The sequence below is a fragment of the Ramlibacter agri genome, assembly GCF_012927085.1.
GTDB classification, from domain to species: Bacteria; Pseudomonadota; Gammaproteobacteria; order Burkholderiales; family Burkholderiaceae_C; genus Ramlibacter; species Ramlibacter agri.
The window spans coordinates 1-57,671 of sequence record NZ_JABBFX010000004.1 but is presented as its reverse complement, the minus strand read 5'-3'; the positions used below and the strand labels follow the sequence as shown (position 1 = coordinate 57,671).

General features: G+C 62.8%; 34 protein-coding genes and 1 tRNA gene. 10 read left to right on the top strand and 25 right to left on the bottom strand.

Going from position 1 to position 57,671, the window contains the following annotated elements; genetic code table 11:
• Window positions 1–638 precede the first annotated feature (638 nt).
• The 5 genes from HHL11_RS30130 to HHL11_RS30110 all read right to left on the bottom strand — a co-directional run bounded on the left by HHL11_RS30130 (window position 639) and on the right by HHL11_RS30110 (window position 9,225).
• Entirely contained in the window at window positions 639–1,466 is an 828-nt protein-coding gene (locus HHL11_RS30130; protein ID WP_169422361.1) for a DUF7281 domain-containing protein, read from the bottom strand.
• Window positions 1,466–2,707, bottom strand: a complete 1,242-nt coding sequence (locus HHL11_RS30125) for a hypothetical protein (RefSeq protein WP_169422360.1) — start codon at window positions 2,705–2,707, stop codon at window positions 1,466–1,468. The genes HHL11_RS30130 and HHL11_RS30125 overlap by 1 nt, the downstream gene beginning before the upstream one ends.
• Window positions 2,704–3,363 (bottom strand): hypothetical protein, encoded by a 660-nt coding sequence (locus HHL11_RS30120; RefSeq protein WP_169422359.1) that lies wholly within the window; start codon window positions 3,361–3,363, stop codon window positions 2,704–2,706. Before HHL11_RS30120 ends, HHL11_RS30125 begins: the two co-directional genes overlap by 4 nt.
• Window positions 3,360–7,061, bottom strand: a complete 3,702-nt coding sequence (locus HHL11_RS30115) for an ATP-binding protein (RefSeq protein ID WP_169422358.1) — start codon at window positions 7,059–7,061, stop codon at window positions 3,360–3,362. Before HHL11_RS30115 ends, HHL11_RS30120 begins: the two co-directional genes overlap by 4 nt.
• Before the next feature lie 160 nt (window positions 7,062–7,221).
• Window positions 7,222–9,225, bottom strand: a complete 2,004-nt coding sequence (locus tag HHL11_RS30110) for a DNA recombination protein RmuC (protein ID WP_169422357.1) — start codon at window positions 9,223–9,225, stop codon at window positions 7,222–7,224.
• A 124-nt stretch (window positions 9,226–9,349) separates the two neighbouring features.
• On the opposite strand from HHL11_RS30110, the gene HHL11_RS30105 reads away from it, so the two are divergent.
• The 6 genes from HHL11_RS30105 to HHL11_RS30080 all read left to right on the top strand — a co-directional run bounded on the left by HHL11_RS30105 (window position 9,350) and on the right by HHL11_RS30080 (window position 18,589).
• Window positions 9,350–10,258: a helix-turn-helix transcriptional regulator gene (locus tag HHL11_RS30105; protein WP_169422356.1), complete on the top strand. Its 909-nt coding sequence runs from the start codon at window positions 9,350–9,352 to the stop codon at window positions 10,256–10,258.
• A gap of 715 nt (window positions 10,259–10,973) precedes the next feature.
• On the top strand, window positions 10,974–12,215 hold the full coding sequence (locus HHL11_RS30100) for a DUF6361 family protein (RefSeq protein WP_169422355.1): 1,242 nt from the start codon (window positions 10,974–10,976) through the stop codon (window positions 12,213–12,215).
• Window positions 12,216–12,285: 70 nt separating this feature from the next.
• Window positions 12,286–14,100 carry a phospholipase D-like domain-containing protein gene (locus HHL11_RS30095; RefSeq protein WP_169422354.1) on the top strand — a complete coding sequence of 605 codons (1,815 nt, stop codon included), beginning with the start codon at window positions 12,286–12,288 and terminating at the stop codon, window positions 14,098–14,100.
• Window positions 14,097–17,147, top strand: a complete 3,051-nt coding sequence (locus HHL11_RS30090) for a DEAD/DEAH box helicase family protein (protein WP_169422353.1) — start codon at window positions 14,097–14,099, stop codon at window positions 17,145–17,147. Before HHL11_RS30095 ends, HHL11_RS30090 begins: the two co-directional genes overlap by 4 nt.
• A 433-nt stretch (window positions 17,148–17,580) precedes the next feature.
• A complete protein-coding gene (locus HHL11_RS30085) occupies window positions 17,581–17,928 on the top strand; it encodes a hypothetical protein (protein WP_169422352.1) in 348 nt (115 codons plus the stop codon).
• Window positions 17,929–17,971: 43 nt separating this feature from the next.
• The gene (locus HHL11_RS30080) at window positions 17,972–18,589 is read left to right on the top strand and encodes a DNA-binding protein (protein ID WP_169422351.1); all 618 of its coding nucleotides are present in this window, start codon (window positions 17,972–17,974) and stop codon (window positions 18,587–18,589) included.
• Window positions 18,590–18,676: 87 nt separating this feature from the next.
• Here HHL11_RS30080 and HHL11_RS30075 read toward each other — a convergent pair whose 3' ends face one another.
• The 10 genes from HHL11_RS30075 to HHL11_RS30030 all read right to left on the bottom strand — a co-directional run bounded on the left by HHL11_RS30075 (window position 18,677) and on the right by HHL11_RS30030 (window position 34,126).
• The gene (locus tag HHL11_RS30075) at window positions 18,677–20,530 is read right to left on the bottom strand and encodes a hypothetical protein (protein ID WP_169422350.1); all 1,854 of its coding nucleotides are present in this window, start codon (window positions 20,528–20,530) and stop codon (window positions 18,677–18,679) included.
• Window positions 20,527–22,923 carry an AAA family ATPase gene (locus HHL11_RS30070; RefSeq protein ID WP_240980507.1) on the bottom strand — a complete coding sequence of 799 codons (2,397 nt, stop codon included), beginning with the start codon at window positions 22,921–22,923 and terminating at the stop codon, window positions 20,527–20,529. Before HHL11_RS30070 ends, HHL11_RS30075 begins: the two co-directional genes overlap by 4 nt.
• Before the next feature lie 15 nt (window positions 22,924–22,938).
• Window positions 22,939–24,393 carry a hypothetical protein gene (locus HHL11_RS30065; protein ID WP_169422349.1) on the bottom strand — a complete coding sequence of 485 codons (1,455 nt, stop codon included), beginning with the start codon at window positions 24,391–24,393 and terminating at the stop codon, window positions 22,939–22,941.
• Window positions 24,383–27,691: a DEAD/DEAH box helicase gene (locus tag HHL11_RS30060; RefSeq protein WP_169422348.1), complete on the bottom strand. Its 3,309-nt coding sequence runs from the start codon at window positions 27,689–27,691 to the stop codon at window positions 24,383–24,385. The genes HHL11_RS30065 and HHL11_RS30060 overlap by 11 nt, the downstream gene beginning before the upstream one ends.
• Before the next feature lie 6 nt (window positions 27,692–27,697).
• Complete coding sequence (locus HHL11_RS30055; protein WP_240980506.1) at window positions 27,698–29,071, bottom strand: protein kinase domain-containing protein; 1,374 nt, start codon at window positions 29,069–29,071, stop codon at window positions 27,698–27,700.
• A gap of 62 nt (window positions 29,072–29,133) precedes the next feature.
• Complete coding sequence (locus HHL11_RS30050; protein ID WP_169422346.1) at window positions 29,134–29,844, bottom strand: protein phosphatase 2C domain-containing protein; 711 nt, start codon at window positions 29,842–29,844, stop codon at window positions 29,134–29,136.
• Complete coding sequence (locus tag HHL11_RS30045) at window positions 29,845–30,645, bottom strand: vWA domain-containing protein (protein ID WP_240980504.1); 801 nt, start codon at window positions 30,643–30,645, stop codon at window positions 29,845–29,847.
• A 23-nt stretch (window positions 30,646–30,668) separates the two neighbouring features.
• Window positions 30,669–31,010 (bottom strand): DUF4258 domain-containing protein, encoded by a 342-nt coding sequence (locus HHL11_RS30040; protein WP_169422345.1) that lies wholly within the window; start codon window positions 31,008–31,010, stop codon window positions 30,669–30,671.
• Window positions 31,011–31,129: 119 nt separating this feature from the next.
• Window positions 31,130–32,695, bottom strand: a complete 1,566-nt coding sequence (locus HHL11_RS30035; RefSeq protein WP_169422344.1) for a sigma-54 interaction domain-containing protein — start codon at window positions 32,693–32,695, stop codon at window positions 31,130–31,132.
• Between the two features lie 123 nt (window positions 32,696–32,818).
• The gene (locus HHL11_RS30030; RefSeq protein ID WP_169422343.1) at window positions 32,819–34,126 is read right to left on the bottom strand and encodes a MobA/MobL family protein; all 1,308 of its coding nucleotides are present in this window, start codon (window positions 34,124–34,126) and stop codon (window positions 32,819–32,821) included.
• 230 nt (window positions 34,127–34,356) lie between these two features.
• Between HHL11_RS30030 and HHL11_RS30025 the strand changes: the two genes are divergently transcribed.
• Entirely contained in the window at window positions 34,357–34,800 is a 444-nt protein-coding gene (locus HHL11_RS30025) for a hypothetical protein (protein ID WP_169422342.1), read from the top strand.
• A 554-nt stretch (window positions 34,801–35,354) separates the two neighbouring features.
• On the opposite strand, the gene HHL11_RS30020 is transcribed toward HHL11_RS30025, so the two are convergent.
• Genes HHL11_RS30020 through HHL11_RS30005 form a run of 4 tightly spaced genes read right to left on the bottom strand, consistent with a single transcriptional unit; the run spans window position 35,355 to window position 50,009 of the window.
• On the bottom strand, window positions 35,355–41,306 hold the full coding sequence (locus HHL11_RS30020) for a DEAD/DEAH box helicase (protein WP_169422341.1): 5,952 nt from the start codon (window positions 41,304–41,306) through the stop codon (window positions 35,355–35,357).
• Complete coding sequence (locus tag HHL11_RS30015; RefSeq protein WP_169422340.1) at window positions 41,306–46,387, bottom strand: Eco57I restriction-modification methylase domain-containing protein; 5,082 nt, start codon at window positions 46,385–46,387, stop codon at window positions 41,306–41,308. The genes HHL11_RS30020 and HHL11_RS30015 overlap by 1 nt, the downstream gene beginning before the upstream one ends.
• A complete protein-coding gene (gene drmD, locus HHL11_RS30010) occupies window positions 46,384–49,674 on the bottom strand; it encodes a DISARM system SNF2-like helicase DrmD (protein WP_205964757.1) in 3,291 nt (1,096 codons plus the stop codon). Before drmD ends, HHL11_RS30015 begins: the two co-directional genes overlap by 4 nt.
• Window positions 49,674–50,009: a helix-turn-helix domain-containing protein gene (locus HHL11_RS30005; protein ID WP_169422339.1), complete on the bottom strand. Its 336-nt coding sequence runs from the start codon at window positions 50,007–50,009 to the stop codon at window positions 49,674–49,676. Before HHL11_RS30005 ends, drmD begins: the two co-directional genes overlap by 1 nt.
• A 150-nt stretch (window positions 50,010–50,159) precedes the next feature.
• On the opposite strand from HHL11_RS30005, the gene HHL11_RS30000 reads away from it, so the two are divergent.
• From HHL11_RS30000 to HHL11_RS29990, 3 genes are read left to right on the top strand one after another with little or no spacing between them, the layout of a single operon-like run.
• On the top strand, window positions 50,160–50,807 hold the full coding sequence (locus HHL11_RS30000; RefSeq protein WP_169422338.1) for a hypothetical protein: 648 nt from the start codon (window positions 50,160–50,162) through the stop codon (window positions 50,805–50,807).
• Entirely contained in the window at window positions 50,804–52,165 is a 1,362-nt protein-coding gene (locus tag HHL11_RS34890) for an AAA family ATPase (RefSeq protein WP_169422337.1), read from the top strand. The genes HHL11_RS30000 and HHL11_RS34890 overlap by 4 nt, the downstream gene beginning before the upstream one ends.
• A 1-nt stretch (window position 52,166) precedes the next feature.
• Window positions 52,167–52,772, top strand: a complete 606-nt coding sequence (locus HHL11_RS29990; protein ID WP_169422336.1) for a hypothetical protein — start codon at window positions 52,167–52,169, stop codon at window positions 52,770–52,772.
• A gap of 302 nt (window positions 52,773–53,074) precedes the next feature.
• Here HHL11_RS29990 and HHL11_RS29985 read toward each other — a convergent pair whose 3' ends face one another.
• The 6 genes from HHL11_RS29985 to HHL11_RS29960 all read right to left on the bottom strand — a co-directional run.
• Window positions 53,075–54,475 carry a site-specific integrase gene (locus HHL11_RS29985; RefSeq protein ID WP_169422335.1) on the bottom strand — a complete coding sequence of 467 codons (1,401 nt, stop codon included), beginning with the start codon at window positions 54,473–54,475 and terminating at the stop codon, window positions 53,075–53,077.
• A gap of 166 nt (window positions 54,476–54,641) precedes the next feature.
• Window positions 54,642–54,716 (bottom strand) — tRNA-Val (locus tag HHL11_RS29980).
• Window positions 54,717–54,749: 33 nt separating this feature from the next.
• Window positions 54,750–55,466 carry a DNA polymerase III subunit epsilon gene (gene dnaQ / locus HHL11_RS29975; RefSeq protein ID WP_169422334.1) on the bottom strand — a complete coding sequence of 239 codons (717 nt, stop codon included), beginning with the start codon at window positions 55,464–55,466 and terminating at the stop codon, window positions 54,750–54,752.
• A gap of 73 nt (window positions 55,467–55,539) precedes the next feature.
• On the bottom strand, window positions 55,540–56,934 hold the full coding sequence (locus HHL11_RS29970; protein ID WP_169422333.1) for an FAD-dependent oxidoreductase: 1,395 nt from the start codon (window positions 56,932–56,934) through the stop codon (window positions 55,540–55,542).
• The gene (locus HHL11_RS29965; RefSeq protein ID WP_169422332.1) at window positions 56,931–57,446 is read right to left on the bottom strand and encodes a LeuD/DmdB family oxidoreductase small subunit; all 516 of its coding nucleotides are present in this window, start codon (window positions 57,444–57,446) and stop codon (window positions 56,931–56,933) included. The genes HHL11_RS29970 and HHL11_RS29965 overlap by 4 nt, the downstream gene beginning before the upstream one ends.
• Window positions 57,443–57,671: aconitase family protein (locus HHL11_RS29960; RefSeq protein WP_240980337.1), on the bottom strand; the 229-nt coding region annotated here is incomplete at its 5' end. The genes HHL11_RS29965 and HHL11_RS29960, both read right to left, overlap by 4 nt.

Below are 57,671 nucleotides of genomic sequence, written 5' to 3'. Positions count from 1 at the left end.
ACACGTGCCTGGCCAGGGCATCGTGCGCTGGACTTGGAGGGATTCATGGGCTCGAGCCGCGGGCGCTTGCGTCACCGCTTCGGCGTTCTGTCATTGGGGCGCGGAGCATAGGCGGCCCAGCGCGCATCGCACTACACCTGTTTGGCGATGCGCGTTTCGAAGGGCCGGCGGCCCTTCGACGGCCGTTGCAGACGGTTACCCGCCGATATCATTCGCGCCCTTAAGGGGTACGGTGAAACCCTGTTAACACGGAAGTTCCAATCGCGGCCGTGCGCGGGACCGGCCACCGCCCCAATGAGAAAGGCCCTCGCAAATCATCGACTTGCGAGGGCCTCGAATTGGTGGGTGATGCAGGGTTTGAACCTGCGACCCCTGCCGTGTGAAGGCAAGAGTTTCACTTCTTCCCACGTTCCTCAAGGTTCCCGGGCATTCCCTAGAACCCCCGGTTTCTTCAATTAAATCATCAACTTAGGAACCAGTCAACGGCCCTGCGCAAGCCGAGAGTTCCCGACGATTCCCGGTCTTGCCCGATTGGCTGTGGCGCAAAATTGGCGCAAGAGTCGGGTTTCTATCCAGCCTGGCATTGCCGCGTTCAAAGGCAGAGTCGTCGCGGAGGAAAATTGCGTCGCGGCTCCCCATCATTCGACGTGAACCATCCGCTCCTGTGTCACGGCACTTCGGAGCCTCTTCATGAGCGCCCAGGCGCTCACGATTTCCGGATGCCCTGCCGCCTCCAGCGACCGCGCGTACTGACCCACTTGGCTGTCGAACAACTGCCGCCCGCGCGGTGTGTCAGCGGCCCTCTCCAGCCAGCTTTTGCTGGGAAGGACCACGCGCTCAAGCCTGTCTGGCGGCAAGGAATTGACGATGCCCAACCCCGCGGGGTCGAAGTCAACAAATCCCCAAATCGGCTCGCTGCGCGACAGGACCACTTCCGCCACGTCCTTGTTGGCGAGTTCCGGGTCCCCCCGGTAAACAGCGAGCACGTCCTGTTCGCCTCGCCCAATCCAGGTGTAGGCCTCCAGTCGTCGAAACGACTCAAGGTTCTCGATCAGCATGAGGCGATCACATGTGACCTCGGAGGCCTGTTCTGGCGTTAGCACAATGTAGGCGCCTTCAGGTGCAAAGAGCTCATGGCCGTCCAGAAGGCACCGACCGAGGCTTTTGACGGCGACCGAGTTCGCGTGTGGCGCGGAGCTGAAGTCCTTCTCGGACATTCCGCCATAGACGGCCGAATCCGCGCGCGTGGCGCCGGGGCCCAAAGGTGTGACAGGTAAGTCGTGTGCGCGAAGAAGTCGCTCGGCCATGAGGAAGTGGACGTCGGTGTATTCCACCCGGTTGCCTAGAGACACGCCAAGACTGTAGTGCTCGCTGAAGAAGAGCGCGTAGTCGCCACCCCGCCTGACGGCTGGCCGCCGGCTCACCAGGCGCTGCAAGAAAGCAACTTGTGCTGCACTGAAGGCCATCACGCCACCTCAAGGATGGGCAACCCTCGTACTTCGATGTCTTGAAACTGCTCGTTTATAGGGAATGGCTCGAGTTCCGCGTCGTCGTCGATGAAATCGACCGGGAATCCGCTTCCCCGCAATTGCAAGCAGGAATACATCAGCCACGCCTCGTCCGGCATGTCGGCAAGCTCCGGACGGCCGGTCTTCCAGCGAAGGAGCGAAATCGGCTCGCTCGTCGCGGCCACCTCCGCGACCAAGTCGTGCAGCGCCGCCTGGTGTGGCTCCTGCAGCTCCTCGATCTCGGCTTCGTCTTCCTGCAGCAGCTGCGGGCCGGGGTCGGCCTCCACAGGCTTGGCAACGACCGCCTTCGGCATCTTGGCGACGGCCGCAAGCAGCCCATCGCGCACCTCGGGGTACGTATCCGTCACGTCCGGCTGCGGCCGCAATAAGAAGGGCTCAGGGCGAACTAAGGCTGGGTCTGCACTCTCGTCGAGGGTCACCTCCCAGCCATCCGAGGTACGGTTACGCGCTAGCCAGAGTGCGAATCGGGAAAGACGCTTGACGCGCACTTCCATGAGCTTCGCCTCGAACAGTCGCTTGCTGATAACAGCCTGCGCATCCTTGATTTCGGAGGTCCACTGCAGGCGCTTGGCGCCCAGGCGACGCGTGACCAACTGCTTCATGTGCGGCAGTCCAGCCGCGATGGCTTCATCGGACACCATCTCCACGAACCCGTCGATGGCCTCCACGTCCTGCAGGAAGTGCCTCACCTGCTGGGCGTAGTACCTGTTCTGCCGCAGCTTGGTGCCGAAGTCGTCGACGTTGCCGTACTGGGTGGCTATGAGCGAATGCAGCAGGCGCAGGTTGTTCTCGATGGCATAGGCCATCTCCACGACAGACTCGTCGAAGGCAACCTGCAGCCGGATGATGTCCTTGCTCTTCGCGCCGGCGAGCTTCAGCCGGCGCAGCTCGCGCCACTGCTCCCGGGCCTGCTGCATGGTGCCAGACACCCGGCGCAGGGCCTGGAAGGCCTGGTAGCTCGTGAAGTAGTCGGCGATGAACTCGCGCAGCCGTGGGTTGAGGCGGTAGCTGTCCTCGTCGTAAGGCTTCAGGACGCTCAGGCCGGAGAGAGCCTCGATGCTGGCATTGCGCTGCCTGTCGCCCCCGGAAACCGAGCCCTCGAAGGCCTCGGCCACGAGGTCAGCATGCTTCGCAAGTCCGGCCAGGAGCCTCTGGACCTGTTCGCCGCGCTCGCTCACGAGCTCTCTCCCGAATCGGCGTTGGCCTGGTCGACCAAGTCGTCATCGACCTCGTCACGGTCGTCGACTTCAGTGTCCGGGATGACCTTGTTCTCGTCCAGGAACTGCAGCACCGCGTAGAGCTGCTCAATCTTGCCCGTGACCTCGTACGCACCAGTGTCCTTGTTGGCCAGCACCACATAGCCGTCCTTGGCCAAGTGCTCCATCATCCTGCGCAGGTTCTCGTGGTTCGTGTTGCGCATCGCCGCGTTGGTGATGACGCCCAGGAGCCCCTTGAGCTGAGACTCGAGAGTGCTGGATTGGGCCACCGCCTCCTCTAGCTGGTACAGCATGATGATTTCGCCGGGCGTGAGCTGCACGCGGCTTGTGTCCGACTGGCGAATGAGGTCCAGCGTGAGAACGGCCGGGCCGTACTCGTCTCGGAACTTGAGCAGCTCGTTCTTGACCTGCGTGACCTGCTTGAGGCCAATGCGTTCATAGGCCATGAAAAAGGCGCCCTCCTCGCTCAGGCGTGCGGTGCGCATCCCCAGGGGCAGCAGCCAGGCGTCCACCTCTTCGCGCTCGGCGACGTCCTCCAGCAGGAGGAACTCGGGTCCATAGCGGTGCGGACAGATGTACTCTCCGGCCAGCAGGAGCTTCAAAACTTGTGCGTTCACGACACTGCCTCCCCTTCTGCGGGCCTAGATGCCTGTGCCTTGTCGGCGCCCACCACCCTGGGTCTGTATTCATGGATTCGGCCGCGGTCCTGGAACAGGTAGCGGCGCGCGAACATGGCTTGCTGCGCAGCGCCCAGCTCCGGAGATGCGGTCACTACGTCGATGCGGTTGTCCTGCAGCATGCGCATGAGCGCAGTGAAATTCTTCGGGTCGAACTTGCCCACTTCGTCCGTCACCCACGGCACGTGGACCGGCTCGGAGCCGCGGATGGTGTTGAGCAGTGCCGTCATCAGCGTGATGAGCACCAGGGAGGTGAGCCCCTCCGAGGAGATATTTTCCAGCTCGCTGGACCGCTTGAACTCCTTGTGCAGGCCGTTGTCGGTGACGCTGCCGCGCAAGGTGATATGCGAGGACAGGTTCACTTCAACGTTGCCGTCGGAGCTGAGCACGCTCATGAAGTCGCCCAGGGCCTGCGCCGTTTGGTCCGGCGGCAGCTCGCGGGAGTAGTCCTTGCCGTATTCGTTGGCGTGCGCGCGCAGGATGTCGTCCATGCGCGAGAGCTTCTTGTAGAAGCCCAGATTCTCGAAGTTCGTGATGATGTCCAGCCGCAGGTCCTTGATGCGCTCAAAGCAACGCACCTCGGTCAGTCCTGCCTGCAGCCGGCGGTTGAATACGGAGACTTCCCTCTCGAACGACTGAATCGCCTTCTGGAACGCGCCGATGTTGGCCAGCAGCGTCTTCAGCGTGATGTTCACGTTGTTGGCAACCTGCGGGCCAATGAGCTTGTAGCAGGTGCACAGCTCGGAAGCGCGAAGGATGTCGCTCTCTTCCACCCTCTTCAGACTCGCCTCCACCAGCTCCTGCACGGCGTTGTCCCGCCCGGTCAGCTGTTGGCGCAAGAAGCTGTAGTGGTTGTGCACGGTCTCCTCGGCTGACTTCAGCGTGGTGCGGTCCGCCCGCACCCTGCCGCGCAGGTCCTTTGCTGTGGTCTTCGCGTCGATGGCCGACACCCCGGAAGCCATGTAGCTTTCGAACTCCAGCTCGAGCTCCCCCAGGATTGCCAGCTCCGCGTCGATTTCCTCCGCGCGCTTTTCCTTGGTGGAGACCGCTGCCTGGTACTGCTCCGTGACCTTCTGGGCGCGCTGGTTGAACTGGGTAAGCTTCTCGGCCTGTTGCCGCGCTTGTTCCTGGGCCTGTTCGGCGGCGAACTTCAGGCCGGCCAAGGTGGTCGGGCCGCCGGCGTCCATCCATGCGCGCCAGCGCTCCACCAGCGCCAAATTGTTCTCTCGCGTCTTGACCTCAATCGCGATGGCCGAAGCCTCGCCCTTGAGCGCTTCTAGGCGCTTGACGTCCACCCCCTTGGACGCGAGGTGCTCCAGCAACTGCGCGTCGTAGGCGGCCAGGGTCGACTTCAGGTCGGCGGCGAGTTGCTTGATGCTCTCGTCGATGGCCCGGATGGCTTCGTCCTGCAGACTCTTGGCGTCGGTTCGCTGCTCTCCATGGGCCTTGGCGATGCCCGTCAGCTCCTCATCGGCTTGGGTGGCCAGCGCGCGCTGCTGGGCTCGGACCGCGTCGATTTCGCCCTTCAGCCGCGCCAGTTCCGCGACCGCCTTGGACGTCGCTTCCTTCTTTTCGGATTCGACCCGCTGGCGAGCAGCTGCCACCGCGGTCTTGAGCTCGCCAGTTTGCCCCTCCAGCACGCTGCAGCGAGCTTGCTTCAGCCGGGTGGCCTCTTCTGCGTCCTTCAGGGCGCGGGCCTTGCCCGCCAAGCCGTCCTGCAAGGTCTGCAGGTGCGCCAGCGACGCGGACTGGCGCGATTCCGCAGCTTCGACCGCCTTCCGCGCGAGCTCGTCGTCCGTCCAGTCGGGTGCCGCGAGGACGCCCGTGTTCAGTTGCCAGCCGTACAAGGTTTGGGCGGCCTCCTCGACAGCGGCTGGGTCCAGGTCATCCCGGTCCAGCAGTTCCGGACGCATGACCTTGGCCAGGTTGCGCTTCCAGGAGTCGTCGGGGTGGGAGTGCAGCGCTGCCAGCAGGCTGCCCGGGTTGGGCGCCAGCAGCAGGCGAGCTGCCTTGACACCAGCCTCGGCGGTTTCCAGGTCCCCCTTTGCCTTGCGGACAGCGTCCTCGTGGGCGGAAAAGGCCCGTCGAGTGTCGCCTTCCGCGCCACTCGCTTCGGAATAGGCCTGGGTGGCCCGCCCGTGCTCCTCCATGTGGGATTGCAGGCGGTCCTGGGCCTCCTGGACGTCCTTCAGCGCCGCCTCGGAAGCCGCGGGCGCCTTCTGGCGCTCCTTCCAGTTGCCCTGCTCTTCCAGCAGCGGTTCGAGGGCGACCTCCAGGTCCAATCGAAGCTGCGTGTGCAGCGCCGAGGCCTCCATTTTCGCAGTCGCTTCCGCTGCCCCGATTTGCTCGAGCGCCTTCACGTAGCGGTCACGGTGAGGCTGCTTGCTTTGCTCCAGCTGCAGGCTCATGTTCGAGCAGGAGGCGGTTGCCTCCTGCTTCAGGCGCTCGTACTTGGTGGTGGCTTCGCCGTGCTCGGCTTCAGCCGCTGCGGCCTGGTCCTGCAGGTTCTGCATTTTCAGGCGCAGCGTCGGCAGCTCCTGCACCTTCTGCTCCCAGGCGCGAGCACCATGCTTTTCGAAATACTGCGCCTCAGTGGCCTGCTCTTCGTACGTCTGCCGGCCCTTGGCAGCCGCACTGCTGGCGTTTGCGGACGCCTCCGTGAGGCCGACGCGCTCTACCAGTTGCTTCGCAATCGCGGCGTCGTGCTCCTCGACCAGAGCATCGATGGCCTTTGAAACTTGGAAGCGCTCCCCGTCGCGGAAGTCCTTCAGCGCAGCCACATCTGCGCGGCGGGTGCGGAACCGGGCCACGGCCGCATGGAACGCCTGAATATCGCCTTCCAGCTCGGTCACTTTCGGCGCCAGCTTGAACGCGTCCACGCAGGCTTGGCGGGTCTTGAGCCAGAGGTCGATTTGGCCCTTGCCCTGCTTGAAGGTTAGTTTCGCCCGCTCGGCACCAAGTCCCAGGTCCTGCTGCACCAAGCCAACCGCGACCTGCACGATGTCGCCGAAGTTGATGTGTTTCTTCACCATGGCCGCCACAAGCCGGTCCAGGTTGTTCAGCGGACGGGGACCGAAGGACCACTCCAGCGCGTAGCGGCGCAGGCGCTCCTTCTCCTTGCTGGTGGCCGGCGTGCGCAGGATGACGGAGCGGTACTCCGCGGTCGTGAGCTTCGAGGTGGTCTGTATGTCCAAGCTCGTCGCCGCCAACTGCGTCCGGTCGTCGTCGAGAAACTGGCCATACTCGACGAATAGCTCCTTACGAAAACCGCAGCGATACATGCGGTAGAACGGCACATCCGGCTCGTCGGTGCGCCGTCGAATGACCATCAGGCGCAGGTCATCTTCCCTATCGGAACCACGCTGGTACTCGAAGGCGATAGCGCTCGCGTCGGTGGGAAGGATGAAGCGAATCATCGCCTCTTGCCCCTGGCCACCAGAGACAATTTGACTCGGGAGATGACCGAAGAACAGCGGCAGGATACGCAGCGTGGTCGTCTTGCCGACGCCGTTGTCTCCGAGGACAGCTGCGCCACCCCGCGGGTCTATCGCGGTAATGCGCCCGCTGGGCACGTGGATGTTTGTACCCGCATTCACCAGCACCATCCGACGGAGCTGGTATTTCGCTGTTTCCTGCATCTTGTTTCCGTTCCTCAGCGTCTGCCTAGCCGCCGTTTGACACCAAATCCTCGAGTCCTTTCAACTCCAAGCCCATCGCTCGGCCAATCACCTCGTCAATAGACCACTCGAATAAATTGCGTTCGCGCGTGATTCCGTTTTGAACCAGCCACTACTCTGGTCAAGAAGCGACGTCGCGGTCCTCATCCAAGATAAGCAAATCGCCGGCATCAAGCGCTGGAGGTGTGTCGGCAACGGGAAGCTCCTGAACGTCGCGCAATTTCCGCTGGACAGCCCGCGTCCGGACTCCGACCTCGTCGAATTTCTTTGCCGCAGCGTCAATCGACTTCTTCGTGGCATCAACGATGTCGCCGAACTTCTGGAACTCCGTCTTGACGCTGCCAAGAATTCCCCAGACCTCGGATGAGCGCTTCTCAATTGCCAAGGTGCGAAATCCGAGTCGCAAGCTGTTGAGCATAGCCGCGAGCGTCGTCGGGCCTGCGACGACAACCCGGTGCTCGTTCTGCAGTGCCTCGACCAGACCGGGAATTCGTGCGACCTCGGCGAAGAGGCCTTCGGTGGGCAGGAAGAGGATGGCGAAGTCCGTGGTGTGCGGAGGGCTGACGTACTTGCTGGAAATCTTCTTTGCTTCGGCCCGAATGGAAGACTCGAACGCCCCGGCCGCCTGCTGAATGACCGCCTTCTCCATCGTCTCGTGCGCGTCGAGAAGCCGCTGGTAGTGCTCGACCGGATACTTGGAGTCCAGGGGCAACCATACAGGAGCATCGTCGGCCTTCCCCGGCATCCTCACGGCGAACTCGACGAGGTCGTTGCTGCCAGGAACAGTCTTGACGTTGCGGGCGAATTGCTCCGCTGTGAGCAAGCTCTCCATGATGGCGCCAAGCTGCACCTCGCCCCATGTACCGCGAGTGCGCACGTTCGTCATCACCCGCTTGAGGTCGCCCACGCTGCCCGCGAGGTTCTTCATCTCACCTAGCCCGACATGAACCTGTTCGAGGCGCTCGCTGACCAGCTTGAAGGAGTCACCCAATCGCTGCTCGAGCGTCGCGTGAAGCTTCTCGTCGACGGTCCGCCGCATCTCCTCCAGCTTCTCCGTGTTGTCCTTCTGAATGGCGGCCAACCGCTCATTCATCGTCGTACGAAGCTGCTCCGAGTTGGTCTGCGAACCCTGCGCCATAGCAGTCAGTTGCTGGCCGACCGCATCCTGAAGTGTCGAGAACTGGTTCCGAATCTGATTGCCGTTGCCCTCCAGCTGCTCCTTCATCGCAGTCGACATCACGCCGAGCTGGTTGGTGATGTCCGATTTGAGGGAATCCAGCGTCCCACGGGTTGCCGCGGTCAAGGCCTCAAAACGCTCCTGAATGCGCGCCTCGAACGCAACAGCGCTGTCGGCCAGAGCCTGACGAGACTTCCCGGTCTCCTGTGCGACCGTACCTAGGTGCACGGCCATCTCCGTTCGGAAGGTAGCCAGTGCCTGGGAGGTTTCTGTGCGGGCGTTCGCGGCATCGATCTGTGCTTGCGTGAGCAAGTCCATCAGGGCTTTGCTCGAGGCGTCCAGACGGCCCACGAGAGCTGTCTGCAAGGTCTCGAACCGTGCACCCAGCGCCGTATCGAAAGAACCAAAACGCTGGTCCAGCTTCGCTTCGAATACACCAAACGCATTGGTTAGCTCAATGCGTCCGCTTCTCGCTTCGTCAAGCGTCTGCGCCAATTTCTCATCGACAACCTTCCGGCTCGTCTCGAGGCTATCCATGGTTGTCCGCTGCAGCTCGATAACTCGCTCGCCAACGCTGGTTGAGAGCGCCGCCACCTGATGCCCAAGCCGTCCCTCGAACGCATGGAACGCCTGATTGAGCTCCGAACGTCCATTTCTGGCCTCCCCAACCGTGCGCTCGAGCTGTTCATCAAGCGAAGTCTTTGAGACCGCCATGGCCGCGGCGGTGGCCTCTGTAAATCCTCGCAGCTGCTGCTCGATACGCTGCATGCCCCCTTCGTTTCGCGAGACGGCCTGTACCAAACCTTGGGCGACCTGCTCTAGGAGACCCAGCCGGGCGCTGAGGTCTGCGGGGGTCTCGAACTTTAGCTTTCGCAGCAATAGAGCGAGGAGCAATAGGGTCGGAACGATGCCCAGTGCGAGAAGGATGAAGAAATGGGTCTCAGTCATAACCGAATTCCGAAGGTAACGCGCATGCCGGTTTTCCTCCACATGAAAGGCTACTAACTATGCGAATATACTATACGCGCATAGTTACTGTTCGCAAAGGGCTGGTTTTTGGTACCATGTCCTCATGACTGAGGAACCGAATACGGCCGCGGACACCACCAGCGAGCCCGGCGCAGAGAAGTCACTGCGCTGGAGCCAGGACCGCCGCCTGGAGTTTCTGGACTTCCGCCTGCGCTGGGACGGCCGCATCAACCGAAGTGACCTGACATCCTTCTTCGGCATCTCCATTCCCCAGGCGACCAATGACATCAGCAAATACCTCGAGCGCGCTCCAGGGAACGCTTCCTATGACCGCAGTACGCGCATGTACATCGCGCTGTCTAGTTTCAAGCCGCTGTTTCCAACCAATGAGCCTGACCGGTACCTCGACGAGCTCCTTGCGCGTACTACCGGCGTGGTGCCCAGCGAACTGAGTTTTCTCGGGTGGACGCCCTCCACCGTCACGGTACCCACTCCCGCGCGCCGACTCCGGCCGGACACGGTGATTGCAGTCCTCACCGCCATCCGGCGCGGCGTGCGCTTGAACGTCACCTACCAATCGATGTCCACCCCGGAACCCTCGATTCGGATGCTCTCACCCCACGGCGTCGCATTCGACGGCTTCCGATGGCACGTCCGGGCCTACTGCCACTTGCGCCACGAATTCCGCGATTTCGTGCTCGCGCGAATTCTGGACGTGGAACTTGTCGAAGTAGCTGGGACCGCCGGAAAGGACGATGCAGCTTGGCATCAGGTGGTGAACCTTGTCCTCGCTCCAAACTCTCGGCTGCCCAAGGCATCGAGACGCGTCATCGAACTTGACTACGGCATGGAGAACGGAGAAGTCATTCTGGAATGCCGCCAAGCAGTGCTCTTCTACACCCTCAAGCGGCTTGGCCTACTAGACTCCGACACCGCCAATCTGCGGGGTCAGCAAATAGTTCTGCGCAATAGGGCAAGCGTCATGAAGCTCCTCCCGCACGGCGGCACTTGATCGGCGAATCTATTTGTGACGGAAGAACAAGCCGAAGCTGATCTAGCTCCGAATCAGGTCCGGTTCTACGTTAGGTTCGCCGTAAGAGCAGACCGTCTCAGGGGAGTCGGCGACTTAGCGGTCAGCTTCCCCGGGGCACGCACCCGGTTCACATCATCACCCCTCCACTTCACGGCAGATTCGGGCCCGCCAGAGCGAGACCCGGTTTGCCGGCATCTCCCGATGCAGCGTCGCTGGCCTGCTTCCAGTGTTGGAGCGACGGTGCGGCGAGCCTGCAGCGCGACGTGAACAATAAAAGTGGAGACCAACGCACATGAGAAGTCGTACGCCTACCGAGAGGACTGTCGAGACATCAGCCACCTTCAACAGTTGCACCATCACTTGGGCAGTGATGGCCGACCGACAACTTGGATCCCATCCGCTGCAGCGGACTTCCGCTTCAGACCGGGGGCCGGTCGGTCAGGTTGGCGCTTCCCACTGTAGGCGGCTCCTGATACCCGACATCGGGCGACAGGCGAGACGAGCGATCGCCATCGGCCCGATAGCAGACGTACATCGCGAGGTCAAACAAAGAGCATCGCGGCGAAGTCTTTGTGGAAGACGCTCAAGGCGCTATGTACTTGGAGATGCTCGAGGCCAATTGACCAGGAGCAAGGAGGAGCTCGCGCTATAGTCCTAAAGCGACCCGGAACTGAATGGAGGAATCAGGAGGGAGATGGCAAAAACACAAAACTTGATCGGATGGGTGCTCGTTTCCAAACAGGACGTCGCCCACGCGGAACGCGCGCTCCTGGACGAGGTCAAGGGCGTCCGCGATGAACTGGGCATCTTGCAGCTGCACCAAGTGATCTCGGACACGCTGTTCCCGGGTACCTCAGTGCTGCACACCAGGTTGCGCTACGCGCTCTTCGTTCCGTGGATGCTCAGGCGCGCGGCCGAAGAGTCTCCGCGTGCTCCTGCCAAGGCGCTCGAGCGGCTCGAAGTCCAGCTGACCAAGGACCTGATTGAGGGCCTCAAGGACTCGTCCGACACGGACGGGGTGATCGGGCGAAGAAAGTCGCCCGAGCCCGCCGCTCAGCCGCCTTCATTCTCGTATTGGACTGCGCTGTCGGCCTGGCGCATTCTTTCTCCCCGATTGAAAGGCCTGACCCGGCGGCAAGTCCTGAGCCATATGACCGAAGCAAGGAGCGCTGAGAAGACCGGGGTTAAGGATGAACAGGGGCGCGTGCTTTCGGAAGCGGCAGCCGCTTTCACGGGCCTGCCTCAAGAGCCCGCCGGTTTCTGGGAATCCAAACCCACGACATTTGTGCTGCGGCGGCCGGAGGCCAACTTCCTCAAGGGGCATCTTGCAGCAGTGCGTGCCCCTGATGGCGGAGCAAGCCTGTTGTCGCGGCTGGCCGAGGCCGATCGTGCGCCGGGAGCGTCGATGCCGTGGCTGGACCCTGTCGTACACGCCGCGGCTACCCAGCAACATCTTCAGTTCCTTGACTTCGCACGCAAGTGCTCGTCGCTAGGCGGAATCTGCAGGGGCTTGTACCTGGCGATGGTGGAACAGCAGGCTGCCCGCGCCGGCTTCGGGGAAGCCGGCGCGCACCGCGATCACCTGCAAGAACTGCTCGACGAGCATCGAGACACAGCCTTGCAACTGGATTTGAGCCAGCTGGCCGCGCGCGGCATTCATTTCCACGCCGACGATCCGCTGCCGGCGCTTTTTAGCGACACCCAGAAGTGGTTGCGCCTTTGCCGCACTAACATCGAATTGCTGCTGCCTTCCTACAAGCAAACCGAAAGGTTCCGCAAAAAGGGCCGTGCTCGATTGGGTGGCACCGACATCTCGAGGGCCCGCCTGGCGCTGTGGGCCGACAAGGAGTCGGGCGCTCATGCCGAGCCCCTGCACTTTAGGTGGAAGAACGTTCGCCAGCTTCTGACCGACCTGCATGCCGCCCCGAAAATTTAGCCCGCCCGCGAAGCCAGATTCGCCCGCCCAAGCAGACCTCGGGGTTCGCAAGCACCTGCCATCGGTTCCCTTGCTCGCGCATCTCGAGCCTCCTGAAGGTTGGCAATTGGACCGCGCGCTCTGCGCAGCATATTCCGCGCACCCTGCAGTCCTGTGCGCCTTGCTGCTGGCCATGATCAACCGGAGCAAATACTCGGGCAAGGGTTCTCGGGTCGCCTTGGTCCGCGCGATGCGCGCACTCAGAGGCAAAGTTCATTTCATGCTGCAGGAGGGGCGCCTCGCCGTGCCTCCCGGACTGGACGCACTGCCCGCGATGCTGGACCGTTTCATCGTGCCGGTGCCCTATGACGAAGCCGGACATTCCGGCAAATCCTGGCACCCCAAGGTGTGTATCGCCCGTTACCGGCCGGCCGACCCAGGCCTGATCAAGCAAGGCGAGCCTCCGTACCACTGGAGACTCTGGCTTGGCAGCCGCAACTTCACCAAGGATGACAGCTGGGACCTGGCTCTCTTCCTGAGCAGCGCCGTCAAGGGCGGCAGCACCGTGCCCGGCGTCAGGGAGGTGACAAGCCGTCTCGCGCACAAGGCGGCCCAGTCCGCCGCATGGGCTCCATTGCTGGATGAACTGGACGGCGTCACGTGGGACGTGCCGCGAGGCGTTGAAATCAAGGGTATCAAACTGCACTTGCAACCCGATGATTCGCGGCGACTTCCGGCGCTGCCGGCGTCTCCCAAAAGCGTTCTGGCCGTCGCGCCCTTCCTGGATGTCACCAGCCTCAAGAAGCTGGCCGAGAGCACGGGTAACGCCGATCGGTCCCTGGTCTCCATACGCCCCTCGCTTGAGGACGTAGCGCGCACCACGAGCAAGACCTTGGAAACGTTCACCAATCTGTACGAACTGGCGCCCGTCGATGAGGACGCGCTGGACATCGAGGACGCCGACAGTCCGGGCCACGACCAGGACCCGGAAGCCCGGGGCCTCCATGCCAAGTTTCTTTGGGCCCGGTATGAGAAGACCGACGTCTTGTACTTGGGAAGCCCTAACCTGACCGCCCGCGGCTGGGAGCGCAATGCGGAGATTCACGCGCACCTGGAAATCAAGCGCGGCAGTCCGGCTGCCACGGCTCTTGCGGAAGGTTTTGAAGCCTTCAGGCAACGCTGCCATCGGGTGGAGCCCGGTTCGCTGAGCAAAGGCCCAAAGCCCAAAACCTCCGAGGATGTTCTGGAGGACATGAGAAAACAGCTCGCCGCCACTCTCGCGCTCAAGCAGAAATTTCGAGCGGACAAGGCCGTGTTGGTTGTCACGCACACGCCGGTGGTACTTAAACATGGCGCGCGCATGAAGATTGGCCGGATGAGCGATGCGCGCATTCCTTGGCCGCAAGCTGCAAGCGAAGTCATTCTTCCAGTCGTGGAGATAGAGAAAGAGAGCGAGTTGCTGCATATCGAGCTGACTCTGCAAGGAAACTCTCTTCACTGGCTGCAAAGCGCGCCCTTTGAAGGCGGACTGCCCGACGCGCGCGACGATGCATTGGCTACGTCTTACCTGGGACTTTCGGGGCTTCTGGACCTCTTCGCGGACGAACTGGAACTGCATGGTTTGCCGGAGGTCGATCGCGAGCCATGGGACCATCTTCCTTCGGAGAAAGACAGGCAACGAGGCAAGTCGCGGATGCTCGGCTTCTCTGTGGAGTCCGTCCTAGCGGCCTGGCGGCGGGCGGGGAAAGCCGGGCCTGAGGTGATCCAGCGGGCAACCAAAGTTCTGGACCTAGCCGCCGCCTATGACGGCGCGAGTACCGCCGATCGCGCGGCCGTACGGCAGCTAAAGTCTTTGCTAAAGAGTTGGAGCGCTGTTCAGTCGGCGCTGGGAGGCTCGCAAGCATGAGCCGAAAGCCAAAGGCCTTTCAGAAGCAGACGATCAGTCATGTTTCGGCGATTCTCAACGAAGGTTCGGCACGCAGGTTCTTGGTCGCCGATGAGGCGGGACTGGGCAAGACCATGGTGGCGCGCGGCGTCATCCAGAATCTGGCCGATCTCAAGCGCGGCCGACTCACCGTGTTTTATGTGTGCAGCAGCCAACCTATTGCGTCCCAGAATGCCGATTCGCTCCTCTCCTTTCTGGACAACGACAAAGAGATTGCCAAGGCGCGCGCCAAGGCCGACCGGCCGAGCCTGCTGCCGCTGAGCGAGCTTCCCTCGCATCGCGAAGTCCGCCTCTTCACGCTGACACCGATGACCATGTACTCCGGAGGCCGCCGCGGCCTGCAGCGCGGCCACGCGCTGGAGAGGGCGTTGGCATGCGCATTCCTGCACAATGTGGTCGGCAAACCATTGCAGCGAGTGCAGAATCATCTGTCGATGGGCGTTGGCGGATTCGGCGACATGGTCCGGCGATACCGGGCGGATTTGGCCGCGAAGGTGGCCGAATCAGACGTTGACACCAAGCGCTTTCTCAAGGCGTTTCGCCTTGAACTCATGATGGCGCTCAAGGTGTCGCGGGGGCGGCTTTGGGAGGTGCTGGAAAGCCTGCGCCAGGAGCGGCCTGTCGTGATGGCCTCCATTGTTCGCAACGTCATGGCAGCAGCGGTGCTACGTGCGCTCAAGCCCGACCTTGTCATCTTTGACGAGTTCCAGCGGTTCCGCGAACTGATGGCGCGCGGCGATGGCGACCTCTCCAAAGACCTTCGAATGCACGGGTCTCAACGGCGGATCATCGATGTGGTCCTGGCGCGTGACGAGTCCGTGAAGCTGCTGATGCTTTCCGCCACACCGTATGAGGCGCTGACAGCAGGCGTGGGGGCACGGCATCGACACGAAGACGGCGACAGCGATTTTTTCAGGATCGTCGACTTCCTTTTCGAGCACCACAACCAGGGCGCCAGCCACCGCAGAAAGATCCGTGAGCAGTTCAGCCTGATGGAAGCGGAACTCAGAAAGAGTGCCTATCGATCGGCAGAGCTAGCGCAGGCGCGCGACGAACTAAGGCGCATGCTCTTAAAGGTGATGTGCCGCACGGAAAGACCGCCCCAACAGCGCCACGATCTGCAGATCGAAGCACCGGCTCTCCTGCCTGCTGATCTGAAAGCGTTCGGCGAGCTGGCCACCTCCATGGACAACGGCGTCCAGTCCTGGGCAGTGCCACTATGGGCATCCGTGCCCGCGCCTATCCAGACGCTGGGCTCCAAATACAAATGCTGGAACAACACCAGCTTCAAAGGAACCCAGCCCATCATCAAACGCAAACAGGTCGATGAAGGCGTGATTCCGCGCAACTGGCCGCATCCGAAGCTGCGAGGCATGCTCGATGCATTGCCGCCAAAGACCCTGGCCCTCCCATGGATCAGACCCTCGCTTGAATGGTGGCGCAGCCGAGGTCCCTGGGCGGCCGCGAATACATCGAAGCTGGATGGGAAGCTGCTGGTATTCAGCCGCTTTGCTGCCACACCCGGCGCGGTATCCGGCCTGGTCAGTTACGAAGTCGAAACGCGCATGCTCGGCTCTCGGCCCACGGGCAAAACATATGAGTCGGTTGGCAAGGCTTCGCACTTCAAGGTTAAGGCGGACGCACCCGCGCTCTTCACGCTGTTTTTCGCAAGCTCCTTTCTCGCCTCACTAGACCCTCTGGCCAGCGGATTTCCCCGCACGGTTTCGGCCGCAAAAAATGCCCTCTGCCGCCAACTGCGCGCCCGGATCAATGCCGAGGTGGTGAACAAGGTCAAGCGGCCGCTCATGAAACCTCATGTGCTTCTCATCGCACTGGAGAAGCGGCAACAGACTTGGCCTGCGGCACGCGATGCTTGGGTGAAAGCGCTCGCGGCGGGCGGGTCGGTATCGAAGGCGGCCGCCCTGTCGGCGGTGCGGGACTGGGAGAACAAGGCCAAATCGGACTTCACTGCACTGTCGCAATCCGAATTCGACCTGTTAGTCGACCTCGCGCTGGATCTGCCTGGGGTTGTGGTTGAGCGGGCGTTGAGGCGGCATTGGCCCGGAGCGCGCGATCAGCGCGAGACGATCCAGATGCTGCTGGTCAACGGGTTTCGCCGGTATTTCGACAAACCGTGGTTTGCATCATCACTGGCCGGCAACGGAAGCGGCGCAGCCACCGAAGGCAGCAAAAGGCCCAAGGACTATCCGTCCGATCTTCGTGCAGCGGTGGTCGCTGGCAATCTGGAATCCGTGTTGGATGAGCACTTCTGGACCATGTCCAATTCCGGCAAAAGCTGGGATGAAGGCATCGAGGAGCTCACGGATGCGCTCAATGTCTCCGGTGGCCGGTCACGCCTTCGCGAGCGGGGAAAAGGCACCCTGCGGATTGATCTGAGATGCCATGTCGCCATGCCGTTGCACCCGGCAAAGTCGGATGCCGACAGCTTGCCGGGAGAGCGTCCCGCGCGTCCCGACCAGGTTCGCCATGCATTCAACAGCCCCTTTTGGCCGCACGTGGTCTCCACCACCAGTGTGGGGCAGGAGGGCCTGGATTTCCATACCTGGTGCAGATCGGTGTGCCACTGGGACCCCGCACGAGGGCCAGTTGAACTTGAGCAGCGGGAGGGGCGTGTAGCCCGCTTTTCCGGCCTGTCGATACGCTTGGCGCTGGCACAGCAGGCAACGCTGGATCAACGCGAGAAAGGCGAAAGTCCATGGAAAGCCGTGGCCAGATGGGCCACGAGCCTCGAAGATTCGCACACCCAGATGACGCCTTGGTGGTGCGTGGATCAGGCGACCACAGTTCAATGCAATTTCGCACCGGCAGGCAGCAGGGAGCACCAGCAAGGCGCAATGCTGGAAAGGGCTCGTGCGCTCTACAGAATGGTTTTAGGGGCAACGAATCCGGGCCCTCTCCTGGAAGAACTCGAGGCCGACGACAACGTGACGCCTGACTTGGCAGCGACCGCAGCAATCAACCTGCGGCCGCCGCCGCTTAGTAGCTGACGCTGCAATAGGCATCCAATCGCGCCTGCCTGTATCGCATCCGGCCGGTCGAAGTTTCCACGTAAAACGCGACGAACCTCCGACGCGAGGAGGTCGACCACTTGAAGACCTGCGCTGCTGGCTGAGTCGTGCACTGGTCGGCGATCTTTGCTCTGACGAGGGCCGCGTTGATTCGGCCTTGGCCAACGCGCCTGACCTCTGAATTCACCATCAACCTGTCGTCGAAACAACGCAATGGACTGCCTCGCATCGACGGCGGCTTGGACACCAAACCTTCCTAGCACAAAAGAGAGGTGATTCTTAAAGGGTGTGGAGCGCAACGCAGGACGAAATGGGTCGCCAGAACTTTTCGCTCCTTACGATGCCACCCATCCGGCACAGCGTGAGTTTCATCTGCATAGTCACGTTGTGTTCGTGCTGAAGAGCGCACCAGATGTTTGACCAAATCGCCAGCCAACTCGCTACGGAACCTTCTGCCCTCGCTCCGGCCAGCCCGCCGGACTTGGGAAGCAAGGATCTCCTTGCGCAGATCGTCTCTCGCCTTGAGCAGGAGGTGCCGCCGGGACCGTACGTGCCGGACAAGTGGCTTGCGCAGGTCTTGGGCATCAGTCAAAAGACGCTGATCAATCGGCGCGGTAACAAGCACAAACGCGACCAGTATCCGCAGCCGCTGCACCTTGCCGGAGGTCAGGGCGGCGTCCATGTCAGACGCGACCTCATTGATTGGATTGCTCGCGAAGAACTGCGGGCCAGGACGCGTCGCGTCCACAAGTGCCAGTGAAGTGCGGCCCGCCAACTACCCCTCATATCCTGGACCAGTCTCTATGACCTCCGCAATCGCCACACCGAAAAGTGTTTTTGACGCAGCCGACGAACTGCACGGTAGCGGCCAGGCATTGACCATCGACGCCGTCATCGCCAAGATCGGTGGCGGCAGCAAGAGCACTGTTGGGCCCCTTCTCGAAGCGTGGCGACTGAAGGGAAAGCCCGGCATCGAGCCGATGCCGGAAGGCCTGGAGGTGCGTGCGCGAGCGCTCGCAAGCGCCATCTGGTCCGAGGCTATGTGCAAGCTGGAGCCCAGGATTGCTGCGGCCCGGAATGAGTTCCGTGTTGAACTCGAAGCGCGCGATCTCGTCGTTGAACGGGCGCTCGAGCAGATTCGCGCAATGGAAGCCGACGTGCAGCGCCTTCATGCAGCCCTGGAGGCAGAACGGATGCGCTGCGCTGGGTTGCTGGCTCGCCTTGAGGCGGCAAGCGCCAACCGCGAAACCGAACAGCTCATTTCGGACCTTGAGAACGCCCGTGCCGAGTGTGCTCAACATGCGAGGACGAATATCAAGCTTGCAGCGGAGAATGCGCTGATGCGTGAGCAGTTCGCCATGATGACGCGACGGCAAAGGCGTCAGTCCAAGGCCCCGTCCCCCCCAAAAAATCCCGAATAGCTTAGGCCCGACAATGATGGGGACACAGGGCGCGGCCGGTTCGCGCCAAATGCGCTTGGGCGTCGCCCACGCATGGAGTGCCGTCGTCTAGCCGGAGGGGGCGTCAATGCGCGCCCCTCGGACCAACCAAGCCAGCGTCATTTCTCTGCACCCCACCTCAGAGAACGGACGTTCCACCTTCCCGATTCGGTACTCAACCCGAGCCCTACCATCGACCACCGCCAGCGTCCAGGTCGCGCCGCACTGCCCGCAGTGGGCCTTGAAGCCACTATCCGAGCCGTGAAATGACGAAGGGTGGAGACGGTGCCCGCAAACGCGGCACAACCCAATGATGCGCACCAGCTTGAGTGACGAAAGGAGCCCGCTCTTGGTAGGTCCGTTGGCGGAACTTCGTTGCACGATGCCCTCCACATCGGCCTCAATCCTGGGCGTTAGCAGTCCCACAAGCTTGACCCCATGACCCGCCTTCTGCACCTTCGCCTCCGCCGCGGCAATGATGGCGCCCTGAAGGTCTCCCGGAATTGGCGCAACCGCGAAGGGATAGCACCTCAGCACCTGCTTGAGCAGCCATTTCTCGATGGCTAGCCGCACCCTCTCCACCGCGTAGAACTGCAATGGATGGAGAACGCTGTTTTCGCCAAGCTCGTCATCCATTGACTCGCTATCGTGGCAAAAGAACACGTAGTAGTCTTCGCGCTGCTGCTGCCAAGGTAACCGACCCCGCCAGCCAGCCACCATCGTCAACCGGTCAGCACGAGCACCCTGATCGTCGAGAAGCTCCAGGCTGCAAGCGCCCTGCTCCAATCGCAGCCGCAGTTCCCAGGGGCCGAAGGCCGCCGACCGGCCCACGTCGTCCCAGGCAAGCAGGGCGCTGGCATCCAACGCCTTCCGCACCAACAGCTCGATGAATGCCGCGTACCTTGCACCCCGCGCCTTGGCCGTCTCGAACTTCTGCTGCGGTGTCTGCACTTCCCTGGCGGCGCCGGAGTTCACCAGCAACCAGAGTGGACGCAGGTGCCGGTAGTGAGGATCGTGCTGGAGGATGTTCGTGTTCCGTAGGGCAATGGGAACATTCATGTTGCGAGGGACATGCGGATACAGCCCACGATGCTCCAGCTGCCTAACCTTGCCGTACAGGCTCGTCAGCACTTCATGGGTTTCCTTCGCTCGCGCACCTGCTTCCGGGTTGTCGGCAAAGGACTGGCCCCACAGCGCGCAGATCTCCTGGCGCAGCCGGTGATCCAGATGCTGCGCATCCGAGAGCTGCTTTGCTAGCTCGTGCTTTTCCAGCAGTTGCAGCACCTCGTGGATTCGGGCACGGAGGTGCGCCAAGACACGGTCGATCAGCCGCGCGAAAACCACGTTCTCGTAGATGGCGTGCTCGTCCTCGCTGACCAAGGCCTTCAGTCGCGCAGGCACGATCCCCGTGATGCGGCGGCGGCTCCAGTCTCTCGAGTTGGACGCCAGCGTTGTCAGCGCGTCCTGCGCCAGCCTTCTGGCGCGGGAGACCGGCAGCACCTCCGCGTCATAGCGCATGTCGAGTCTTGGCCGCTGCGAGATCGCCTGCAGATGCCCGGCATCGAGGAGTTCGGAAAGAAGCCTCTCGATGTCCAGCAGGTCCACGTGCTTCTCGAGTTGCGCGGGCATGATGGGCGATGGCAGCTCGCCGTCCAGGATCCCATCTGTCACCGCACCGACAGCTTCGTCGATCAGCGGGTTGGGCGAATCTCCCGCGGACCCCGCCACCGGAAGTGCGAAGTTTCGGTCTGCGCCGTCGGTGGATAGGACGCAGCGCACATTGCCATCCCCCCAGAGGATGTCGCCCTTGTCGAGGGACGCGTGCCCATTGAGAACGCACGGCGCCAGCAACTGGAATCGTCCGGGCTCCACCGTCGCCGGCAGCTCAACCTCCTGACCCGCATGGCGATCCCAGACCTTCATCCGCCGCGCTCCAACCGCTGGATGTCGGCTTCGATCGCCGTGAGGCAGGACGTCGGCGTATCCCCGAGCTTGGCATCTCTCCAGAACGCGTTCAGCGCGTCTTCCACAACGCGCAGGTCGTCGGCGCGCTTGTCGTGCCGGCCGGTGACCTTTCCGTCGCGGAACATGCGGGTCGCCAGCATATGGTCGAGGGCCAGAGCCTCGGTGCCCCCGCACTCCAGCACCACAGGCATGAAGCGGACCATCTGTTGCTCCAAGCGGTTGCCCCAGCCCAGACCGAAGCTATCGTTCAGGATCTTCGTGAGGCGGCAGGAATCGAGCGCGGAGAGCAGTTTTTTCACGTGCGTCGCATGCTTCCTGCGGGCTTCATCGAACAGGTGCATCAGGCTGTCGAATGACCAGGTCACACGGTCAGACGGTCGTGCGATCCTTTCAGCGGACGGGCCATGCTTGGGTAGTTCAAGCACGAAGGCACGGTCATGGGTTTTGTCCGCGAACGCGTTGGTGGTTTCGTCATGATTAGCCGTGCCGATGAACCACAGGTTAGCGGGCAAGCGGATTTGGCGTCCATCCACCAGCAGCGCGGGCGCACCGCTCGCAGGGCGCGACTCCATGAGCGTGATGAGCCGCTTGGCCTGTGAGACCTCCATCGCCGACAGGAACTCCGCGAAGTATTGCTCGGGCCGCGACAGATTCATCTCGTCCAGAAGGACGACGTGCAGCATGTCGCCCTGTGCTTCGGTCTGCGCGCGGTACAGCGCCTGCAACGTGTCCTTTTCGTAGTACCGCTTCTCGAAGGCGTTGTAGTGCCCGATCAGATCGGCCCGGTCGCGCCATCCCGCCTGAACGGGTACCACCGTGCAAGTGGCGCCGATGGCTGCGCAGAACGCCGTTGCCAAGCTGGTCTTGCCGGTCCCGCTGATGCCCTGGAAAATGTGCAGTCGGCTCATCGCCAGGCCGCCCACGAACAGCTGCAGGACCTCCTTGGAAAAATGCAACTGTTTCCCCTCCTCTGCGTGCGCGATGCGGGCCTGCAGGTCGCCAACCAAGGCCGACAGGGCCGGCGCAGGTACCGTGGGAATCCGCAGCGCGAGCTCCTTGTCCATGCGCGTGAGCTCGGGGAAGGCGGTTGCCTCCTTGCCCTGGTCTATGAGGTCATCCACCTGCGCTCGAAGCTCCTGCACCGCGCTACCCAGCAGCGCCTTGTGTTTTTCGAGCACCACGCGCATCGTCTCGGCGTTCTCCCTTTCCATCACGCTGAGCTTCCACTGTTCCTCCTGCTGTCGCAGGCCAAACAGCTCGCCCTTCGCCGCATCAAGACTTCGCTGCAACGCATCGCGCTGTTCCCGGAGTTCCTTGGCGTCACCCTCGGACTGGCTGGAGCGCATCTCCTGCAGTTTGCGATCCAGTTCCTTGTTGTGCGCACGCAGTGACTCCACGTCATGTAGAAGTTTCTCAGGATCGTCCCCGGTCACCTGCCGAAGTGCGTCAAGTTCATCGAGTTCGGACTGCTGCCCGCTTACCACCTTGCGCAGCCGCTCGATCTCCCGCACGTGCCGGGCGATCTCCGTCTCCTTCTCCTCTAGGAGGTCCTTGGCATGCTGTCGGGCGTCTTCCTGGAGGTTTCTCTGACGGGTGCGAAGGACCTCCTCTTCGACTCGGATCTTGTTCTCGCGCCTTTTAAGGCCGACGTCCTGTAGCGCCAGTTCAGTTTCCTTCTGCTCGAGGGAAGCAGCCTGCTCCTGTGCCGCTTCCAGCACGTGGGCTGCCTCACGCCGGGCTTCCTCCAGGAGTTCCTGCCGGCGCCGGGAAACTTCGGACGGAAGTTGATCTCGCTGCCGTTCGAGGGCGAGGATCTGCTCCTGCAGGACCTTTAGCGACGCCTCGCGCTCGAGCACGAGGCCACCCCGCACTTCAGCCTCCCTCAGAGCGAGTTCCTGCTTGGCCCCGACGAGCTCATTGCGAAGCCTGGAGACCTCATCGCGTTCAGTTGCCAGCTTCAAGGCATCGGCATCGAACCGGGAGCGCGCCTCGTCCATCGACGCCCTTTCGACCACCAGTCCCTCACGGTCTGCCTGTAGTGCTGCGCGCCCATCCTCCAGGGATGTCTCCTTTGCCTTGACCTCGTCATGGACCTCCCGTGCTCTGGCGCCCAAGCGCGCGAAGTCGTCGACAAACGTCAGGAACGGGCTCCGATCGCCCTCCGGCAGCTTGGTGACGAATCCCTTGACCGTGTCTTCCGACCACCCCGGAACGGACTCCCCGACCAGGGGCGCAATTTGCGAGACCGAAGCCATCAGCCGCACGAGCGCCGAAGGTGCGGGCGACGCCGTGGTGACGGGTTGCGGGATCGCGGGACGTCCCACTTGATTGTTCTTGGCCTTCTTGCCCATTTTCTTTGGACCTCTTCAAAAATACTTGGAAAAATTCTCGAACCAGCCAATCGCGAAGCCAGCTTCAGAGAGAGCGTCCCCCCGCTGCAGACGTCTGCCGCTCGCATGTGCGCCCTTGTTGCGCATACCGATCAAGTCCAGGAGCCGTTCCCATTGCACTTGCGCGTCGTCAAGCTCGCGCAACGGGTGATCTGGGTGGGCGTGCGTCGAAAGCAGCGCGGCGAACAGCAATGCCTTGAAGGGTCGATCGCGGGATCTCGCGGCAAGGCGAACGTCCCGAAAGTTCTGGCCGGCCAGCATGCCCCTGCTGCGCTCAGGCAGCGGAGCGCGAAGGGGGACGGCATCGAGCATGGCTTCCGCGGCACCTCGGTTCTGGCCATCGCGCGGCCAGACGATTTCACCGACCGGCCAGTTCTCCAGCATCCACTGCACCAGCGCTTCCAGAAGGGACCCACACTCCTGCACCAGGCTGGCTAGTTCTTCCTGCGTGGCCTTCTCCAGCGTCTCCGTCCTGGCCTTCTGTCGCATCACCCTCCCCACGTGGTGCTTCAACTCCGACAGGCCGGGCACGTCCAGTGCGGGCCAACGGGAGAGACGCATTTCCACATCTCGCTCAATTTGCCTGCTCAGCGCATCGGCGGACAGCACTGAAGCATCTGCCGCAGGGAGCACGGCGGAAATGCGGCGCTCCAGCGTCGGCATCGAGTCCAGGCTCGCCTGCAACGGTTCTCGCAGCCATCTGGCGACCGGCGTGATGCGCCAGGGATCCGTCACCAGCCACGGGTGAAGGTCGCCGGGGACGTGGATGACCTCGCACCACACGTAGGCCAGCGTGGGCTCGTTCCCGAGGATCTCGATGTCGTCGCTGCGGATCTCCGGAACGCCCTCCTCGTCGCCATCAGCCCGCAGTGCATCCCGCAAGCCGGCGCGCCACGCCTTCAGGATGTCCGCCTTGGCGGGCGTGGAGACGTCCTGCCGGCGCGGGAGCAAAAAGGGTCGAACCTCTCCGCCGCCCTCCCGGCTGTCGCGGAATGCTGGGAACCTTTGCGCGCCCATCTCAAGCGGATAGACGTCGGGCAGATCGCGGCTAACACGGGGCAGCCAGCGTCCGAACACGCTATCCCGATAGGCGTACTGCAGCGACGGCGCGCCTTGGGTATCGATGCCGCCGGACAGGAGATCCTCTCCGGCGGGCGTTAGCCGGAACTGCCCGTCGACCCAGCCAGCAGGCATGATCTCGTGAGCAAGAACGAAGGTGATGAGGCTCTCCTCCAGCCCCAGCAGCTTCGCCAGCTGCTGGCGATCGCGGATCCCAGTTTGCAGCAGCCCGAGGATGGCTTCCTGGAATACGTTCAGGCGTCGAGTCGCATCGGGCGCCAGGATCGTCCAGACCTCCACAGGCCAAAGCAGCGACTGTTGCCGACTCCGAGGCCCCCTGTGGTCCCAGCGAAGATAGCGTTCAGCCGACATGGGCGGCCTCCGCATCGCAAAGGTCCAGGAATGCGCACAGTTCCGGTACCGCCTCCTTTGCCGCAGCATCCATGAACATGTTCTTGTCGCCAACGGCGATGAGGAGGCGCCGTTGCCGGCTCATGGCCACGTTCAGACGGTTGGCGCTGCGCAAGTGGCCATATTTCCGGCTGGCGAGCTGCTCGAAGGCATCCACACTCTCCTGCTCCGCACGACATTCAAGCCTTTTGGTGCTGCTTCTGACGACGGACAGGAAGACCACGTCGAACTGCTTGCCCTGGAAGGCGTCGACCGTTCCGACACGCAGACGCTCGCGACATTGCGGGTTCGACGCATGTTCATCCTTGATGCGCCAGCCCTCTTGCGTCCTCTCGGCAAGCCCGAGCCGGGCCAGTTCCTCAAAAATGCGGTCTCGCTGTGCCGAGTAGAAGGTGATCACGCCGATGCTTTGATTGGGCGGGAGCTGCTCCAGCATGCGCTTGACTTCCTGTGCGGTCCGAGCCGCCTCGGCAGACCGAAGCCGACTGCCGCCGTCCACCCTCGTATCCGCACCTTCGTGAGCGGCCACGTCCACCCAAGCACACACTGCGCGACCGTAGATGGGAACAGTCTCTGGGAAGTCGGAGGCTTCCTTGCCCGATGACACCTTGCCCAGCCCGGCCGCCTCGTAAAAATTCTTGCTGACAAAATCACCGAGCGTCGGGTGCATCCGAAACTGCTTGTCCAGCATCACAACGCGCGGGATGCCGTCGACCTCCTGACGCTTGGTGAACTGCCGCCACAGCCGCTCGAAGAGGCTGTGCCGGTAGGTATCGGCCTGCACCTGGTCGCCTCGTTCGGCGCGGATGTCTCCCTCGATCTCAGGGTCCAAGAGGTGTGGTAACTGCCGGTGATCGCCGACGAGAACAATCCGGCGGCGGGCCATGGCCATGGGAATGAACAGGTCGAGGGGATTGGCCCGTGCAGCCTCGTCGATGATCACGCTCTGGAACTGAATCGCCTGCGCAGCATCCGGCGAGAGGTTCTTCAGCTGCGTCATCATGCGACTGGCCGACTGCTGGCAGGTGGCGCCCACGATGCTGCTGTAGTTCTCCACCGCCCGCCGCACCCACGCTGGCTGCGACACGAGGGCGTCCGCGAAGCGCCGTACTACTCCGTAGGCGCCGGCGCGCGACTTCGCCACCTTGGCGGCCAGTTCCTGCTGTAGTTCGCCCAGCAGCTTGACCGCCTCCTCGTCCAGCGTCTTGCGGACCTTCGCCGGCCGGCGATCCACCCGCAGGAGGCGCAACAGCGCGTCGCGTATACCGCGCAACTCATCCAGTTGCTCCACAGATGGTGCCGTTACCTCTGCCAGCTTCGCGAGAACTTCTGCATGCGAAGGCGCACACCATGCGGAGCCCTGTGCAAGACGCAGGACCAGCAATGCGCGTCGCGGTCCGTCGTCCTCGAAGGAGACAGGCAGCACACGCAGGGATCGAACCGCGCGGGTCAGCTGCCTTCGTGTGACGGCCGACAGCTGGCCGCTCGACGAAGGAATGCTTGGCGTCGCCTCGCGGTAGGCATCCCACCTGCTGCGCCAGTCGAGCGATGTGCGGATCCGCGCCGCAGTTGCAAGCTGGTCCAGTATCTGCTCCAGCAGATCGAACTTTGCACCCCGGACATCCGCAGGAGCGCCCGCGACCAACAATTCATTGAGCATCCGATCGAGTTGCTCCAGGAGTTTCGCCGCGGGCTCCTGCTCCTCGAGGCACTCCAGTTCCGATGCCACCTTCGCATGCTGTGCCAAGCGCCAGGTTTCGACCGGATCGATACCGCTCTGGGACCTGGAACCCACCTTGACCGCCGGCAGTCCGTACACCTCGGTTCGCCCCAGCGCCGTTTCGACGGCGTCGTGCTGAAAGCTCGAAATCAGCACTTGCTGCGCGATCGCACGACCCTCGTTGAGTTCAGCCAGCTGTCGCTCGAGAGCCGCAATCACCTCCGTTTTGCCCGTTCCCGGCGGACCGATGATCAGCGCCACGTCGGGCGTATTCAGTGCGACCTTCACCGCACGTTCCTGCATCTCCGTGGGTTTTCCCTCCCTGAAACTTTGCCTCGCATAGGACGTCAGGCCTTCGTGGGTCGACCGGCGTTGCCAAGGCAGCGGCAGGTCCTGCAACAGCCGGTTCAGAGTCGGCACCCCCAGACCCGCTTCAATCGAGCGGCGCGCACGGTCCCGTCGCTCCTGCTGCGTGCGATTGCCGGTGAGTGAGAGATAGACGAAACCCGATTCAGGCGGCGCAAGTCGGTCGTCGGTCTTGAGAAGGATCCCATCGGGTGTGAACTGGGGTCGTCCGCGCGCGCGTTTACGCTTATCCACCGCACTCAGGTCGGTATAGCGCTCCGAAGTCCATTCCGGCGCACTTTCGTCCAGCTCGACCTGGTCGTCGTCCGTCGCGTGGTCGCGCCAGGCATCCCTGAGGTCCGCTAACTGCCTGGCGTCGATCGCCAACATCCAGCCCCCTCCCTCCTCGCTGATCGGCCGCCACGAGTCATAGCGCACCGCGCCAATCGCGGCTGCCCGCGCCACATCCCGCTGCCACTCCTTCTCGCTGTAGAGTCGCCAAAGATCCAGGTAGGCGCCGTAGCTGGTGACTGCGCTGTCCAGCAGCGTGCGGTCAATGTGCGGCACCTCTGAACGAGGATCCGCAACATTGACGAAACCGATCTTCCCCGAAAGGACGGCAATTGGAGCCAAGGAATTGCGTGGCCGGTCGGCCACGCGATCCACCACGATGGGGCCCTCGGCTGTCCGTGTAAGGTCGGCCAGGTAGCGTCTGCCATGCAGCTGCAGCCTGCGCTCATCGCCCCGGGGGTGAACCACGGCGAACACACGTTGCGGGTCGCTCCCCTGCACGAATTCCTCGTTCAGCCATTCGATCGCTTCAGCTACGCCGGGGACATCGATGCGCCCCTTTCTGTGCAACTCGTCCGCGACGCGCTGGTCCACGGACAAGTCCAGCCTTTCGAAAGAGGTCGCACTGACGGGCACCATGCACTTGAGCCCGATCTGGTTGGCCTTCACACGCACCACCAGCCAGAGCACGTCGGTATTAGAGGCCAGCTGTTCCAGTCGCCCGGACTGCGGCCCTGGCGCGAGCCGCGCAACGCGCGATCCCTGCCGAACGAGGATGACATCGTGCTCGGCCCGTACGACGACCTCTTCGTTGACGGCCCAGGCTTGAGGGTCGAACGATGGTTCGGCGGGACGCGCAACCAGCACTTCCGGCTGCAGCAGCGGGGATTCATGCAACTGCATCGGGTCTCACCAAGTCAAACGCCAAACGCCGTGCGGCGCGTCAAGCCGCCCCAGGTGCAGCGCCATGCGGGCGCCACGCGCAGGCAGTCGGACACGGCCGTGCAGAGGTTCGAGTTGCTTCACACCCGACGTCTGCAGCGTCACGTTCTCGCCACTAACGACCTGAATCGTCAGCGCACCACCTTGGATCCAGACGGAGGCGAGCGCCCGGCTGTCCGGAAAGCTGGCAGTGCCTGGGGGTGATAGACGCAGCGATACGGGCGTAACGCCAACGACCTGCGCCTGGCCGGTGACGGTCCACTGGTCTTGCGGCTTTGCATCCTCGCCCAAGAACGACTTGGGCGCGAAAACCAGGTGATCCATGAGTACGGACGATTTCGCTCCTCGCCCCACCTGCCCGCAGAACGGGCACTCCATGGCTTCGGACCATAGAAAGGTGCTGCCGCAGCCACCATCGTCCTCCTCGCATTGGACCTGCAAGGCTGCCGCAGCCTCCAGCGCCTGCGCCCATTCCGCCATGACGGGCCGACGTTCGGGTGCGCTCAGGCCGTCCTGGAAGCAGCGCTGGAAAAGCCCGACAAGTTGCGGCGTACACACGAACTCTCTCGGCAGCCCAGCGGCGGCGCGATTGCGCTCGTCGCTGTCGTGGTCAACCCAGGGGATGTCGCCGCGAAAGGCCGCCGTCTCCAGTTCGCTGTCCGCATCGACCAAGGCGCCGCTCTTGAAGGGGTGCAGGAGGGTCAGCGTCTGGAACGCCATGACGGCGAAGCTCCAGATGTCCGTATAGGTGCTGATGCCGAGCTCACCGCGAAAGATCTCCGGTGCGCCGTAATCTGGCGTGTAGATCTGCAGATCGCTGTTCCTCACCGCATACGTTAGGTTGTCGCAGTCAATCAGCCATACTTGGTCGTGCTCGACCGAACGAGATACGAAGACGTTCTTGGGAGACAAGTCCCCGTGCGCGATACCGAGCCCGTGCAGCCGGGCCAGGACGCGCCCGAGCCGGGCGAGCAGACGAAGCCGGCGGGCGAGGCCGCCAGTGGCGAGAAAACCTGCCAGGCTGTCTTCGGCAAGCAGACGCTCGTGCGCCTGCCGGAGCACATCCTCCATCGGGACGAGTCCGTCCATCAGTTCCATGACGTAACCCGGCCGCGGTTTCGTGACCAAGGCCACCGGCATCGCGATCGGCAGGTCGTTCTCCTCGATCGGCATTTGCTGGACTGCGGCGATCTGCCGGCTCCATGCCTCCGTTCGCGGATCGCCGGCTGGATGCCTGCTGACCTTCACGAGGAAGCGTGGATCCTGCGTGGGGCACACGATCCCTTGCCCGCCCTCGGCGATGCGCTTGCCCAGCTCGTACACACCTCCCTTGTCATCCATTACACGCGGTTTGCGCGGGGGTGGGCTGCCCGCGGGCTCGGAGGTTTTTCCCATGTTTCTTCTCAATCCAAAAAAATGGCAGCCAGGGTCTTGTCATCCGTGTGCCCCGGTGTTGCCCAATGAGTGAGCTCCCGGCGCAGCCACTTGCGCCCGGCACGCCGGGACCGCTTACGCAGCTCTCGCCGCACTGCAATTGCGAAGCCTTCGACCAGTTCGCCAGGCACGTCGTCGGAAATTCCATCGGTCATCAGCAGGATCGCGTCGCCACGCCGAACGAGAATGACGTCCTGCGTGTTCCATGCAGACCAGGACGTGTCCGTGCCCAGTGCGCGCGTCTCGTTGCCGAATCCGCTTCGCGTCGGGGTCAGGACCTCGGCGCGACCGTTCACCAAGCTGATCACCAGGCCGTCCCCCATCTGCCATACGCGCGCGTAGCCATGCGCGTCGCATACGGCGAGCAGCAAGGTAGTGGCCGCCATCGACTTGTCACTCCAAGGGAGCGCCCGGAGCCACCGGCGGTAGATGTCCGTGGCGACCTGGCGTGCCGGCAGGTCACGCCATTCGCCCGACCGCTTCCAGGTCCGTGCCACGGCCTGCGCCGCCTCGACTGCGGCGCGTGCGCCTCGGGCGCTTTGGGCTCGCGAACCCAAGCCGTCGGCGACGGCTGCGATCCATCCGCCCCGCCAGCCCTTCAAGGACAAGGCGTCTTGGCTGTCCTCTCCCAGCCGCAAGTGGCCGGGCCCGGCGACGCTCGCACCTGCCGCTCGCAACATTCAGATGGCGTCCAAGTCGAGGTCATCCGCAGGAATCTCGCTCACATCGAGCGTAAGCGGCTGGTCCGGGCTAGGGCTGGAGGAGCGCGCCACCACACTCATCGTGACTGCCCGGAAGAAGCGCCGGATGTCATCTGCTTCGTGTGCCTCGAACACCGGCGCCTCGACGTCGTCGGCGAATTGCGCCAGCAGTTCCCGGTCCGCATCGGCACCGATCGCCATCGCAAATCGCGAGGCCTTCTGGGCACGCTCGCTGCCCTTCAGCGCTGCCAGCGGCTTCTCCCAGTCATCGGTAGGCACCCCGTCCGAAACGAGAACCAGCACCGGGCGGTACGCGCGCGCCGGCACGCGCTCCTTGTCTTCCAGCAACTGCCTCGCGAGCTCGAAAGCCGCGCCCATGGGCGTGGCCCCCACCGCGGTGAATGCCTCGACTTCGCTGACCGAATGAGCGCTGATCAACGGAAGGTGGAGGTCAGCCTGACGGCCACCGAAGGTGATCAGTCCGACCTGAATGTCGGCGCGCAAGCGCGACTCCTTGCCAAAGCTCGTCACCATCTGCTTGATCGCGACGTTGAGTGCCTCGATCTTCCCGTTCTCGGCCATGCTGCCACTCACGTCCGCCAGGATGATCACGGGCAGCGGGCGCGCCTGAGGGGCCGCGAATGCCTTGAGCTTGGTGATGGCGCCGCCCTTCTCGGGGCTGTTCTTGGGTGTGTTCATCTTCTTGTCTACCTCGTTCCTGATGATCGTTGCGTTGAAGAATCGGCTTTCGTTGTCTTCATTCATGCTTGCCCAGCCCATGTTCCGGTCTCCTTCGACTTGATTCAGTGCGGACGCTTGGTCCGGGCACGGCGGTGTGCGCGTGGCGTCACCCTGATTGCGTGGAGATCGCGGCTGCGATACGTGGTAACGACCGCGCCCTCACGGGACACCAGTACCTGCACGCCCACCATCTGAGCGAGGTCGATGCCCTTGTCCAAGTAGCGCCGAACCTCCTTCTCCCCGATCACAAAGAACGTTAGGCCCTTGGCGTGGATCCTCCGTCCGTACGCAAGTGCAGCGTCGACGTCCTCCCGCCGGATGCCTCGCTGCTGCATACGAATGCTTGCGTGCTTGGTCAGGTCCGGGATTGACGTATCCCAAGTCAGGTCTTCGCTGTAAAACATGATGGCCTCCAGTCTGTGTGCCATCTGTATTGCGAAAGTTGTTCCACCTTCGAGCACGATTCAAATCGTTGTAAATCAATGACTTACGGACGCGAACGCAGTAGAATGGATAACTTTTCTTATTTTTCATCTGATTTTTTTATTGACTTGATCTCCGAAGTCTGACCGTCGGGCATCAGTTGCACCTTCCGCATGCGGTTGTCGAGCGTCTGGTAGTTGGCGAAACCAAGCAGCGATGCCGCAACCGACTTTCGTCCGCCCGCCTGATTTAGGGCTCGAGAGAGGTAAGTTCTCGTCACTTCGTCGAGCACCTCCTGCAAGCTGAAACCTGGCACCAAGGGCTGATCGAGCAGCGTCGCGCCAGGCTTGAACGGCTGCAGAACGGCCGAACTCACATCGGAAGGCTGGATCTGGGGTGTCGTTGACCAGATCGAGGCCCTAACCAGGGTGTGATAGAGCTCCCGGACGTTTCCAGGCCACGGGTGCGCAAGCAACAGGGCCCTCGCCTGCGGAGAGATCGTTTTCTCCTGGGCCTCGGGTCGGCCATGGGCATCCTGGTTGATGCGCTTCAAAAAGGCATCGATCAGCAGCGCCACATCTTCGCCGCGCTCTCGGAGGGGCGGCAATCGCAAGATGCCGCCGGCCAATCGGTGGAAAAGATCTTCCCGGAAGCGCCCGCCGGCCACGTCGGCAGGCAGGTCCCGATGGGTTGCGGCAATGACCCGAGTGTTCACTTTGACGGGAGCAGACGCCCCTACGGGGGTAACTTCTCCGGACTGCAGGACTCGGAGAAGCCGCACCTGGGTATCGGGTGGAAGGTCGCCCACTTCGTCGAGAAAAAGCGTTCCTCCATCGGCCTCGCGGAAGTGTCCAGCACGATTTGCGGTCGCACCAGTGAAGGCGCCCTTCTTGTGCCCAAACAGTTCGGAGTTCGCCAACTCGGACGCGATGGCTCCGCAATTTACGGCGAGAAACGGCTTGTCAGACCTGGTGCTCGTCGCGTGGATGGCTTCGGCGAACAGCTCCTTCCCGGTCCCGGTCTCGCCCAGGACAAGCACAGGAACCTCGTGCACCGCTATTCGTTGGGCCAGAGCTATATGACGTCGCATGACGTCGCTCGCATGGAGAATCTTGGCGAAGCCCGCAGCGGTGTCGGTCAGCCCAGTCGCGAGCCGCCCGATTCGATCGCCGCTGCGCTGGAGAAACTCTGGCAGGAAGTCGCTCGCCAGATCGAAGAAGAAGTCCACCGGCTCAAGCCCCCGCTCGCGAGACGTCTGAATCAGCGTGGCGGGAAAGCGCGTTTTCGCCAAGATGATCCAGATCGCCGCCATCGCGGGCGTGCCCGGACTCAAGTGGAACGTGAGGTCTATATCGTCCCGAGGGAGTCGGGCCTCTTTCAGGTTCTTCGAAACTTCGGAGTAAATGGCGGCGTAGTCAATTGGGCTCGGCAGATCAACCTGAAAGAGGTCGACACTGCTATCGCCGTACCCAGAGCGCTTCTGCAGCCAATGACAATAGCGCCTGCTTCGCTCGAAGGGGTAGTTGGTGAGCAGGTAAATCCGGTCGTACCGCTTGGGGCCAGCTAGCGCCGTCGCTATGGGGCCAATGTCCTGCTCGGCACCGCTCTCAGCTGCCTCGTGATCAGTTCGCCCGACCCAAGATATAAGCCAACTCATCCGTTTCATGACTCATGATAAGGAATTCGAGCAAGAACGTAAAACTATTTATGTTCTCTTTTGGGTCTGAAGCGCCGCGCGCAACTTGGCGAGGGGCATCGGCAAATCACGACGCTGCCCGGCGCGACTCGCTCACACCGAAGGCCGCGTCTTCTTCCTGTGGGCTGGCGAATCAATTGGAGCGATGCGCCAGCCAAGACCCAGTGCCCTGAGAAGTCCTTCTGCGGCATCTCTCAGGTTTTCTTTGATTGCAACCAGTGGCTGCTTCATGCGGAGCATGGGTACGGAGTTCAGCAACGCTCGCAAGCTTCCCTCGTCCTGACCATCCGTGGCGACGTATCCTCGGCCGAGCAACACCACGCTCTCCTGCCCGGGCCTGAACGCCCAAAATCCGTCAGGGGTGGCAACGGCGTCCCAATCCGGCCCCAGGGCGGCAGCAAAGAGCTTCACGTCTGAGTACGTGTTGAGCGCCTGGCCCACGGTGCCGGCATTGGATCTGTCGGACTCGACCACCACTGCCGACGCGTGTCCCTTGAGCTCGCCCGGCGCGCGAGTCAACGGATGGTTTCGGAGAAGTTCGATCCACTCCACTTGCTGCATTGACCGCCATCTTCGCTCGGCATCCAGGCTGGCCTGCGCCTCGAGTTCCGCCTGACGCACCTCCTGGCGCCTACGGAGAAGCTGCGCTTCCACGGTGAGCGCGAGTGCGTTGGCTCCTTCGATCGCGCGACTCCGGCTGCCGCGTGTGGTGATCACCCCCTTCCTCGACATCTCTGCGATGCGTGGACCGAGATGGATTTGCGGCTCAGTACGAAGGCCGCGATCGGCATGAGACCGATGATCCAGGGCAGGCTCCATACCGCGTCGTATCAGCGCCGCATTTGCAAGGCGCGCCCAGAGCTCGCGCACTCGGTACAGCCAGCGACGCTTCGTCACGTACTCGGAACGGCGGGCGCCGCCCTTTTCCGGGTTCTCGGCTGAGTAGCGCCGGAACCACGTCTGCTCATTTCGCGCGATGCCGTCGTTGAGCGAAAGACTCACGAGGCCGTGCGCATGTGGATTTCGACCGTAGCCTTCGTGAAAGGCCATCGTCACGGGCAGCCGGACTCCAGCATCTTCACTCTCTATACCCATTTTCGAGAGATGCTCCGCCATCTCGCGAACCAGGGCATCCTGATCTTCACGAGCCAATGGCTTGGGTACTGCGAATTCCAGAAGAATTGCCGTGCGCGCGTTGACCCGACTGTTCGGCCCCTCCGCAGCCCGCCAGTATGTCGGCGCTGAATCACCGCGGACCCACTCGGGCATGTGGAAGCTTTGCACCCACCTTACCTTGTCGCCCCGCCCCGCGAAGCGTCCTTCCCGCGCGATGTACTGCCTTGCCGAATCACACGAACCTCCACTATCGCGGCTCCTGTAGCGAACATGCAGGTGAAACATCTACGCCTTCCTCTCCTCGTTGTATTGCTGACGTTAACTACATAAACCCCCTTCGCGGCGCCAATTGGCCTGCGAGCGCGTGCTTTTCTTTGGGCACTCGCCCCCGCGCCGGGATGCCGTCGATAAAGCGCCAAACTTTTCGCCTCTGAACCTGTATCCATTGCGGCGTGGCGTTCCGCTTCTTACCTATCCTGATGTCGTCCAAGAACGGACTTCAAGGAGGAACGACGATGGAAGACAAACCGAGCAACCAGGGCCCCAGCGCCGATGAGGAGAGGGGTATCGGCAAGACCGCCGCCAAGAGGCGGGACCAGCTGCGCCAGCTGGAGGAGAAGCGCCGAAAGACGCTCGCGCGGCTCAATGAGGCGCGGGCACAGCTCGCCCAGGCCGTGGCGGAGGACGAGGCGCGGGCCCGCCGGCGTCAGCGCAACCAGCAAATGCAGGAATACAAGCGTCTCAAGTTTGTCTTGGGTGGTCTGGTTCTCACGGTCATGCAAAGCGACGGACCGGCGGCATTCGCGATGTCGTCACAGGATCTCTTCCGTTTGTCCGACAAGGACAGGCAGCTCCTGGATCGGGTGTGGGCAGTTATCAGGTCCAGGTCAGAGTCGGGCGACTCCCCATGCGATGCCACCGCGCACCTTCCGGACGTTGATCTGGGGCTTCAGAAGTAGTCTTTCCGGGAGCCATTGGCTTCCCGGACAGGGAAACCTCTTAGGTGCGCAGTCCGCCGCCGAGCCCGCCGGCGCCGGAGCCCTCATCGATCTCGTGAACTTCGATGCCGAGACAGCTCTTCGACATCGCAGACACGCTTCGATGACGGAGTCTTCAACGCTATCGCAGCGTAAACCCAGACTCAGCGACTTCGCGACCGAATCCGCATCGGCAACGTAGATCTCGCAGGCGAAGCATTCCGAGCGCGAAACCTCGGCTCTCTCTCCCCCCGTCCTCTCGCCGCAAAATGGAGGGAGTTCGCGCCCCGTTGTGCCCTCGAATTCATCCGGCGCGGGAAGCAACCGTCGCAGCGCTCAACTCCGTGAGCGATGCCGCTTCATGACGGGACCGAGCTGAGGGCCACGCAGCCCTCGCTTTCGACGGTCGCATCGGAAACGAAGGACTTCGCCGTCGATGAAGTGTCGATGCCGACGCCACTTGGATGCGGCGCAGCCACGATGTCGACCACCAACGCTATCGAAGCTGACCGCGCAGACGCGTTCCCTCGCCTTTGTCAAACAAGCCGAACGAATTCAGCGACCGCCCGGACAGACCCGTCCGTTGGCGGTTCCAGAACGATGTCGCTATACGCGGGATTGAGTGGCTTGAGCACGATTCTCTGATTGGCCGGCTCGCCGCCCTCTTCACCTGCGGCCTTTTCGCTGTGGTAGACCTTTAGCGTAAATTGCCCGCCCGTCTCCTGGTCGGTCAATCCCTCATGCCAGATCAACAGCTTCCGGCCTTCTTTGCTGCCTTCTGGCACAGGTCGGAAGAGGCAATAGCTACCCGACGGGACAAGCGGCTCCATGGAATGCCCGACAACCTGAGCCACGAACATGCCCGGCAAAACCTTGATGCCGTCAAGCAGTGCCCACTCGGCGGCATGGCTTGCCTGCCCATCGAGCCCCTGTTGCTCCTTGCTCCACCCGCCAGCAGCGGCTTTGAGCGTGCTAAACGGAACGCAATTGCGATAGGCCTCGAAATTGGCTGCCGCCGGCGAGATAACCGGGAATGGATAGATCGTTGCCGTGGTGGCGTCGCTCTTCGCGACTTCTTTTGTGGAGACCGCCCCGACAAACCAAGCGTCGTTTGCCTCCACCTCCCGCGCCTTCTTCATTCCCGCAACCGCCTTGGCGATGCGACGCATGTGGGAGCGCATCACGACCTTGTCGTAAAGCTCCTGGTACTGGATAGCCACCACTTCGTAGTCGGTGTTCAGCAGCTCTGCGCGGATCTGCCTGTCCTTCGCAGCTGTCTGCGCGTTGCCATGCAGGTGTTCGCTCATGCCGTCCAGGTACAAGCAAACGCCCGCGTACTGGTCGTTGGGCGCATGAAAGTAGACGTCCGGCCGGGTAGTGACACCACCCGACAGCGCGATGGGTTTTTCGGTCTCGAAATTCGTGAGACCGGCCGCCTTGAGCATGGCCACCAACTGCTGCTCGGGAGGGTTGCCAGGCTTCTTCAGCTGGTTGTCGTCCGGCAGCACGGCAGGAATCGCGTGGCTCAGGGCGAGTGCATCGCCCCAGGTCGTGAGGTGCTCGAAGGCCACATGCCGGTTCAGGTGTTCGTGATAGAACGAGTTTCGGAAATTCTGCAGGCAGTCGATGCACGAGGTGTCGCAAGCTGACGGGCAGTCTTCTACCAACGCGAGGGTGTGTTGGACCACTGCTTGCCAATGCTCCAGCAGTTGCTCCAGCAGGCCCGAGCCGCCAGGCATCGGGTCATACAAAAGCGCATCGAACTTGTCCGATCCCGGCTTGCCCAGCACCTGTACCTGCAGGTCCGAAATCTCCATGTCCAGCACACCCGCGGCGCCTTGGCGCAGGGCCTCCATCACGCTGTACGCGGCCTCTTTGGACACGCAATCAGGCATCACCAGCGCATCAGCCACCACCTCGGCGTAGAACGCGACTTTCTGGATCGGCCTCCCGCAGCGCTCGATGTGATGTTCGTTGAAGGCGTCCAGCTCCTTGAGCGTGCTCATCGGCGAACGGCTCTGGCCGCAGACCATGCAAACCGGGTAACCCATCTCCCCGGTGGAGCGGACCTGCGATGCCGCACCCACGTTGATCAAGCGCATGTGCAGGCCGTGTTTCAGGTGCAACGTGGCCGCCCCCCACTCGTAGGCCTTGCCGCCGGAATGTCGCCCTTGGTCCTGTCCGAAGACGGCCACCGGCAGCTGGAAGCGGTAGTCCTCGTCGTCCGAGATGTAGGACTGGTGCGGCGCGTCCACGTCGCACACTTGCACGCCGAAGATGCTGGACACACCCACCGATTCAGCCTGCGTTGGCGCGGTCGCCTTGCCCAGTCCACCGGTTTCCTGGATCGACTCGTTGGCGAGATCCACCGCAAGTACGACCGGCTCTTCCGGCACCAGGTGGAAGGTCCGCGGCACGAACTTGTGCGCGTTGGCGTAGATCAGGTTGCCCGGCACATACTCGCGCACGGCCAGCGCGCTATTGCGGCGCAGTTCCCAGTCGGAGATGTCCGACCCAAAACGCGGCGCAATGTGCGTGATGCTGACCGCACCTGTGTCCAGGCCATAGCCCGGCAGAAAACCTTCAGCTGCCAGCACGCCGTACGTGTTCGTGTCGTCCACGCCTTCAGCCTGGTTGGCGCGGCGGCGGGCCTCACCCTTCAGCTTCTTGACGAGGCGTTCGCATCGGCTGCGCAGGGCTTCCTCGTCAGGGTCCAATGCGCCCTTGGCGCTTGCCACCTTGCGCAGGCGCTCCAACTGGTTCAAGGCCCACTGCAGCCGCTGGAACAGACGGTCCACCACCACCTGCAGTTCGTTCGCCAGCCCGTCGATGGTGGCTTCCACGCTGTCCTGGTTGACGACCTCGGCATCCGCCGCAGGCCAACCCTGCTGGAAAGCGGTCATCACGGCCGACAGCAATGCCTTGCGGTGCCGCAGGATCACCGTTTCCAGCGCGGTCACCTTCATCGGTGACTGGCGCACCATGCCCTCAGGCGTGAACAGGTAGGTCTTGATCTGCTGCGGCAGGCAACTGCGTACGGCGTCCTGGAGTTCATCCAGCGCGGCTTGTGGCAGGGCCTTGTCGCGGAGCAACTTGAACACCGCCGTCAGCACCGTGGCATGCACATGCTTGGCCACCATGATGGGGTTGCGCAGGTTGAAGCTGGGCGGCTCCACCAGTCCTTCCAACATCTTCAACGGTTCATTGAAGTAGGCACGGTCGTGGCTGGTTGCGCGGGCATAGGTGATGTCCAACGCCATGCGGAACTGGCGCCCTGCACGGCCCGCACGCTGCCAGTAGTTGGCTGGCAGCGGGGGAACGTTGCGCATCAACACCGCGTCCAGCGCGCCGATGTTCACACCCATCTCCAGCGTGGGCGTGCACACCAGGGTGTTGATGCGCTCGTTGTCGCCCTTGAAGGCGTTTTCAATGCGTTCGCGGTCAGGGCCTGGGATCTGTGCCGAGTGCTCCTTCGCGCGCAGCATCGCGAACTCCTGGTCCAGCAGCAGCAGGTCGTAGTCGTCCGCGTTCTCCGGCTCCAGCACCAGCTTGCCAGCGCAGCGCCAGGCCATGCACGACAGCGTCGGGTTCGGCCGGCTGTGCAGGCGCCGACAGGTTTGGCAGCGGTACATGCCCTGGGCCGGCCGCATCTTCAGCCGGTCCACGTCCACCTGGTGGGCACCCACGCAGCCGGGCAGCAACTTGCCGCGCGCACCCTTTAGTTGTACCTGGGCCAGCAACAACAGCTCGTTGGCGACCAGCGTCCACATGTCGTTGAGGAACTCGCCCGCTTCCGCTGCTGGCACGCCCCAGGCCACAGCCGCTTGCCGCGCCACCGTGGCATGGGTACTGAACCATTGCTTGATGCGGGTCTCGTCGTCTTGCCCGTCACGCTGGAACTTCAGTGCCGAGGGAACGCCCTTCATCGAAGGCAGATAGCCCCTCATGACTTGCAACTCACCGTCCAGCCAGACCTTGGAGTACACGCCGGTGACGCTGTCAAACAGCATGCGCCGCGACCGCGCTGCATCCAGCAGTGATGCCACGCCTTGGGCCAGCGCCTCGGATTCGCAACCGATCTTGGCGGCCCAGCGCTTGATTTCGGGCCGCTCCCCGTCCAGCCCCAGGTAGTCCACCTTCAGGCGCCCCATGGGCTCCAGACCCAGGCGCTGCCGGCCGCCGATGGCCAGCTCGCGCAGGATCTGCACACGCAGAAACCACTTGCGCTCTTGGCCGTGGGCCTGACCCGTCTCTGACTTGGGTTCGACTCGCCACACTTCGGGGATCAGCGCGCGCGACAACTCATCGTCGGCGTCCAGGTGCTGGTCCAGCCACAAGGTAAGGTCGCTGACCGAGACCGGCCCCTGCTTGAGCTTTTGGTAGATCAATTCCCGGAAGCGGTAGCGGCGGGAGCGGTCCTGCATCCATCCAGCCTGGAATGCGGCGTCCTGCCGGTTGTCGGCGAACACCAGCAAGCGGCGGCGCTCGGCCCGGTGAATCATGCTCTGGGCCAGCACATGCACATCAGCCACCGTAGTGGCCCGCACCGGACGGGCCGGTTCGCGGTAGTTGCCGCTGAACCGCCGCCCTGCGGCCCCGCAGGACACGCAGCGCGTCAGCTTGCCCTTGTGCTCATCCTTCTGCTGCACGAAGTACAGCGGCTTGAGCGCCTTGTTTCGGCCGCAGCCGACGCACTCGGCCACGTTGTCGTCATGCACGGTTCCGCAGTATCGGCAGGCGAACAGTGATTCAGTGCGAACGGGTTCTTCATCGGCATCGCTGCCCACCTGGTGGTCCAGTGAGAGCGCGCGCATGCCGCCCAGCGTGAGGTCCGCCCCGCGCCAGACGCGCCCCTTACCCTCAGCCGCACCGCCGCCAGGATGCGCACCGGTGAAGTCGAAATCTTCGAGCCCGTGCTCAAAGTAGTGCTGGCCGCAGGTAGTGCAGCTCAGCAACGGAAAGCGATGCAGCTCGGTGTTTTCAGCCAGCGCATCTTCGGCCGACAGCCAAAGCTTGGAGTCCTTGCCCTGGTCCGGGAAGGTAACAACGGCACCGCTGACGCCGCGCACAAACCCGTGCACCACCGGGCGCAGTAGCGGCCGATTGCCCTGGCGCGCGGCGGCGCCCAGCGCGAGCCACACCAAGACTTCTTCTTGCGAGATGGCCCGGCCCACCTTGCCGCCGAGATTCACAAGCAGGTCATCCAACGCCCGGGGGCGGCGCAGCGCTTCTGCAACCTGAAACACCACCTCGTTGTGGCTCATCCAGTGCCCGATGGCCTCGCGCCAGGGGCCAGCCTTCAGGCGGCTGCCCGTGGCGGTGGTGAACCATACCCGCAGGGCTTGCACATCGCCTTCGGTGGCAGCTTCCCGATCCACCAGCGACAGCACCTCCAGCAGCGTCTGCAGCTGGGCAGATTGGTCTCCATTCAGCGGCGGGCTGGGGGTGCGCGGCGTGCCCCAAACATCGGCCTCGTAGCTCTCGCCCACCAGGGCCACGTTCTGGCCATCCACTCCGAAGAAGCGGCTGGCGAACTCGCGCCCCGAATCCAGGCCCTTGACCGGGTCGGCGATGGTGGCCGAGGTGGCGATGCAGGTGGTGCTCCCCTGGTCCTTGCCACAGTAGGCACGCAGCCGGCGGATCAAGCAGGCCGTCTCGGCACCTTGCGCGCCGGTGAACGTGTGGGCCTCGTCGAAGACCATGAACTCCAGCCGGGCGTTGTCGAACAACTCCAAATCTTGCTGGCGGGTCAGCAGCAGCTCCAGCTGCTTCACGTTGGTCAGCAGGATGCGTGGCTGCTGGCCGGGTGTGCGCATGACCTCGCGGCTGGTGCGCTCCTCGGCCGGGTGCAGGGCCACGTCCTGCTTCTTGGTCTGCATATCGGTCAGCTTGTGCTGGTAGTCGGCTGCAGTGCTGCCCGGGGGCAGGCGCACGCCCACCACGTCGGACTCTTTCTGCGGCGTCTTGCCGACGTACATGCCGAAGGTCACGCCTGTGCCGGCCAGCAGCGCGCGCATGCGCTGCAACTGGTCTTCGGCCAGCGCGTTCATCGGGTAGACGATCACGGCGGTGACACCAGCGGTGGCGTCCTCGTCGCGCAGCTGCAGGCAGCGACTGATGATGGGGAACAGGAAGGACTCGGTCTTGCCCGATCCCGTGCCCGTTGCCACCAGCGTGGGCTGGCCGGCGTGGATGGCGCGGAAGGCCTGCTCCTGGTGCCGGTAGGCCGCCGGGTAAGGCGACAGGTGGCGGATGTGGCTATGCAGTACCCCTTCCTTCACCAGTTGCTCGAGCGTGGCGCCTTGCTGGAAGGTGCGCGACAGCGAGATGTACGGCCCCTTCAGGAGTGGCGTGTTGCGGGTGTGCTCCAGATTGAGCAGCGTCCGCATTTGCTGGTATAGACCGGCGTCGGCGAAGGCGTAGGTGCTGAGTTGGTAGCGCAGAAAGTCGCCGACAACCTGCTCCGTGTACGTGATGGGGTTGAGCATTAGAAAAGCGCTCCTTGTGGAAGATCTTCGCTGCTACCTTCGCCAGGCTCGCCTCTCCTCACGGAGGCGTTCGATAGGGGAACGAGCTGCTTGATCAAGTCAGCGTGTGCCGCGCGCGCCCTTGCGCGGCGTTCTGTCTCAACGCTCGCTTGAGCGCTGCCGAAGTGCGTGTTCAATCTCTCCGCGACTGGCTGAAAGTCGCCTGCACGTCCGTCGTGTCCCAGGCCATAGTCGGCTAGCCGTACTGCATCTGGAAGGCCCCAACCTTTGCCATTGTTTTGACAAAGGAACTCATTCCGACCTTGGTTGCATAGATCTTGGAAGGCAATCATGGACAGCACGGATAGGCGCAACTCGGGGTCCAATGCTTTGTCAATTCTCCAAAATCCCTTCGGATCCAGCTTCCCAGTGAACTCGTCATTCAACCACCTGACAGGGAAGTCGCAACCCGCCAAGATGTACCGCATGTCGTCCATGGACAGCGATAGATGGTCGGCAATCAGTGCTTCCGCAATGCAACGTAGACGAAGTCGCTCGGCTGGCGATGTCGCGAACTCGCGCCCCGGTTTCTGAACTACAGACGAGAAGAGGACCGAATGCGCAATGAGTGCTTGTCCAATGCCTTCAAGCTCGGCAGCTAGAGACTTCTTCGGAAGTACCGTTTCCTCTACGACAAACCAGTTCAAGTGCAAACCGCCACACCTTGCTCTAGCGACAAAGTCGTAGACAAAAGAATTCATGACGACAGCGAGCGCAAACAGGTTCTCGTCGACTTCCAAAATTGCGGAGGTGTTCCCGCACGGCAGGAATGGGGTGCAAGTCGCCCGAGCAGTGCGCGCGTTTGTTGCCGACGTGACGTCGATAAAGGTCAGCTTTGGCACAGGCTGCCACTTCGGTTCTCCCGCAAGATCTCCCGTCTTGTACGTCTTGGAAGCTGCTTCTCGGACCCCGATAAGGTACTGTGGCTCAAGCACCTCCGATTCCGCCGGGATGTCACGCCAGACCGCTGATCGACCTTTACCAGAAACCCAGCCCTTCGAAGAGGTCTGGAACTGATCGATGATGTTTCCCTCTAGCAGCGGGAGTGCTACATCTTCAACATCTTTCACGTGAACAGCGTGGGTCCCATCTCGGGAGAGAATCAGGCCTTTCTGGCGATTGAGGATGCTGGAGGGCCCGCCATAGGGATGCCAAAGCGCCTTGAGCCAAAGTCCATGTTCGTCCGGCCGATAGCCTCTTTCCTCCCACTTGGATCGTGGGGGGAAAAGTCTTGAATCGGACGTCATGTTGAAGTCCCCCTGCCGATACTTCGCCCCCCAGCACTCTGCGCCCTCACCTCCAAGCAAGACCCCCCGAGAGTAGACCTTTTGAAGTACGAGCAGGTCACGTTCGCTACGGATCTCAAGGATTGCCTTTGACTTCGGAGAGAACTCAATTACGCGTTCTCTGGGATAGGCCAAGACGTGCTGCTCAGCGCTGGCCCAGTCGTCTACGTTACGGTGCATGAAGGCCACGCGTATGGCCTGGGTCGTACCGGTCTTCTGGACCACCAGCGGACAGAACTTGAAGCGCGAGTCGATGTCGAAGACCTTTTCTCGGTTCTCGAAGCCGAACAGCCATTGCCAGTCGCAGTGGTCCAGGAACAGCGTGCGCAGGTCGGTCGTGCCTTTGTCGGTGTAGATGCCGCTGGGCACGATCATGCCCATGCGCCCATGCGGGCGCACCAGTGCATGGCTCAGCTCCAAAAACATCTTTTGAAGATAGGGTTTTCCGGAGCCTTGATTTGCAAAGGGGTGCGTTCGATCGGCGAAACCCTTTCGCTTCCTTCGCTCCACTAACCACTTCTCATGAAGCCTATGAGATGCGGCGAAGGCATCCTTTCCTCGACCGCCAAGATTCAGGTCATGCTTCGGTTTCCCATCACTGGTGGTGCTAACGCGATCGCCGAATGGGGCACCGCAGTTGTTCATCCAGTTCGCAAAAGCCTTGAAACCGGCAACATAGGAAAGCCAGTCATGTTCGAGGCGTGAGTGCTTCCTGAAGTAGTCCAGCTGCGCTTCTAGTGCTTCCTGTTTGCCGTACGCCCTATACAGAGGGTCATGGTTGGAGAAGAACTCCTTGGAGTTCGGCTGCATGGTTTCCCAAGGCGGGTTCCCCAGAACGGCATCAAAGCCGGACTGTTTGGCAGTGAACACATCAGGAAACTCGAGTTCCCAATGGAAAAAGCGCAGCTCCTCGGCCACCTTGGCTGCGATCACCAACGCAGCCTCTTCGGGCTGCCCGAACTGCATTGGTAGCGGAGCGAGTTGGACCTGCTCATCAGGCCAGAACCAGAGAGCGCACCACAGGTCCATACGGGCCTTCAGCGCGTGGTAGTGCGGGTTGGCCAGCACCTCGTCGCGGTAGACGCTGGCGCGGCGGTCGCTGTCGTGCACGGGCAGGCGGTGCAGTTTCTTGAACACCTTCAGCAGCTCATCGTGCACCTCGCTGGCTTCCAAGCCGCCTTCCAGGGCGATCTGGCCACTGAGCTGTCTGGCCAATTGCTCCGGTACGGCCTTGGCGCGGGCAGCGATTGCGGCGGTGAATTTGTCGCCGCGCTGCTTGCCTTTGGCGTCGGTGTAGTGGTGGTTAACCAGGTTCTGCGGCTTGTCCTTCTGGTAGTCCTTGTCGCCGCCTTCGCGCTCCCAGGCCAGGGCCGGGTAGTCACGGTAGGTGTCGAACCATGTGCCTACCAGTGCGTTGCCCACCTTGAACTTGTGGTCCAGGAAGCCGAAGGGCAAGTCCCGGTCCATGGTTTCGACCCACAGGGCCATGCGGCCCAATTCAACGGCCAGCGGGTCCAGGTCTACGCCATAGAGACAACGCTCCACGATGTGCCGCTTCAGCTGGGCGCGCAGCGCGTCCTCGAAGCCCTCGTCTGTGGGGCGCAGTTTGAGCAGTTCGTCGCTCAGCACCTCGCTGATCTGGCCGTCGGCCATGCGGGGCACGCCGCCGTCTTCCGCGCGTTCGATCAGCTTGTGGTGGTACAGCGAGGCCACCAGAGCATCGGTCAGGTAGCGCAATGCGCCGGCCAAGAAGGAGCCAGAGCCCATGGCCGGGTCGCACACCTTGAGCGCCAGGATGTCCTCGGGGCGCTTGGGCTGCCACTCCACCACCTCGGTCAGGCCGGTGCGCGGGTCCACCTCGGTACGCACGGCCTCATAGGCCAGCGGCTGCAGCGTACGCCGCACCGTGGGTGCGGCCAGCTGCGGACGGGTGTAGAACGTGCCAGCGCCCTTGCGCGTGCCGCCCCAGCGCACTACGTAGAACTGACCAGGGGCCACCAAGCGGGCGCACAGGCTGCGTGCGGCCGTGGCCAAGGCCTCGGCTTCTTCTCCGCCGGTGGCGCCGGCCGGCCGGCGGCCACGGGGCTTTTTAACCAGGCCGGCAATGACGGCAGCCTTCTCCAGCCAGGCCTGGGCACGCTGGAGATGGTCTTGGCTGAGAGCCAATTCGTCGTCGGCAGACGCGGCCGAGGCATCGTCTTCGGGCTCCGATGCAACATCGGGTTCGTCGGCCTCTGCATCGGTGCCAACCTCGTCGTCGGCTTCACTGTCGCCCGAGTCCTCGTCACCACCCCCTGCTTCTTCGTCGCCGCCGCTGTCGGCCTTGTCCTTCTTTTTGAGGGCGTCGAACAGCTGCTTGATCACGGCATCACCCATGCCCTCCAACTGCGACAGAGTCAAGGCCGGTTCGTTGCCCACGGCTAGGAAGATGACCGGATCATCGACAGCGGCCTGCTTCAACTCGAAGTCCAGGAGGCCTTCGTACAGGATGCCGATGTACTCGGACGACAGCGCCGAGAAGTCCACCGGTGCATCAACCAGCTTGTTGCTGCGACCCTGGCGCACGCGAACCCGGGTGCGCGTGAGAAGTCGCAGCATGCGTTGAACCTGGCGGTCGGAGACAGCGTTCTGCGGCCCTTCCAGCAAGGCCAGGGCGCGGTCTATGCCATCCTGCGACTCCTCGTCGCCCGAAGCGAACAGAGCGCCGCTGTAGTGCGGCACGGGCAAGGCCTCGTGCGATGAGCCCTCATGGATCAGCCTGAACAACGCCATCAGCCGCGGCCACGCGCTGCGGCCTTGAGACAGGCGTTCGTTGCCACGGCCCGAGGCACGGCGGTCCAGATGCTGGCGCAGGCCTTCCAGGCTGTAGGCGCGCTGGTAGATCGGGTTGTCCACTGGCAGCAGGTTCCGCGCTTCGGCGAAGAGCGTGATGATGCAGCGCATCACGATGCGCGAACCGGCCACGTACAGGTCTGCATAGGCCGGCGCGGTGCCGGTTTGCTGGGCTTGTTCGATCGCGCTGTGCGATGCAGTGATCAGTTCCTCCACGGCTTGGCGGACACGCTCACCCAAGACTGCGGACAGATCGGCCTGTCCCTTGCGGGAAGCGAGAACGGCGTCAAGCAGTACCCCGGGCGCTTGGCCGGAAGGCGCTGCCAAGGCATCGCGGGAGAGCAGATGCCGCCATGCCGACACCTGAGGACCGGGCATGCCCTCCACGAACCACAGATCAATGTCCCACTCACACCAGGCCTCATAGTCCTGTCCCGCGTGGACCAAACGCCACTGGCGACCATTTGTCACCAGCGCCAGGGACTGGCGCTTCTGTCGAAGCCACTCCACCACTCGACTGAGCAGCTGGCGTGAACGGCCGACTCCCAACCGGCTGGCGAACTGCCGCGACGCACCCTCTTCCGGAACGAAAACGGGCAGCACTTCCCCCTGCGACCCCTGCCACAAGCGACGTGGCTTCACCTGCGCGCCGGTGAAACTACGCAGAGTCCATCGCGCCTCGACACCTTGTGCCTTCTGCCATTCGGGCTCCGGCAGACCCGACAGATCCTCAAGCATGAAATCCAGCAAGGCACTGAGGCGCTCGTTGGTACCGTCGAAAGCAGTCAGCGCGCGCCTGAGCTTTTCTATCTGCCACAAGGCAAGCGGAGCCAGCGTTGCTCCAAAGTGCGTAGTCGTCTTTTCGGGTGAGATCAGCAGCCCACCGTGATTCAGGCTGCTCCACCACTCTATGTTGTCGTTCACGCCTTCTCCCCCGGCAATCTCACTTCGACCGTCACCGGAAATACCTGCGCGGTGGAACGCAGGCTGAAGCGATTCGGAACGACGTGCCGCAGGATGCGATCACGCTCTTGCTGCAGCCTTTCAAGGAGGTCGCCGAATTGTCCTTGGCGCCGCTTGAGCTCGTCTTGCAGATCGCGCAGGCGACGCTCGGCTAACTCGTTGGCATCCTCGAGCAGCGAATACTGCAGCGATGCCGTGCGCTGTTCGTCGATCTCGCGTTTGAGTTTGTCAATGCTCTGATCGCGCTGAAGCGCCGAAACCTCCCGAATGCGTCGCTCGAAGGCCTCCTTTTCATGCGCGGCAGCTTCAACCCCGGCAGCATTGAGCTCGATTCCAATCGTTTCGGTCAGCCGGTTACGGTACGCGCTGATCCACGTGCGAACGGAGTGGTCGATGTCGTCCCAGATCTCACGGGCGCGTGACAAGCCATCTGGGTTCTCCACACCCGGATGGAGTGCAGCGTGCGGACCGGCGTAAGGCAGTTCCGCGCCCAGATCCCCGGCCTTGACCGGAAAGGCAACGGTTCGAACCCAGTGGTGGAATGTCTCGCGCAGCTCGTTGACGGCCATCTCCTCCACCGTCAGTACGAGCAAGGCATCAGCGCCCGAGGGAACTTCACCACTCGTCACCACCCAGCGACTGGGAGGGGTGAAATCATTCTGACCGCCCGGGAACCGCAGGCGAGCGAACGACGTCAGCGCCTGCCGCATGACTGGATGGCCCAGGTGCAGCAAAACCGTGTCCGCGGATGGACGAAACACTGGGCGTCCGTTCACGGTGTGGATGAAGTGCTGGTTGTCGAAAACCAGCCAGGGCATTGCACCGGAGATGCCCTTATTTGCACGCAACCGCAGGCTGTCGTCCACGACGGCCTGCCAGCGCAGTGGAAGCGGTGTGCGAAGGCGCATACGACCACGAGCATCCGGGCCTTCCAGCGGCTCTTGCGCAGACCCGACACCCAAGGCGATTCGAAGGGTTTCCCGCAGCGTCTCAGGGCTCAAGTCCAGGTCGGCCAGCAGTTGCACAAGCCGGGCCCGTTCCTCTGTTCCTCGCTCCCTGGTTCGAATCCGTGCATCATCAGAGGCTCGCTGGCGCGTGCTGATCTCCCGCTCCAGGTCCGACAACACCTCCTTGTCCTCATTGAGCTCCATCATCCGGCGTTGAAAGGCGGCATCGAACAATTCACCAACGGAGCCGAGGTCTTCGCGAATCTCATGGACCTTTTCCAGCACACGGGAAACAAAGGTCAAATCGGCGTCATCGTCGCTGGCGAAGTGATAGATGGTCACATCACGTGACTGGCCGTGGCGATCGATACGGCCGTTGCGTTGTTCCAGCCGGGACGGATTCCACGGGATCTCGAAGTGCATCAGCAGGCGTGCCGTATGCTGAAGGTTCAAACCCTCGGATGCAGCGTCGGTGGCCACCAGGATTTGTACGGGCGAATCAGGGTCATTGAAGTCGCGTTTGATGCGCTCCCGGTCCTCGTCGCTCATGCCTCCATAGAGCTGGATGATCGCGCCGCTTCCTGCTTCGAACTCGCGTTCGAGCCGGTGCACCAGGTAGTCCAGCGTCGTCTTGTATTCGGTGAAGACGATCAGTCTCTCGCTGCGATTCCAGGCGTCGGCGTTGCGCAGGCGTTGCTTGACCAGCTCCATCAGCCGATCGAAACGCGCGTCCACGGCCGGCACCTTGCTGACAACAGGGAGTTGATCCAGCTTCAGGGCCTTCAACGCCGCGTCAACTGCGGCCACCTCAGAAGTCAACGATCCCAGGTAGGGATGCATCCACGCCCCCACCACGTGGCTCGCGTGGAGGTTCCGGCTTTCGCGTTCCTGGTCGTCATCGATGTCTTCTTCAAGGGCCCGTCTTGCGGCGAGCACTTCGCCGGCTTGCGCAGTCTCTTGCTCCGCCAATCCAGCCTTGAAGCGCAGCCAACTGTCCGCAAACGTGACAGAGCTGGAAAGCAGCCGCTTACGAAGCACCTCGATCGCGAAGTTCAAGACTGTGCGAGCTTCCGGTGCAGCAACAATCTGGCGCTTCAGCGCCGCGCAGAACGCCCGAACGGAGGTCGCCAACTCCTTCTCGACCTTGGGCAGGTACAGCGGCAAAGGCTCCAGGTAGCGCGTGGCGAACCTTGGAGGACGTCCGGCTTCCTTGTCCTGCGCGTTGATCTCGCTCTTCAGTCTGCGGATCAACACATCCCCGATCATCTGGCGCTCTTTGCCCGTGAATTCGGGCGTGCGCGTGAAACGGACGGGATCGAGTTGCTCCAGCAGCCCGGAGAAGCACCGCGTATGACCGTTGTGCGGTGTGGCCGTGAGGAAAAGGCGATGCTCGAACCATGGGGTCAGAAGACGCAGCATCTCAGCGAGGTCACTGTCTTCCCCGAAGTTCGAGGGCATCAGGTTGTGCGCCTCGTCAACAATCAGCAGGTCCCAGGGAAGCTGCGCGCCTTGGTGGGCCTGCGCAGTGCGGCAATTGGCAATGAACTGCTCGAGCACGTCAGGCTGTCGCAGGTAGTGATAGGACGTGATGATCCTGGGAAACGCGCGCCACGGATTCGCATCCAGCCCCATGTCCTTCTGTAGCTTGTGCGTGGCAGCCTTGTCCACGATGTCAAACCCCAGAGAGAACTTCTCCTCCATTTCCTGCTGCCACTGCGTGCGCAGCGAGGCGGGCGTCAGGATCAGAACACGTCTGATGCGACGCTTGCGCACCAGTTCGGCGAGGATCATCCCCGCTTCCACGGTCTTGCCCAATCCGACGTCGTCGGCCAACAGCAGAGAGACGCGCGGCATACGCATGGCTCGTGCAAGAGGCACCAACTGAAAATCGTCCGCGCTCACAGCCCCATAGACAGGCGCAGTAGCCACCGAATCGCCGCGCCGGCCCGGCGAATCAGCCGACAGGAACGGAGAAATAGCGGTCCAGCGTGTGGCTCGCTGCAGAGCGAGGAAGTCCCGCATGTGCATCGGAGCCTCGACACCCGCGCGCGGCAGGGCGTTAGGCTCCAGGACGACCGGCCGACACTCACGTTCCCAGAGCAGCGTTTCCTCCGCATCTCCATCGGCGTCACTGAACTCGATGGTGACCAGATGGAGAAGTTCGGAAGTCTTGGTCGCGGCAAATGGCTCAACGGCGGACACCACGCCGCGACGGTTGCGCACCGTGGCGAGCATCCCGACGCGGGGCAGCGAAGTGGACGACACCGGCGCCACAGACACAGGGTTTGCGGGCAAGTTCATCACGCGGCTCCTGGACGCGCCTTGGCCGCTCGCACCTTCTTCGCGGTTACGCGCTTGGATGCCGGCGGCTGCTTTGTCGGACGCGCTGCGATCTCGGAGGCACTCGCGGGCGGAACATCATCCACGTACTCCGCCAGGTCGCTTAGCGTGCATCCAAAAAACCCGCACAACCGAGACATGTTGTCAGCTGTGAGGTTGACCCCCGGTTTGTTGAGGACGCGCGAAAGCGTGCTGCGGTGAATGCCGGTCGCCACCGAAATCTCCCCGATCTCTATTCGGCGCCGCTCCGTAAAGCCCTTGTCGGCCATGAGCTTAGCCAAGTGAAAGCGAATCATCCGAGGTCTCCTCTGCTGTCCGAATATACGCCCCAAATGTTGCATTAACGCGACATAGAGACGATGCGCGAGATGTATTGCGCTTGCATGAATCTCTTAAACGACTCATGATTCATATACGCGACATTCAACGCACATAAAGGAGATCGAATGAAGCTTGCGACCGCGTCTGCCACTCCGCCCACCGTTTCAACCGCTGCCCGTCTGGACATGCACCCCATGAATCTCGATGGCACAGCCTACGGAGTTTCGCAAGCGCGATCCGCAGCAAGCACCGTCGACGAGATGCTCGCTACGGTAGGCAAACTGAAGAAGCCATTCCTCATGAGTCCGTACAGCAAATGCACGACCCCCAACGAGGCGGACATCGGATGGGCGGCTGGAATTCTGGATGGCGAGGGTTGCATCCACATCGCTCGCCAAAAGTTCGGAAAGAAGTCGGGGCGCCGGCCGGTGTACCGGCTGCGCGTGCAGATCGCCCAAACAAGTCGTACTCTTCTCGAGGAATTCGAGTGGGTGGTCGGCATTTGCGGCACCATCGCCGAGCCGCCGGTGACGAAAAAGCAGCGGCGCCGTTGCTATTCGCTGATCTACGACGGCCTCAGCGCGTACGCCGTGATGGAGCGCCTGGTCGAGCATCTTCGTCGCAAGCGCGTCCACGTGGTTGAAGCGAAAAACTTCAGGCGTGAATGCGCTATCCACGTCCACCCCGGGCCCCATGGCCACTCAAAAGACATCTGGAAGCGCAGGGAGTGGTACTACAACCGCATGCGGGCCCTCAATCGCGGCGAGGCGTGAAAGTGCAAAGGAGCATCAACCGCGAGGTGATCCGGCGCCTGAAGAAGTTCCTGGTGCGAAAGGGGCCAGAGGCACAAGTCGCACGCGGATCAGTCAGCAAGGGCCACATCGGCTTGCGCCCGGGCGCGGCGGGCGCGCGAGACCTGCTTTCGCAAGCTCAAATGACAGCGGTGCAAGTGCGAGGGGAACGCATGCGTGCAGGTCGCTCGGCTGATCGGGATCTCGCTTTGCAGCTTGCCGCGGTTCGGGCGCTCGCCAGCAAAGTGCCCCTCAAGTTATCTGCAGCGCCCGAGATCACGGTTGCCACCGGCGATGCGAGGGACGCGGGGAAACGTGAAGACGCCACTGAACACGACGTTGCAGTTGATGACGGCAGGCGCCTGTGCCACCTTCGTCCCCTCTACCAAGCCGATGAAATGACCGAGCGGCTGGCCTGGGCGCGCAAGCAACGGCAAGACGTACGCGAAGGCCTTGTTCAGACACTGGAACGGGCTGCAATGTCAGGACAGATGCGTCGACTCGGGGCACCTGGATCCTCAGTGGAGTTTCAGGAACTAAGGAATGAATTCCCGCATTTCGGGTCTGTGCTCGATTTCGTATGGAAGCGCGCCGTACTGGCCGGTAGCGTGGCCGGTGCAGAGTTTCGGCTGCCGCCGGTTCTGTTAAATGGCCCGGCGGGATGCGGCAAGACCGCCTTTGCCGAGCGACTCGCAAAGTGGGTGGGGATGCCAATCTCGCGCGTCGACATGTCGAGCCTCAGTGCGAGTTTCAGCATCGTTGGATTGGATGCGGGCTACAGCACAGGGAAGCCGGGGGTCGTCTGGAACGCGCTGCAGTGCGAATACCTCTCGCCAGTCGTGCTGCTTGACGAGATCGATAAAACGCGCGCTCTGAACAGCGACGGCGGCGCGAACTTTCTACTAGGCCTGCTAGAACCCGTCTCGGCCAGCCACTTTCAAGACGCCTTCGTTGGGCTGAAGGTCGACGCATCTCACGTGCAGTGGATCGGCACCAGCAACGATCTCTCCGAGGTCGATGGGCCACTTCGATCGCGATTTCGCATCTTCGAAGTGAGGGAGCCCACTGACGACGAGTGCGTACACGTTGTGCGCAGCGTATTCCGCGCCTTGCGCAGGCGTGAGCCGTGGGCGGAGAGCTTCCCGGAGCACTTGCCACAGGCCGTCATCGATTCTCTTCTCAATCGCACAGCCCGTGAGGTGTGGCACGCGCTCGAAGATGCCTGCGCCGCGGCCGTGGCGCAGGGTCGTCGCGAACTGCAGGTTGCTGACGTCCCGACTCGGCATTTCCGATCCAGGCATCCGATCGGCTTTGTTTCAGCGCACCCCTACGGAGAGTAACGTGACAACTGAACAGATGATGTGCGACACCGCGCTCCAGGATCGCAACGCGTTTACGGACAGCTGGAACCGGCTGAACCTTCACGTCGAGCGAATTCCTCTGGGGTGGCAGCGGCTGTACGGAGAACTCCGCTTCCGGTTGGCTGTCATTTCGTGCTCGAAACGTTGCACGATCCGGATCGACGGAGGGTGGGAGGAGGACGGGCTGCTGCAGGTCCAGTCAGAGACCACAGACCGGGTGGTTCAGGGCCTGCTGCGGAAAGCGCGCGAGAAGGCAATGCACACCTGCATGGAGTGCGGGAAACCCGGGAAACTGCGGGAACTGGTCGATTGGCAGCAAGCCACCCTATGCGGCGAATGTGCAGGCCCACGACTGCTGGCGCTCGACATCACCAGTGTGATCGCCCTGGCGCGGTGTGGGTCAGTGGACCTCGCCCACGAGTTGCAATTCTCGCCCAGGGCTCTCTTGATTCGCGCAGCCGCTGAGGCCGCGGCCATCGCCAGCAATCCACCCACGACCTTCGCCCTCGACAACCTTGACTCTGACAGCATGCATTCGTGGCTACAGGAGCTCAGGGACCGGGCCCAGCAGGAAGGACCAACATGACGTTGCTTTCCTGGGGGTACTTGATGGAAGTCCTGTATCTTCTCGTGCTCTGCGGCCCGGCCGCGGTGGGATTGGCGCTTCTGTGGTGGGAATACCGGCGCGGGGATTGACCCGCTCAATGGCTGTCACACTGAACGGCGAAGCCTGTACCGCCTGTACCGCCTGTACCGCCTGTACCGCCTGTACCGCCTGTACCGCCTATATCGCCTGTACCGCCTATACGGCCTGTACCGGCTGTACCCGGTGTACTCGGCCACTATTTGCGCCGCGTCCTGCCCGCCCGAACAGCGCGGGCCTGGATGTCACTTGACGAAGGAGCTCTGGAAGCGCTGGACGAACTCCTCCGGCCGCATGTTGTAGTAACGCTTGAGCATGCGCGGATCGTTGTGACCCGTGATGTGCCCAATTTCTTCAGACCGCAGGCTGGTGCGCTCGAAAAGGCGACTGGTGCCCTCATGGCGAAGGTCATGCACGCGCAAGTCTTCGACGTTGACGCGCTGCTTGGCACGCTCGAACCCCTTCTTGATCGTGTCCTTCGTGGTGTCGAACACGAACTCAGACGTACGCGGGCGGGTTTGCAGGATGCGCTTCGCACGCAGGCTCAGGGGAACCAGCCGCTTCTTCCGGTTTTTGGTGATGCTTCCGGGCAGCAACAGGTAACCGTCTTTGAGATACACGTACTCCCAGCGAAGCTTGAGCATCTCTCCTCGCCGCATCGCAGTTTCGATCGCGAAGCTGATGATCGGCCACACCTTCGCGCTGCGCCTCAAGCGGGTCTTGATCCGCGGCTTCTCCTGAGCCTTCTTGCGGGCCCGCAACGTGGCCACCGTTACTACTTTCTTTCGTGGCCGAAACCACTCGGGGTACCTGGCAGCCCGCAGCAGCAATTGCTGCTCCGTCTGGCTCATCGCCAGCAGTTCGTCGGTCTCGGGGTCGAGTTCGAACTCGTCGTCCGCGCTCTTACGGCGATCGCGGGACGGGACCAGGTTCTCCCGCATTGCTTCGGTGTGCAGCCGGCGGTCGCGCTCGTCCGCCTCGGTGAGCTCGACGCGTTTGACCAACAGTCCAGATGCGGGATTTCTTGCCAGGTGGAGGTGCCATTCCTTGCGCGCGAGCGCGATGACCCGCGCCATCAGCTCCAGTTCCTTGTTGACCGTTGCCCCTTTGACCGCGTCCCACCGGATCTCGGCCCCCGATGCCGTTCGCTCCACGAATTCACCCTTGAGGCGCTGATCGCGATAGGTAGCGAAGTCACTCGGCTGGATGACAGACATCTTGAACCTGGTGATCGGGTGGCGGCACAGCTTGTGCACCCGACTTTTGTCGGGATGATCAGCAGGCTTGTCGCCGAGCTTCTTCGATTCGTACTTCTGCAGCAGCTGTCCGAGGGTGGTTTGGTCCGCGGTTCGGTAGTCCACGAATTCGCGCTTGGCGATCTCTCCTTCCCGCTCCTTGGCCCACTGTGACGCTTCCGCTTTGGTCTTGAAGGTCTTGGTCAACTCCCCCACGAGCTCGGTGCGGATGCGCACCTGCCACGATGTGGAAGTAAACGCCACGACCTTCGCATCCGAGAAGCCGGCATCGGCGAGTTCACGCGCATGGGTCAGTGCGGCTTCCTCGGTGGGAAAGGTGCGCTGACGGACGCCCGACTTCTCGGACTTCACGCGCCAGGTTTGGTAAGTGCGCTTTGCAAAGGTAGCCATCGATCATTTCTCCTGAAAAAGCCTTGCGGCGGGTACAGGAGGGCATTGGCGCAAAACTGTCGCGAAGCCGCATTTTCGACAGCCAAGCGGGCCAATGAGGGAACGATCGGGACGCCTTGAGAATTGAAAAGGCCTCGTAAATCATTGACTTACGAGGCCTTGAGATTGGTGGGTGATGCAGGGTTTGAACCTGCGACCCCTGCCGTGTGAAGGCAGTGCTCTACCGCTGAGCTAATCACCCGATTTCGCTGCTGTTGTGCAGCGAAGAAAGCGATTATGCCACAGTTGAAACAGGGACCTGACGCCAGACTGTCTTGCCGCCGCTCGCCTTGTCCAACTGCTTCAGCATGTCCTCGTGTTCGGCCGCTTCCTGGTCGTTGGCCAGCAGCACCGGCAGCGTGAACTGGCGCAGGTCGACGCGGGTCACGATGGCGCCCACGGCGCCGGAATCCGCTACGTCCATCAGCAGCGCGTCCTGGCCGCGCGTCATGTTGATGTAGACGTCGGCCAGCAGCTCCGCGTCCAGCAGCGCGCCGTGCAGAGTCCGGCCGGAGTTGTCCACTTCCAGCCGGTCGCACAGGGCGTCCAGGCTGTTGCGCTTGCCCGGGAACAGCTCCTTGGCCATGGCCAGCGAGTCGGTCACCTTGGACACGTGGCCCGTGAAGGGCGGCCGCCCCAGCAGCTCCAGCTCCTTGTTCAGGAAGCCGATGTCGAACGAGGCGTTGTGGATGATGATCTCGGCGCCGGCGCAGTACTCCATCAGTTCGTCGACGACGGCGGCGAACTTGGGCTTGTCCCGCAGGAACTCGTTGCTGATGCCGTGCACCTTCAGCGCGTCCTCGTGCGAGTCGCGCTCCGGGTTCAGGTAGAAGTGCTTGTTGTTGCCGGTCAGCTTGCGGGCCAGCAGCTCCACGCAGCCGATCTCGATGATGCGGTCGCCGGTTTCGGCGGACAGGCCGGTGGTTTCGGTGTCGAGGACGATCTGGCGCATCGCCGGAATTATGCTTGAGCGCGCCTGCCGCCCTCCCCGGCGCGGCGCGCAATATTCCGCGCCGGCGTCGCTCTCAGGCCTTCAAGCGATCGATGACGGTGCCCGCAGCCACCCAGCCGCCGCCCACGGCACTGAGGAGGCCATTGCCGGACAGGTAACCGGACACGTCGTTGCCCGACACGCCCCGCGCCGCACCGCCGGCGGCGACCAGGTTGGGCAGCGGCGTGCCGTCGGTGCGCAGCACACGGCACTGCTCGTCGATGTCCAGGCCGCCTTGGGTGTGGAACAGCGCCCCGGTCACCTTGACCGCATGGAAAGGCGCGGCCAGCGCGCGCTTGAAGCTGCGGCCGAATGCGTCGGTGCGGCCGGCGGCGACGCCTGCCAGCGTCTCGCGCAGCGCGCGCGGGTCGCAGCCAAGCAGCTTGGCCAGTTCGTCCTCGTTCTGCGCGGTGCGCAGCGCGCCGGCCTTCTCGGCCTCGACGAAATCGGGGAAGGTGCGGGCCAACGCAAGCAGCGGCTCGTCGAAGACGTTCCAGGCGACGCGCCCCGGCTGGTGCAGCACGTGCACGGCCGCTTCGGAGTAGCCGTGCGTCTCGTCGTGGAAGCGCTTGCCCTCCCCGTTGATCTGCACGCCGCCTTCCATGATGACGGCCCACGTCATCAGGGCGCCCTGCGGGATGACCCAGGAGCCGTGGCCCTGGTAGGCGCGCAGGTCCGCCAGCCGCGCGCCCAGCTGCTTGCCCCAGGCGATGGCGGTGCCGTCGTTGCCCACGTGGCCGCCGTAATCGGCGTTCGCCATCTCGGGCAGCAGTTCGCGCACCATCTCCTGGTTGCCGCCGAAGCCGTTGCAGGCCAGCACCACCTCGTCGCAGGCGATGTGTTCCATGCCGCCATCGGGCCGCACGTAGCCGATGCCGGCAATGCGATCGCCATCCAGCCACAGCTCGCGCACCAGCGCCTCGGTGAGGATGTCCGCGCCGGCTGCCGTCGCCGTCCGCTCCAGCGCCGCGACCAGCGCGGCCCCGGTGCGCTGCGGCACGGCGTGCATGCGCAGCGCACGGTGGCCGGGGTAAAGGAAGCCTTCCAGCACTTCGAAGACGATGCCATGCGCTTCCAGCGAGTCGATCGCCTGCGGCACGGCGCGGGTGTAGGCCTGCACCAGGTGCGGCGCGGCCTCGCCGTGGGTCTTCGCGACCACGTCTTCGGCGAACAGCGCCTGCGAGTCCTCGATGCCCTTGGATTGCTGCAGCCGCGTGCCGGCAGCGGGAATGAAACCCGAGGACAGCGCGGTGGAACCTTGCGGCACCTGGTCGCGTTCCAGCAGCACGCAGTCCATGCCGGCGTCGCGCAAGCGGATGGCGGTCGTGAGGCCGCAGGCGCCGGCGCCGACGATCACCACCGGCACGTGCGGCGTGCCTTCGGGCAGCGGCTGGTTGCGGACGAGGCTGGGTGCGGGGGACTTGCTCATGATGCGGCTCGGGTCGAGGGAGACTGCTGCAGGCGGCGCCGCAACGTGTTCATCAGGCCACCCGCCTGCACCATGTCGAGCAGGAAATCGGGGATGGGGTCGCAGGCCAGTTGCCGACCATTTGCGGTTACGACCTGCATCTGCTGCAGGTCGAGCGTGACCTGTTCGCCTTCGTTCAGTTGTTCTGCTTCCTTGCAGGTCAGCAAGAGCAGTCCGAGGTTGAAGGCGTTGCGGAAGAACAGGCCGCTGAAGCTGGGGGCGATCACCGCGCGCACGCCCAGTTGCACCAGTGCGCCGGCGGCTTGCTCGCGCGAGGAACCGATGCCGAAGTTGGGGCCGGCGGCGATGACATCACCTTGCCGAACCGCGGCTGCGAACTCGGGGCGCACGACCTCCAGGCAATGCGGCGCAATGCCGTCGATGCCCAGCTTCATGTACGCGCCGGGGGCGAGCTGGTCGGTGTCGATGTCGGCGCCCAGGCGCCAGACCTTGTGCTGGTCCTTGTCGCTCATGCCAGCACCTCGCGCGGGTCGGTGATGCGGCCTCGCAGCGCGGAGGCTGCCACCGTGTACGGCGAGGCCAGGTAGACCTGCGCGGTCGCCGAGCCCATGCGGCCCTTGAAGTTGCGCGCGGTGGTCGCCACCACGTTGGCGCCGTCCGGGATGCTGCCGCCGTAGCCGGAGCAGGCACCGCAGGCTGTGGGGAGCAGTTCGGCTCCCGCGTCCAGCAGCACGCCC

Bases quoted from the DNA above. Each gene is read 5' to 3' on its own strand.
- HHL11_RS30105 (WP_169422356.1), top strand. From the start codon at position 9,350: ATGACTGAGGAACCGAATACGGCCGCGGACACCACCAGCGAGCCCGGC.
- HHL11_RS30085 (WP_169422352.1), top strand. From the start codon at position 17,581: ATGTTTGACCAAATCGCCAGCCAACTCGCTACGGAACCTTCTGCCCTC.
- HHL11_RS30115 (WP_169422358.1), bottom strand. From the start codon at position 7,061: ATGCAGGAAACAGCGAAATACCAGCTCCGTCGGATGGTGCTGGTGAAT.
- HHL11_RS30130 (WP_169422361.1), bottom strand. From the start codon at position 1,466: ATGGCCTTCAGTGCAGCACAAGTTGCTTTCTTGCAGCGCCTGGTGAGC.
- HHL11_RS30070 (WP_240980507.1), bottom strand. From the start codon at position 22,923: ATGGGCAAGAAGGCCAAGAACAATCAAGTGGGACGTCCCGCGATCCCG.
- HHL11_RS29965 (WP_169422332.1), bottom strand. From the start codon at position 57,446: ATGAGCGACAAGGACCAGCACAAGGTCTGGCGCCTGGGCGCCGACATC.
- HHL11_RS30040 (WP_169422345.1), bottom strand. From the start codon at position 31,010: ATGTTTTACAGCGAAGACCTGACTTGGGATACGTCAATCCCGGACCTG.
- HHL11_RS30075 (WP_169422350.1), bottom strand. From the start codon at position 20,530: ATGAAGGTCTGGGATCGCCATGCGGGTCAGGAGGTTGAGCTGCCGGCG.
- HHL11_RS30030 (WP_169422343.1), bottom strand. From the start codon at position 34,126: ATGTTTCACCTGCATGTTCGCTACAGGAGCCGCGATAGTGGAGGTTCG.
- HHL11_RS30050 (WP_169422346.1), bottom strand. From the start codon at position 29,844: ATGTTGCGAGCGGCAGGTGCGAGCGTCGCCGGGCCCGGCCACTTGCGG.
- HHL11_RS30080 (WP_169422351.1), top strand. From the start codon at position 17,972: ATGACCTCCGCAATCGCCACACCGAAAAGTGTTTTTGACGCAGCCGAC.
- HHL11_RS29970 (WP_169422333.1), bottom strand. From the start codon at position 56,934: ATGAGCAAGTCCCCCGCACCCAGCCTCGTCCGCAACCAGCCGCTGCCC.
- HHL11_RS30060 (WP_169422348.1), bottom strand. From the start codon at position 27,691: ATGCAGTTGCATGAATCCCCGCTGCTGCAGCCGGAAGTGCTGGTTGCG.
- dnaQ (WP_169422334.1), bottom strand. From the start codon at position 55,466: ATGCGCCAGATCGTCCTCGACACCGAAACCACCGGCCTGTCCGCCGAA.
- HHL11_RS30065 (WP_169422349.1), bottom strand. From the start codon at position 24,393: ATGTCGGCTGAACGCTATCTTCGCTGGGACCACAGGGGGCCTCGGAGT.
- HHL11_RS30100 (WP_169422355.1), top strand. From the start codon at position 10,974: ATGGCAAAAACACAAAACTTGATCGGATGGGTGCTCGTTTCCAAACAG.
- HHL11_RS30110 (WP_169422357.1), bottom strand. From the start codon at position 9,225: ATGACTGAGACCCATTTCTTCATCCTTCTCGCACTGGGCATCGTTCCG.
- HHL11_RS30045 (WP_240980504.1), bottom strand. From the start codon at position 30,645: ATGGGCTGGGCAAGCATGAATGAAGACAACGAAAGCCGATTCTTCAAC.
- HHL11_RS30035 (WP_169422344.1), bottom strand. From the start codon at position 32,695: ATGAAACGGATGAGTTGGCTTATATCTTGGGTCGGGCGAACTGATCAC.
- drmD (WP_205964757.1), bottom strand. From the start codon at position 49,674: ATGAACTTGCCCGCAAACCCTGTGTCTGTGGCGCCGGTGTCGTCCACT.
- HHL11_RS30090 (WP_169422353.1), top strand. From the start codon at position 14,097: ATGAGCCGAAAGCCAAAGGCCTTTCAGAAGCAGACGATCAGTCATGTT.
- HHL11_RS30055 (WP_240980506.1), bottom strand. From the start codon at position 29,071: ATGGATGACAAGGGAGGTGTGTACGAGCTGGGCAAGCGCATCGCCGAG.
- HHL11_RS30005 (WP_169422339.1), bottom strand. From the start codon at position 50,009: ATGATTCGCTTTCACTTGGCTAAGCTCATGGCCGACAAGGGCTTTACG.
- HHL11_RS29985 (WP_169422335.1), bottom strand. From the start codon at position 54,475: ATGGCTACCTTTGCAAAGCGCACTTACCAAACCTGGCGCGTGAAGTCC.
- HHL11_RS30025 (WP_169422342.1), top strand. From the start codon at position 34,357: ATGGAAGACAAACCGAGCAACCAGGGCCCCAGCGCCGATGAGGAGAGG.
- HHL11_RS30020 (WP_169422341.1), bottom strand. From the start codon at position 41,306: ATGCTCAACCCCATCACGTACACGGAGCAGGTTGTCGGCGACTTTCTG.
- HHL11_RS30000 (WP_169422338.1), top strand. From the start codon at position 50,160: ATGAAGCTTGCGACCGCGTCTGCCACTCCGCCCACCGTTTCAACCGCT.